The following is a 57,671-nucleotide window of genomic DNA, read 5'->3' on the forward strand; positions in this document are numbered from 1 at the left end:
CTGCACGCCTCGTTCGTCGGCAGGAATGGTGCTGAGAGTGGTGTGGTCGCCGTCGCCTACATCCTCGGCAAATGCCAGGGTAAGAAGGTCGTCGATAAGTTCGTCTTTAGTCTTCATATCCTTTTCTTATATTAACAAAATTTGATTATTCATGAAAATTGTGATTATAGCTGTCGGGAAAACATCTACCGACTATGTGGCCCGTGGCGTTGAAGAGTTCCTGAAACGTGCAAACCGTTATGTCGGGGTCGAGCTGACGGTCATACCGGATGTCAAATCCTCGAAAGCACTGACCGAGGATGCCCAGAAACAGCAGGAGGGACGGGCAATACTTGCCGCGTTGCAGCCGGGTGACGTTGTCACACTTCTTGATGAACGCGGAAAAGAACTCACCTCACGCGAATTTTCGGGTCTGATTGAACGACGGATGATTCAAGGAATCAAGCGTCTTGTCTTCGTCATAGGCGGTCCCTACGGATTTGCCCGCGAGGTTTACGAGCGTGCGGATGACAAACTGTCGCTTTCACGCATGACATTCACCCATGAGATGGTCAGGCTCTTTTTCACCGAACAGATCTATCGTGCCATGACGATAATGCGTGGAGAGCCTTATCATCATGACTGATAGAATCCTTATCGTTGTGTGAGAGGCCACCGGTTTCAGGCAACCTTGTAAAGAAACCATACAAAGGCCAAGGCAAAGGCCGTATATATCAAAGCGCTCCGGACAAAAAGTATCCAGCGCTTTTTTTTACGTCCGGACATATAGGTGTAAAGACCTCCGCCGAGTATGCCGAAGCCTACGCAGTAGGCAATCCAGAAACCGATGCTTCCCATAATCACTTCATTTTAAATTCTGATGATATTAATGACGGGGAGATTTCGCGCCTTTCACGCCACCTTTGACTCCTCCGGAAAGGGAGAATATATTCTGGTCGTAGCTGACCGTCTTAAGGCCTTGTTCGCGTTTGCGTTTGAGTGCAAGCTGCACGAGTTTGTCCATAAGTTTGTCAAACGACAATCCGGTAGCCTCCCAGAGATAGAATGAGAGTGAGCCGGGGATGGTGTTGATTTCATTGACGAATATTTCTTTTGAATCATCGTCAATGATGAAGTCGATACGGCTGACACCGTGGCAGCTCAACACGCGGAATGTCTCTCCGGCAAGATATTGGATGCGTTTGGTCATATCTTCGGGAAGGTCGGCTGGAATGCGCTTTTGCGATGCCTGCATACCTTTCGCACCCTTGGTTCCACCCATGTATTTGTCCTCATACGAGAGAATTTCCGCACTTTTGATCGGCTCTTCAAGAACTGATGACCGGTATTCATCGCAGTCACCAAGAACGGAACAGTTGATTTCCTTGAGATTGTCGACCATGTGCTCGACAATTAGGCGAGAAGAATACTTCTGCGCGGTATCCACCTTCTCGATAAGCTGCTCGCGGTTGGCTGCACGTCCGATGCCCACACTCGATCCAAGATTGGCCGGTTTGACAATGACAGGATAGCCGATTTTGCTTTCGATTTTCTCAATAAGCGCGTCGCGTTTTGCAAACCATTCCTTGTCGGTGAACCATACATAGTCAATGACCGGAATACCGGATTCGCGGAGGATCATCTTCATTGTAATCTTGTCCATGCCGTTGGCGCTTGCGAGAGTGTCGCAACCGGCGTAGGGGATACCTATGGTCTCAAGAACACCCTCAAAGATGCCATCCTCAACGTTTGAGCCGTGGAGCACAGGGATGACAACATCAAGTGTGGTCAGAGGTCCCTTGTTGCCGAAAAGTCCTGCCGCTTTAGCGCGATAGAGGTTGTAGTCACCATAGACAGGACGCATGTAGACTTCTTCGCAACGGGCAAGAAGTGCCGGTATGTCGCGGTAGTTGGCTACATCAAAAAGCGCGTCGCCGGTATAGAATTTTCCTTGTTTGGATATATATATAGGTGTCACGTCATATTTATCGCGGTTGATGGCATGCATTGCCTGCGAAGCGGATATGACCGAGATTTCATGCTCGGTTGAGCGTCCGCCGAAAAAGACTCCGATGTTGGTTTTCATTTTCTTTGAATCGTAGAGTGGAATATATTATAAATATGTGTTGTCAGAAATCAATCAGCAGTTCTTGGCTTACTTGAATGTATCCGGAAGGTCATTCTCGTAGAGTATGGTATCACCCGGCTGCAGCATTGTTGCGAGGAGTTGTTGCGCTTCATTGAATGAGTCAACTTTGTGGAGGCGCGCAATGCGGTTTTTACCGTTCTCAATGCCTGCCACGATGGCATCACGGTTGTAGGCTCCGACGATTATGGCTATATCGGCAGAAGAAGCGATATGCTCACCGAAAATTTCATTGAGCTCTTCCTGACGGTCGCCGAGTTCAATCATGCCCGGGGTTACGATGATACGACGGCCTCCAGTCATCATTTTCAAAACATCAAGCGCCATCTTTGAGCCGGTCGGGTTGGAATTGAATGCGTCGTCGATGATAGTGACACCACCTGCGGTGCGCTTCATGTTCAAGCGGTGCTCGACCTGCTCGATGTTAGCCACGGCATAACGGATTTTATCGACAGGCACCTCCATGTGCAAGGCGATGATGATTGCAGCCAGAAGATTTGAGACATTACATTCGCCAACAAGTTTTGTCGTGAATGGCAGACGTGTCCCGTCAGGTGCAAGTACCGTGAAAGTGGTGCCGGAAGGGGAGTATTGAATATCCTCGGCAGTGTATTGTGCGGCGCCTGTCGCGGAGACGGCATAGCGGATACATTCTACATTGCTCACGGGGCGGTTGGCGACGTAGGGGAAATCGTCGTTGATGACAGCGAGTCCGTCGGCGGGTAAGGAGTCAATCAGTTCGAACTTTGTGCGCTGAACGTTTTCAATTGTCTTGAACGATTCGAGATGCTGTTCGCCTACGGCAGTGACAACTCCGATGGAAGGATGGACAAGGTCGCAGATTTCCTTGATGTCGTTCGGTTGTTTTGCGCCCATTTCTACTATGAATACTTCATTGTAAGGCTTGAGGTATTCGCGGATGGTGCGGATGACGCCCATTGTCGTGTTGAAACTGCCCGGAGTCATCATGACATCATACTTTTCGGAAAGTATGCGGTTCAGGTAGTGTTTTGTGCTTGTTTTTCCGTAGCTGCCGGTGACACCGATTATCCTGAGGTCCGGCATCGAATCCAGGATTCTTTCCGCATCCTTGTAATATTTGTTATTGATATGCTTTTCAACGGGCTTAAGAAGCATGTTGGCCACAAGGACAAAAAGAGGGGAAAAGCAATAGATGAGCAATGCTGTCACGGCAGCCCTGTCGAGAGAGTGATGGCCTAACACGCAGAAGACAATGACACCTGCAACCGGAAGCGCTGCAAGAGCGAGCATGACTCCGAGTATGCGTTTGGCGCGATTTGTCATCACAAGCGGTTTCTTGTATTTCTTTCCGGCCAGATTGAAGATATTGACAATCGAAACAATGGCTACAAGTCCCATTGACACCATCGGGATTGAGAGGGTCGACAATGCAGCGAGAGCCGCTGCACCGGAGACAAGTCGCATGGTTGATGTGGTGTCCTGCGAGGCTGAGAGCCAACGGTTATACCGTTCATTACGATAGGAGTTTTGCTGGAGCATCATCAGTTGGCGGCGGAATTCATAAATCACGCAGATGGCAGCAAGGATAATGGCTATAATATTGCAGACAAGCATAGCTTATTTTTCGGTCTTTTCGGTTATTTCTTTATTGAAGATGTTAATTCGGTGGCTTTCATATTTAACCAAGGAAACTGCGCAGCACGGCTGCGAACTGTGCGGGATTGTCAAGGAAAGAATAGTGTCCGCATCCGGGGAATGACACCAATCCGGCATCCGGAATGAGTTTTTCCATTTTTTTCGCGTCCGCAAGTGGTGTAGCCGTGTCATTTTCGCCCCATATCAAGAGGGTCGGGGCCTGTATGGACGACAGACGGTCGGAAAGGTCTTCGTTGACCACTTTGGAGAGAATGCGCCGCATCATCGGAGTGGCGTTGGCATAATCGCTTGAACCGGCTTTGGCGCGACGTGCATCAAGGCGCTGTTCGGCTTTCTCTTTTCCAAGAAACAGATACATTAGTCTCTTGATGGCTTTAAATGAATAGACTTTCCAATAGTATTTCAATGAGCGTCGCGGTTTTATACCGGCGGCATCCACAAGAATAAGTTTTTCCACCGGATTGCGCGAGGCATACAGAATACCTACGCGACCTCCGAAAGAGTGGCCGAGCAGGATAGGGGAAGTGATGCCGAGTTCCTTTACGAATGCTTCAATCTGTCGGGTGTACTGCTCGACACCCCAGACGTCGGCAGGCTCTTCCGAAGAACCGAAGCCCGGGAAATCGACATTGATTACGCGGTAACCACAGGAAAGAGCCACTCTCTCGATTGAGGCGAGGGTCGTGTGGTTGCAACCCCAGCCGTGCATCAGGATTATGGTCTTGTCTCCTTTTTCCGAATCGGTATAGTGTAGTTTCAAGCCTTCAAGGCGTGTATCTTTGTCCATAAATTCAATTTGACCTACAAAATTATGAAAAAGCGTTGAATAATCGCACCCACATCTTTAAAAAGTTTGTGACAGAGGCTTATGTTTGCGAATTTTGCAAGAAATCCTCTAAATTATGTAACAGCCCGAATGTCGTTCATGATTAATTTTGCATGTATAATTTTGTGACGTTTATTATTGTCTAACTCAACAAACCATGAATTATCCATTTTCGTATAGAATTTTAATACCTTCGGCGATTGTTGCTTTCGGGCTTTTCAACAGTTGCTCCCATAATCATTCCGACAATCATAAAGAAGAACCGCAGGAACATGCTCATGACCATCATGACGATATTGTGATGTCGCCTGAGGATGCTGCGCGCTTCGGGGTCAAAGCGGAGGCGGCTTCAAAAGCCCCCTTTAGCGAAGTCGTCAAAGTGTCGGGTGAAATCCTCCCCGCCGCAACTGACCGTTCGGTTGTGGCTGCTCCCACTTCCGGAATAGTGAAACTTGCATCCGGTATCGAGACCGGGAAGAATGTGAGGGCAGGCGAAGGAATCGCATCTATCTCGGCTGCGAATGTTTCCGGCGGAGATGTCAATAGGACGGCCAAAGCCACGCTTGATGCTGCAAAACGAGAACTCGACCGTGTGACACCGCTCCTGAAAGACGGGCTTATCACGAAAAAGGAATATAACGATGCATTGCAGGCCTACGAGGAAGCGAAGAATTCCTACAGCCCGACGGCAGCATCCGGACGTGCGGTGAGCCCTATCGCCGGTGTCGTGTCAGAAATACTTGTGAATGACGGGGCTTATGTTGAAGCCGGACAGCCTATCGCGACTGTCGCACGCAGCCAGCGACTCACACTAAAAGCTCTTCTCCCTGCAAGAAACGTGGATTTCCTTCCAAGAATCTCCACCGCCAATTTCATTCCCTCGCATTCCAACGATCACTCTGTCAGCCTTGCCGACAGAGGTGGCAAATTGCTGTCGTCATCCACATCCGGAGCCGACAACACTCCCGGCTATCTTCCGGTATATTTCACGTTTGACAACCACGGGGATGTTGTTCCCGGTACACCTGCGGAGGTCTTCCTTATCGGTTCGCAACGCTCTGATGCCGTTACTGTGCCGGTTGATGCTTTGTCAGAACAGCAAGGCGAAAAATTCGTGTATATAAAGGTGGATGACCATGCTTATTCAAAACGGCCTGTAAAAGCAGGACGGAATGACGGCCAACGGGTTGAGATTATCGACGGTGTGGCTGAAGGAGATTCCGTAGTAGCGATAGGCACAACCTTTGTAAGACTTGCCGAGACATCCACAGTCGTTCCGGAGGGTCATTCACATTCTCATTAATCAGAGTAGTCATTTCATTATCATAACCGGCCAAAATGCTCAATAGAATCATAAAGTTTTCTCTTGACAACAGAATTGCCGTCATTGTAATGTCTGTTGTCCTGCTTATATATGGAATGATTGTGCTTCTCCGTACGGAAGTCGACATTTTTCCAGACCTTAATGCCCCGACGGTAGTTGTCATGACCGAGGCTCCGGGTATGGCTCCGGAGGAAATTGAAAAGGTGATTACATATCCTGTAGAAACGGCAGTCAATGGTGCGAGTGGTGTCAGACGAGTCCGCTCGGCATCCGCTACCGGCCTTTCGTCCGTGTGGGTGGAATTTGATTGGGGAACTGATGTGTATCTCGCTCGTCAGATTGTATCGGAAAAACTCTCTGAAATTGAAAGCGATCTTCCTCCCGGGGTAGGCAAGCCGACCCTCGGCCCCCAGTCATCAATACTTGGAGAGATAATGATAATCGGCTTGACAGCCGATTCGATTACCTCTCAGGAAGAACTGCGCACGATTGCCGACAGGCAGATACGCCCGCGCCTGCTTTCCCTTTCAGGAGTTGCCTCAGTGAGTGTGATTGGTGGAGATGCTAAGGAATATCAGATTCTCCTTCATCCTGAGGCCATGCAGCGTTATGGTGTCGGTCTGCAGGATGTGCGTGATGCCGTCGCGCAGATGAATGCCAATGCTTCAGGTGGTGTGATTTACGAACACGGCAATGAATATATTATAAAAGGTGATATTTCCACCAATGACGTGGAGAGTATCGGCAACTCCCTTATCCGTACTTCTGACGGGTCGAAGATGCGCTTGTCTGATATTTCGACCATAAAAGTAGGTGCTGCCGAACCGCGTCTTGGTTCAGCTTCACTTAACGCTCAGCCCGCAGTGCTCGTAACGGTGACCAAACAGCCTGCTGTCGGAACAATAGAACTGACCGACGAGATTGAAAACAGCCTTGCGCAGATACGGTCTACATTACCGGGTGATGTTTCAGTGAATACCGATATTTTCCGTCAATCCGATTTTATCGCCACTTCAATCGGCAACCTTCAGGAGTCGCTTTTCATCGGAGCAATCTTTGTTATCGTTGTGCTTTTCTTCTTCCTTATGAATTTACGCACGACGATTATCTCTCTTGTCGCACTTCCACTTTCAATTATTGTTACTGTTCTTGTGCTCCATTTCCTTGGACTGACCATCAACACCATGAGTCTCGGAGGTATAGCCATCGCCATTGGCTCGCTTGTGGATGATGCTATTGTGGATGTCGAGAATGTATACAAACGACTTCGTGAACGTCACCGCTCCGGTGAAACCATACTTTCGATTGTCTATGACGCCTCAAAAGAGGTGAGATTGCCCATCTTCAACTCTTCCCTCATCATCATGGCGAGCTTCCTGCCGCTTTTCTTCCTTGATGGCATGGAGGGCAAGATGCTCAAACCCTTAGGCATATCTTTTATCGTGGCGTTGGTAGCATCGACTATTGTGGCCTTGACAGTCACACCTGTGCTTTGCTCCTATCTCCTAGGAAGTAAAAAGGCTATGCGCGCCCTTGACAAAGAACCCAAGTTTGCCCGTGCGCTACGTCTTGCCTACGAAGGCGCTCTTGGAAAAGCCATGAACCGTCCACGCCCGCTTTTCATCGGGACTGCAGTGCTTTTTATCATAGCCGCAGGCATTTTCTTTACCCTTGGCAGAAGCTTCCTTCCCTCGTTTAACGAAGGTTCACTGACCATAAATGTAAGCACACTTCCCGGCATATCGCTCGAAGAGAGTGACCGTCTTGGACGTGAGGCAGAGAAAATCATACTCTCCATGCCTGAAATTTCGCTTACGGCAAGAAAGACGGGCCGTGCGGAACTTGACGAACATTCCCTCGGTGTGAATGTCTCGGAAATCGAAGCTCCATATAAACTTGACAAGGGGCGTTCACGCAGCGAACTTCTTGCAGACTTGCGCCATGAGCTTTCGCATCTTCCGGGAGTCAATATTGAGATAGGACAGCCGATTTCACATCGAATCGACGCGATGCTCTCAGGTACTGAAGCCCAGATTGCCATAAAACTTTTTGGAGATGATCTTGCAAAGTTGTATAACATCGGAAATCAGGTCAAACACAGCATATCGGAAGTCGAAGGTGTCGTTGACGTGAATATCGAGCAGCAGGTTGAGCGGCCGCAGCTCGACATCCGTCCCAAGCGCGATATGCTTGCCTATTATGGTGTGACAATGGGTGAATTCGCTGATTTTATAAATGTGGCTCTTGCCGGTGAAAAGGTGTCTCAGGTGTATGAAAACGGATTTCCCTACGATCTCACTTTGCGTATGGCCCCTGAAAGCCGCAGCTCAATGGAGGAGATTTCAGACCTTGTCATTGATACCGATAAGGGAAAGGTGCCTTTGAGCGAAGTTGCGGAAATTGTTTCCACGACAGGCCCTAATACGATTAACCGTGAAAATGTCAGCCGCCGAATCGTGATTTCAGCCAACGTGGCAGACCGCGATTTGCGTGGTACGGTCAATGACATCCGTTCGGCTATTGAATCGGAAATCACTCTGCCCGAAGGATATTTCATAAGCTATGGCGGACAGTTTGAGAATGAGGCCAAGGCTTCGGCTACTCTTGCCCTTGTTTCGCTCGTCGCGTTGATAATCATCTTCCTGCTCCTTTATGGTCAGTACCACAGCGTCAGCCAGTCGCTGGTGATTCTCTTGAATATGCCGTTGGCCATCATCGGCGGTGTGATTCTTCTGCGCCTCACCGGTGGTGAGCTCAATATTCCTGCAATCATTGGTTTCATTTCCCTGCTTGGCATCACCACCCGCAACGGTATGCTGCTGATGTCGCGATATGACCAGTTGCGCGCTGAAGGAGTTGGTCTGCAGGAACGAATCATGCATGGGTCGGCGGACCGTCTCAACCCGATTCTTATGACGGCTCTTAGTTCGGCTCTTGCGCTAATTCCTTTGGCTGTTAATGGAGACAAACCCGGCAATGAGATTCAGTCGCCTCTGGCCATAGTGATTCTTGGAGGTCTCCTGACATCTACTGTACTCAATATATTCATTGTGCCCCTTGTTTATAAGTATCTCAACCGAAAGGAGTGTAAATAAAAAAGAATTTGCTACCTTTGTGTCTGCTTATGATGAATTTAAATCGACAGAATACCCAATCGTATGTTTAAAAAGCTTAGTATAATTGTTCTCTCCCTTCTGCCAACAACAATTTTTGCATCTGACTATGATGATGCCGTCAGCACTATCTTGTCCAATAATCTAACGCTCAAATATGGTGTAGCTGAAAATGCAGCTACACTTGAAGAGCTGAAAGCTGAAAATACATTGGAGGCTCCGGAGATTTCATTTGAAAGTCTCTGGGGCTCTAAAGAGGCCGGTGACAAGCGAAATTTCTCGATAGGGCAGTCCTTTGATTGGCCCGGCGTGTATGCGGCCCGGCGTGATGCTATCAGAAAATCTGAAACTGCGATGCAATATCTCCGGGAATCGGAGATTCTCGCAACACGTATGGAAATCCGTGTCGCTCTTATAGACCTCGTCTATGTCCGTCAGCGCATTGCAACCACAAAGAAGATTTGCGAGGGAATGGCTACTATGGTCGATTATTTCAAAGAAGCCGTTGACAAAGGACTGGAAACTCGCCTCGACTATAACAAGGCAGTGGTTGAGCATATAAACGCTGCCCGTGAATTAAAAACGCTGAAAAGTGAAGAAGCGGTATTGCTTGCAGGGCTTCAGAACCTTAATGGAGGACAGCCGGTAAGCTCTATTGTAGATAAAATACAAGATTGCTATCCTCATGCCAATCTGGAGGCCTTGCGTCCGAACCGCGAGAATCTGCGTATGAAGGATCCAGCCCTGGCTGCATCAACAGCTGCGGTGGAGGCTCAGAAATCACTTGTCAAAGTGGAGAAACGCTCGTTGCTTCCCGGCTTTTCAGTTGCTTATCTTCATGAATGGGAGGCCGGTGAGACTTTCAACGGTTTTTCAGTGTCAGTCACTTTGCCTTTCCTGACACAACGTCGCAAGACTAAGGCCGCTGTCATGAGGCTGGAAGCTCAGTCGCTTGAAAATGAAATGGCGCTGATCAAACTTGAATCCGAATTGAGAGGTGAATATGAAACCGCACTCGCCTATCAGGAGTTGCTTGATGAGTATCGTGGTGTAATGGATGACGACTCAAATTTCGAACTGCTCAAAAAGGCTCTTGATGCCGGTCAGATAAACTTCCTTACCTACATGCAGGAGCTCAACTATTTCCTTACGGCACGACGGGATTTTCTTGACATACACTACCGTTATCATCTTGCTTTGGCACGTCTGCAAAGATATGAATGATAGAAATGATATAACTTTAAACGGCGCATGGCTATTTCGAAATGACCATGCGCCGTTTTGCTTGTGAACGGTTGTCGTAGACTGGGATGACTATAAGCTGATTCCCTGATTTTTCATGAATTCCTTGTAGACCCTTGAAAATTGTTCGTTAGAGGATTTGGGGTAACGGACTTCCGCAAACACCTGCGCAAGATTTTCCTTGTTGTTTTCTTTCACGAACTGCTTTGAGACGGGTAAAGCTTCTTTCTCTGCATAGAATTCTGTGAGCGCTTCATCAGATGGAATTTCGTAATGGCCATGATGCACGATGGCTTCTATGGGCAGACGTTCTTGAAGCTCGGGTAACTCGGCGGGATAACCCACTGTCACAGTGATTACAGGGACCACATCCGATGGCAGATGGAGAGTCTCTGCGATTTGGCCTGCATTATAAGTCGTCGTGCCGAGATAACAGGTCCCGAGTCCGTTCATCTCTGCGATGGTGACGAATTGCTGTGCGAAAAGCGAGGTGTCGATGACTCCCCATGTGAATCCCTGCAGATTGTTGAGCCCCGGTTCTGTATTGTTCAGTCTGCACCAGCGGTTGAATCTGTTGAAATCAAGACAGAAAGTAAGGACTGCTTTCGCGTTGGTTATCGCGGGTTGGCAGAAATGGGCCGGGGCAAGCTTGGCAATCTCGTCAGGGTCTGTGGAGACTATGACGGAATATGTCTGCATGTTTCCCGTATTGGCTGCGCGGGCTGCATCCTCAAGCATTTTGTCAATCAGGCTCAGATCAACCTGACGTGTGGAATCATATTTGCGGATTGTGCGTCGCGAAGAGAAATAATCTGGAGTATTCATGATGTGAAACAAAAATAATAGTTGATAAAATCCGTCGAGGACGAAAGGGAGTGCAAGTTACGATTTTATTATCGGATGTAAATAACTTAGGCGAGAAAATTTTGCAAGATAGGAAATATTTGGCCAACTTTGCATCCGCAAAAGTAAAGGACACAATTCTATATAGCAATCTAATAGTAATGGAAAAAGCGAAATATACTTTCGAGGAAGCTTATAATGCCTCGGTCAAGTATTTCGGTGGTGATGAACTCGCCGCGAGAGTATGGGTCAGCAAGTATGCCCTTAAGGATTCTGAAGGGAATATCTATGAGCTGACTCCTGCCGACATGCACCATCGTCTTGCCTCCGAACTCGCAAGGATTGAAGCGAAATACCCCAATCCGATGAGCGAGAAAGAGGTATATGATCTTCTCGACGGTTTCAATTATATCGTGCCTCAGGGTAGCCCCATGGCAGGAATCGGTAATAATTTTCAGACCGGTTCTCTGTCGAACTGCTTTGTAATCGGTCTTGACGGCCATCCGGACTCCTACGGAAGCATCATCAAGATTGACGAGGAGCAGGTTCAGCTGATGAAGCGCCGTGGCGGTGTCGGTCATGACATGAGCGATCTTCGCCCCAAAGGTACGCCCGTCAAAAACTCGGCTCTGACCTCGACAGGTCTTGTCCCCTTCATGGAACGTTACTCCAACTCAACCCGTGAAGTGGCGCAGGACGGACGACGCGGTGCGTTGATGTTAACGGTTGCCATCAAGCATCCGGATTCAGAGCGTTTCATTGATGCCAAACTCGAACAGGGCAAGATAACAGGTGCCAACGTATCGGTTAAAATCGACGATGATTTCATGCGCTGCGTGGAAGCAGAGAAGACCTACACCTGCCAATTCCCGATTGACAGCAATGAACCTGAAGTGAAATCCGAGATTGACGCGAAAGCACTCTGGAGCAAAATTGTATTTAACGCATGGAAGTCAGCCGAACCCGGTGTGCTCTTCTGGGATACCATCTTGCGCGAATCTCTCCCTGATTGCTATGCTGATCTCGGTTTCCAGACTGTTTCAACCAATCCCTGTGGAGAAATTCCGCTATGCCCTTACGACAGTTGCCGTCTGCTTGCCGTCAACCTTTATTCTTATGTGAAGAATCCGTTTACTCCTGAAGCATATTTTGATTTCGATTTGTTCCGTGAGCATATAGTGAAAGCGCAGAGGCTCATGGACGACATCATTGATCTTGAAATGGAGAAAATCGATGCCATCATCGAAAAAATCAAGGGTGATCCGGAGAGCATGGAGGTGAAGGATACAGAACTCAACCTTTGGTTAAAGATAAAGACAAAGACTCTCAAAGGACGCCGTACAGGTCTCGGCACAACGGGTGAGGGAGATATGATAGCCGCACTCGGTCTCCGTTACGGTACACCCGAAGCAACTGAAAAATCGGTCGAGGTGCATCGTGCGCTTGCACTTGCCGCCTTTGCTTCATCTGTTCAGATGGCAAAGGAGCGTGGTGCGTTTGAAGTCTATGATGCTGAACGCGAGCGCAACAATCCTTATATCTCCCGTCTGCGTGAGGCTGCTCCGGAACTCGTAGCGGACATGGAACAGAATGGCCGTAGAAACATCGCCTGCCTGACCATTGCGCCGACCGGCACCACATCCCTCATGACCCGTACATCTTCCGGTATCGAACCGGTATTCATGCCTGTCTACAAACGTCGTCGCAAGGTGAATGCCAATGACGTTGACGTGCATATTGATTTTGTGGATGAGTCAGGGGATGCTTTTGAGGAATACATTGTATATCATCCTAAATTCCTTGAGTGGATGCGCATCAACGGCATCGAACCGCGCCGTGACTTCTCGCAGGTGGAGCTTGATGAGCTTGTTGCCCGTTCACCCTACAACAAGGCCACTGCCAATGACATTGATTGGCTTGAAAAAGTCAAGATGCAGGGTGCGGTGCAGAAATGGGTTGACCACTCGATTTCCGTAACCATCAATCTTCCTGCCGATACATCTGTTGAGCTTGTTGACCGCCTTTACATGGAAGCATGGAAAGCCGGATGCAAGGGCTGTACAATCTATCGTGACGGTTGTCGTTCAGGTGTATTGATTTCTGTGGGAGAAAACAAGAAGAAGGATAGAGAGAAAGGGGTGGAATCAGCCGGTGCTGACGCGCCCCAGTCGATTGACGGCAAAAACGCTCTGCCAAGTGCTGATGTCATCGCTGCCATGCCTAAGGTTAAACGCCCGAACGAGCTTGAAGCCGATGTGGTCCGCTTCCAGAACAACAAGGAAAAGTGGATTGCTTTCGTCGGACTCAAAGATGGCCGTCCCTACGAAATTTTCACCGGTCTTGCCGATGATGACGATGGTATTTTCTGCCCGAAATCTGTGTCGAAGGGAAAAATCATAAAGGCTACAGATGACAAGGGTACAAAGCGCTACGACTTTCAGTTCATTAACAAACGTGGATACAAGACCACCATTGAAGGTCTTTCGGATAAATTCAATCCTGAATACTGGAATTATGCGAAACTGATTTCCGGTGTGCTCCGTTACGGAATGCCCATTGACCAGGTTATCAAACTCGTCAATGGCCTTGAACTTGATTCGCAGTCAATCAACACTTGGAAGATGGGTGTTGAGCGAGCCTTGAAGAAGTATCTTCCTTCAGGCACTCCTGCCGGTGGTCAGAAATGTCCGAACTGTGGACAGGAAACCCTCGTTTATCAGGAAGGCTGTCTCATCTGTACGTCTTGTGGTTCATCCCGTTGCGGATGAGACCAAAAACATATAATTGTGCCGGATTGAAGTAGAGGCACAAATGCTGCAAGGGCAAAGAAACAATGGCTGTGATGCCAATCGGTTTCTTTGCCCTTGCAGTATTTTGTGATATTGGACTATAGGATGTCTTTAAGATTTACGGACTTGTTGTGGTCAGTCAGATAAAGAGGGGTGCGTGGGCTGTATGAGCTTGAAAACAGAGAAGCAGTTCGATCAACTTTGCCTTTGTCAACCTTGATTCCGGCCATATCGAGAGCTGTTGGTGTGAAGGAGCGGGAGCTTGAGATGAGTTTGCTGATATTGGTACGGAGCAGTGAGCCCTGCTTAGGGTACTCTTCACGATATGAATCTGAAAGCCATGCGACAAACGGAACATGGACTTGGTTCATGGATGGACGAGGCGAGGCGTGGAGAAAGTGAGTTGAACCGTTGTCAAAAATATCCTCTCCGTGATCCGACGTATATAGCAAGCCTGATTTCGCTTCCGGGATTGATTCAAGCCTCTTGATACATTCGTCAAGAAAGCGGTCTGTTGCAACGATAGTATTGTCGTATGCATTCACGAGTTGTTCGCGATTGCGCTTGACGGCTTCTTCGTAGTCACAGGGTGTGAAACGTTTATCCTCATCCGCATAACGGTCGAGATAGTTGAAATGTGAGCCGTAGGTGTGGATGACGACCAATTGTTTCACGGCTCCATTCGCTATTATTTCGTCAAGTACCGGCAGAAGTTCGGAGTCCGGTTTCCTGTTTATTTCCAATGGATTTCCACCAAGGTCATTTTCCTTGATGAATATGGTGGTATCGCTTTCGAATGCGAAAAAATCAATAAAAGAATGATTGTAACGCTGATTTGAAAGGAATGCAGTAGAGAATCCGGCTTCCTTGAAAGCAGTCACAACGCTTTTGACACGATATATGTCTGTATCGAAGTTGGTTGCATCAACGGGACTCAGAAGCATCGGGACACTTTTATGTGTGGTATTACTTTCGCTATATGCCTTCTTCCCTGAGACTATATTGTCTCTCGCTGATAAACGCGGTGTTGTATTCCGGTCATAGCCGAGCAGATGCCAGTTGGCCGCCCGGGATGTTTCGCCGATTACGAGCAGGTATATCTCACGTTCATCCTTTGGATGAGTTGATTGCGCATTGTAACGGAAGTCTGCCGAAGTCTGATGATATTCCGATGTCCGTTTTGTGCGGTCAAAAGCAAGGTAAATATTATAACCGACATTGACAGGATACAGGTCGCTTTTGGTCGAGTAGGGGGTCGGAGCACGGAAAGAACATACCAATAGCCCTGCGCCTATGAGACACACGACAGATGCAATTTTGAAATTGCTCTTGACAAAAATCGGTGTAAGTTGTATTTTCTTGCGGATGAATATATATGCTATTATGAGTGAAGGAACGTAGAGCAGAACGACGAATGTGATTACAGGCAGCATGTTGCCGAGTAGTTCAGTCACTTCCGATGAATTCGTCGTGACAAGATTCAAAAACATGTCCACGGCTATTACGCTTCGTCCGTAAAGGTTGAGCAAAACGAGCTGAAATGCGGCAAAAAACACGAGCGGAAACATCAGCCAGATGCTGCGTCCCAATTTTGGCGAGAGGCTTAGCAAAAGGTAAATGATGCCACCGGGGAGCACGATATTTGTGATTGCTCCGAGCGGAGTCAGAGGCTCGGTGTATGACAGTATGACATTCGGCAGCAGCAATGACAGCAAAAAGAAATAGTAGACAATATTCTTAAACATGACTAACCGAATTTAAATTAGAATTATGGATATTTGAAAGCCGATTTGGATGACGGCCACTTATGCGAAGACATCCAACGGATGCCTGGAACGATTCTGGCCGGAATGAGGCTTAGAAAGCCTCGTTTATGCTGAAAAGAAAACCTGAGGAATGTTTGCCAAAACCGAAGTCGAGTCTGACGTTGGAATTTTTCTTGAATTCCCAACGGTAACCGATTCCGGCTTCCGGAAGGAGACGTTTGAAACAGATGTCTGTCAGCTTATGGTACACTGTTCCTACTCCGGCCCAGACTGCTATTCCTGAACGGCGATAGACATGCTGGCGCAATTCAAAGTACAGGTCTGTTTCGCATTTGTCACGGTAACGACCCTTGTAATATGCCCTGATGGCATTACCGTCAAGACTTGGAAGTTTTCCCCAGGGAGTATGACCGAAGGTCCATTTTCCATGAATGCGTGAAGCAAGTACTCCGCCGTTCCATACAGTCCGGTATAAGTTATAACCGATTTCTGTGCTCGTGAATGCACGGTTGCCGTTCCCGAAGAAACTTGGAGAGAACAGTTGGGTCAATTCAAAGAGATGACCGCTGTTCGGTGCAGTAAGGTTGTCGCGGGTGTCCGATTGCAGCAATGCACCGGCTGATATTGTCCAATAGCGAAGGTCCTCACCCTGCCACGGAGTGTAATCGCTGATGCTGTGAGCGTTTGTATAGCTTACTTCAATGGCCGGACCAAGGAAGATGTTGTTGATGAGCCTCCATTCGTAATCTGCTGCAAGAGTTATATCGAAAAGGCTGTATTCCGTTTTATTGGCATTATCATTACCCCAGTTATATCCTATTCCCCAGAAATAAGTATTGAACGATACAAAGTCGAGAGAGTAATTCAGTCGTCGTGTATCTTTCGGGAAAACATGAGTACCCTCAATGCCGATAGAATAATATTTTTTTGTGGCCAGACTGCCTGTAAGGGATACATTGGATGTCGGAAGTAATGTGTCGGATGGACAAGTGGAATAGTCGCCCGCAATAATCAGCCCGATGCCAAAACCTTTCTCGCTTGTGTAAAATGGGCCTCCTAACGGGGCAAAATTCGGTCGCCGTGTGAGTTTGCGCTTATTGCTCTGATGAAAGTATTCAATTACGCGCGACACGATGTTACCTTTCTTTTCCGGCACGGATACTGTGGCTGAATCTGTTGCAGCAAAGCCCTCGACCGGTATTTCCTCTGCATCCATAGCAAGAGGAAACACCGATAGAAGAACTGGTATAAATAAATAGTTAACGTGACGAAACATGTCTGCAAATTTACATAAATAAATAGTTTCAACCATCCTCGGTTGAGGACTAAGATTGGACATTGAGTATAATATCCTTTCCTATTTTAGAAACGCTGTGGAATGTAAATAAGTTTCAGACGAGTTGCGTTATCGCAAGAGAGTAGATGCTGATGCGTGTCGACGGAGATGCACTTTTGATTGCCTCCATACAGCTTAGCAATGTGGCTCCGGTAGTGATCACATCATCTACAAGAAGGATATGCTTATTTTCGATAGCTTCCCGGTTTTTGACCCTATAGATGTTGCGTGTGTTAAGCAGGCGTTCGTGGGCGTTTTTTCGGGTTTGGGTCCGGTGATATGAGGCAGCAAGTGCATCGACAAGGGGTAGGGCGGTTGCCACGCTGATGCCAAGCGCTATTTCCTCAGCCTGATTATATCCGCGTTGAAGTTGCTTCAACGGATGAAGCGGGACGGGGACAATCAAATCCACGTCATCAAAAAATCCATCACCGACCAAGGTCCGTGAATGTTCCTCAGCCAATGTTTTCCCGACAATCGGGCGCCCCCGGTATTTGGTGTCATGTATAAGACGTGAATATTTGTTTTCACGGTAGTAATAAAAGAGTGATGTCGCATTCTCGATGGGATGGCCAATTGAGAACAGACGTTCATGTATATGGTTAGGACGGAATCTATGGAGATTTGTCACCGGCAATCCGACACGACATTCCAGACACATTATCCGCTCACCTCTTACGAGAGTGCGCTGACATACAGTGCAGAGGTTGGGGAATATGAGATTGACAAAACCTTCGGTCCATGCAAGGCATTGCTGTTTGAGGTTGGAGAGAGACATGATAGAAGTAAGTGCTTATTCTGTCGATTCGTGAAGTGAGGATATATTGCTACGCAGGATGTCTGCCACAAGGGGATATTCAAACCCTCTCGTCATAGCGAATTTTATAATTTTTATTTTTGCTTCGCGACTCAAGGGCCACTCTTTCAGTTGACGTGCTTTTGCTCTCATCACCCTTTGGGCTATTGAGCGATAGGCTTTGGATTCCTCGTCATCATCGAAATCCTCACATGCGATTTCTATGACTGACGGAGAAAGGCGTTTTGCCCACAGGCCCTGTTGGATTTTTCGACGCCCCCAGCCACTGAAATGAAGTTTGTCGTGGGCGTAGGCTTTTGCAAAACGTACATCATCAATGAAATTCAGTTCTTCGAGGCGTTTGATAACCTTGTTGGCATCGGAGGCTGAAAGTCCCCAGGCTGACAACTTTTTCAGTATGTCAGGGGTGCATTGCTCACACTTGGCGCACAGTCCTGCTGCACGCGAAAGCGCGTTTTCGTATGTAAGAGGGACACGGCGTTTCAACATTTTTCAACTCTATTTCTTAGCAACCATGAAACGGATTTTAGAGTGCATGTCGGGCAATAGTTGGACATCGCTCCAACCCTCCTTACGCATCCAGTCAGCAAGCTCATCAGCGGTCAGAGGATTCAGCTCAAAATACAGCGTTCCGTTATCAGAAAGTGCTTCGCGCGAATATGTAGCAATGGCCTTGTAGAATTTCAGCGCATCATTATCCGGCACAAAAAGAGCGATGTGTGGTTCGTGGTCCAGTACGTTCTTGTCCATCTCCTGCTTTTCGCTCTCCATGACGTATGGCGGATTGGACACGATGATGTCATATTGACCGTCTGCAGGGGTAAGGTTAAGTGCATCCGCTTTGCGAAAGTCCACTTTGACTTTCTGATCTGACGCATTCTCCCTGGCTACAGCTAAGGCCGCATCCGAGATGTCGATGCCCGTTACTGAAGGAAAATTCAGTGATTTAGCAAGAGCAACCGCAATGCAGCCGCTTCCTGTGCAGACATCGAGCACACGAAGGTCATTTCCGGAATTTTCCTTGACAATCATGTCCACGAGCTCTTCCGTCTCCGGACGTGGAATCAGGACATCCGGTGAGACTTTCAAGGTCATGCCGTACCAGTAGGTATCTCCATATATATATTGCACCGGTTCTCCCGCAAGGAGTTTGTCGACAGCCTCATTGACTCTGCCGATTGTGAAATCCGAGACCTCCTTGTCAGCGCGCAGGAGAAGTTCAACCTGATTCCATCCTTTGACATGTTCCATGATTGTTCGGAGAAGCCAAGTAGTCTCTCCATCTCCATAGATAGGTGCGAGTTTCCCTCGGGCCTCATCCATTAATTGTCGTAAGGTAGTCATGATTATAATTTTTTTCAAGTGAACTTCTGTTTGTCTGTTTATTTGTCTGCCAGCGGGAGCTCAATCGCGAATGTCGTACCGACGCCGATTTCCGATTTCTTTACATAAATCAGACCTCCGTGATACTCTTCGATAATGCGTTTGGTCAATGTCAGTCCGAGACCCCAGCCACGGCTCTTGGTAGTGAAACCGGGATTGAAGATTGCCTTCTGGTTTTTGCGGGCTATGCCCTTTCCGGTGTCGGAGATTTCTATCAACGCTTTTGCTTTCTCAGGGCGTATTGTTATGGAGATTGAACCGCTTCCCTCCATTGCATCGACAGCATTTTTTATGAGGTTTTCCATGACCCATTCTGTCAGTGGAGGTGACAGGGTTACAATCAGTGCTTCCGGCCAAGGCTCAACCGTCAGGCTTATACGGCGGGAAATACGGGTGGCCATGTAGTCGGCTGCATGTTCAACAATATCGTTTATGTTATAGGGTTCCATCGAAGGACGCGACCCTATTTTTGAAAAGCGGGATGCAATGGTTGAAAGCCGTTTCACATCCTTATTCATTTCCGCGACGGTTTCAGGGCTGACTCCCGACTCTTCGAGCAGTTCCATCCATGCCATCAGCGAGGAAATCGGAGTCCCGAGCTGATGTGCGGTCTCTTTTGACAAACCGACCCAAACCTTGTTTTGTTCAGCGCGTTTCGTTGACGACACGGCATAGTAGACAATCAGCACGAAAGCCAGAAGGACAAGAAGCTGGACGTATGGATAAAAACTCAGACTCTTCAACACCTTCGAATCCTCATAGTAAAGCCATTGTTTTCCGGCCTCACCCATATCTATTTCAATCACATTCTGGGTGTTGCGCAGTTCCGAAAGTTTTTCAGTCAGAAATTTCCGGTTGGTTTCGCTCAATGAAAACAATGAGAGCGAATCCACCGGTTCCGGCAGGGAAAAGTTGCGCTGCATGATGATTTCGCCTGCGTCATCCGTGAGAAGCACAGGAATTGTCCGGTTGCGTTCGATGATTGATAGCAGGAAGTCGACATTTGCACCCGAATGATTGTCGGGGCTTGGCGGATTCACAAGTTCGCGTGTGGCATCTGCCCAAATCTGCATCCTTTCGCGCTCCTGTTCGGAAAGATCACTGACAAGCGAGTCGGAATACAGCAAGAATACGCTTACCACCACTATTGACAGCAGCAGGAAGCCAATGAAGCCACGACGGCGAAGATCATAAATATTGGGATTCAAAGCGGAGGGTTTGAATGTCGTTGGACACAAATATTAGCGTTCTGGATAAACAAAACTGATAGGACTAATTGGCCCGATAAAAAGCCTGTTAGTCCTATCAGCCTTATTTTGTCAGCGTGATCAGACTGAGTGATCAGTGCTTGTCATCGACGATAGCGCAACCGGAGCAACGGTTGGAAATTTCAGTGAAGAAATCGTTACCCTTGTCGTCAACGAGGATGAAAGCGGGGAAGTCTTCAACTTCAATCTTCCAGATAGCTTCCATGCCGAGTTCGGGATATTCAAGAAGCTCTACTTTCTTGATGCTGTTCTGTGCGAGGATAGCTGCGGGACCACCGATGGAACCGAGGTAGAAACCGCCATGCTTATGACATGCGTCAGTCACCTGCTTGCTGCGGTTGCCCTTGGCAATCATGACCATTGAACCACCTGCATCCTGGAACTGATCGACGTATGAGTCCATACGTCCGGCTGTAGTCGGTCCGAAAGAGCCTGAAGGCATACCCTCGGGAGTTTTTGCAGGACCTGCATAGTAGATGGGGTGATCTTTGAGATACTGAGGCATGGGCTCACCCTTGTCAAGACGTTCTTTAATCTTGGCGTGTGCGATGTCGCGGCCAACAATGATAGTTCCGTTGAGCGAGAGGCGGGTTGCCACGGGATATTTTGTGAGTTCGGCAAGAATTTCGGACATCGGACGGTTCAGGTCAATCTTGACTGCATTTCCTTCGCCCTGCTTGCGATATTCTTCAGGAATAAGTTCGCCGGGGTTGCTGTCAAGTTTCTCAATCCAGAGACCCTCACGGTTGATTTTTGCCTTGATATTGCGGTCGGCCGAACAAGATACGCCAAGTCCGACGGGGCACGATGCACCGTGGCGGGGAAGACGGATGACACGGATGTCATGAGCGAAATATTTTCCACCGAACTGTGCGCCGAGACCGAGACGTTCAGCTTCCTTCTTAAGTGTGGCTTCAAGTTCTTTGTCGCGGAAGGCGTGGCCATACTCATTGCCGTGGTCGGGAAGATTGTCATAATACTTCACGGAAGCTTTCTTGACAGTCTCAAGATTCTTTTCAGCCGAAGTGCCGCCGATGACAAATGCGATATGATAAGGAGGACAAGCCGCAGTTCCGAGGCTCTTCATCTTCTCGACAAGGAAGGGGACGAGTGTCTTGGGATTGAGGATAGCTTTGGTCTCCTGATAGAGATATGTCTTGTTTGCTGAACCGCCACCTTTGGCAACGAAGAGGAATTTATATTCATCACCTTCGCCTGCGTGGATGTCGATCTGGGCGGGAAGGTTGCAACCGGTGTTGACCTCATCGTACATTGTGAGAGGTGCGTTCTGCGAATAGCGGAGATTGTCGGTGGTGTAGGTCAGATATACACCCTTGCTGATTTTCTCCTCGTCATCACATCCGGTGTAGACATTCTGTCCCTTTTCGCCGTGTACGATAGCTGTACCGGTATCCTGGCAGAAGGGGAGAGCGCCTTTCGCTGCCACCTCTGCATTGCGGAGCATTGTAAGGGCAACGAATTTGTCGTTTTCCGATGCTTCGGGGTCAGAGAGGATTTTAGCCACCATCTCGTTGTGTTCGCGACGGAGCATGAAAGCATTGTCGTGTGTGCAGGCACGGGCAAGCACTGTAAGGGCTTCAGGGTCAACTACGAGAAATTCGTGACCGCCCCAGTTCTCAACTTTGACGTAGTCAGAGGTGAGCTTGTAGTATTCGGTCGTATCAGGCCCGAGGGGGAACATGGGCTGATAGTGGAAAGGTTTGGTTGCCATTATCAATTATGATTTGATGATTTTACACTTGGATATTTCTTGTGACGACAAATTTACAAACTAAATTTTGAACGGCAAGCGAAACGTTAAGTTAAATTTCACGTTTCATGCCGGAATTTGAGCACTTGGCAACCTTCTCGCCATCTCCGCTTCAACTTCTTATTTGAACTTTTATGGAATTTTTGTTGAATTTTTCATGGAATCTGTAGTTTTATATTTAAAATTTATTACTTTTGCAGTGGCCTCTTGACAAAGAGAGGTGTTAACCGAAAATCTATAATAACTCATGGATTTAGTCATCCTCAATGACTCCAAACCTCGCCGGCTGGCATTTTACCTCACAGAAGAGGAATATCTTGCCCGCCGTTATCCTGACCGCGATTTCTTCTTTGCCTGGCAAGTGGAACCGTCGGTTATAATCGGGCGAAACCAGTTGCTCGAAAAAGAGATTAATGTGGATTTTTGCCATGAAAACGGCGTCGGGATTTTCCGTCGCAAGAGTGGAGGCGGTGCTGTCGTGGCCGACATGAATAATATAATGTTTTCCTATATCACATCGTCGGACGATGTCTGCACCACTTTCAGTGACTATACCTCTATGGTTGCGGAAGCACTCCGTGAGCTTGGACTTGATGCCTCGGATAATTCGCGGAACGACATTTTGATAGGTGAACGCAAAGTTTCAGGGAACGCATATTATCACCTTCCGGGACGAAGTATCGTTCACGGGACCATGTTGTATGACTACGATCCGGTCCTTATGGCCAATACACTCCGTCCGTCGAAGACAAAACTTGCATCCCACGGTGTGCAGTCGGCCCGAAGTCGTGTGACAACCGTTAAGGAGCATCTTCCGGAACTTTCAATCAACGAGTTCCTGACGCATATACTTAAAAGTGTCCCCAAAGGAGGAAACACACTCACACTTTCTCCGGAAGATATAAAGGCAATCGAGGAGATTGAAGCAACATATTATCTTCCCGGTTGGCTTGAAGGTAAGAATCCGAAAGGCTCCGTGCATTATTCCGAACGTCTGGAAGGAATTGGAGAAATCGGAGTGGATCTCACCTTGTCCAAAGGGATAATTGATTCGATTGTCCTGACCGGAGATTTCCTTGAAAACACTGATTCGGAGGATTGTCTGTCAAGATTGCTCAAAGGTGTGGCCTACACCCGCCGGGATGTAAATGAGGCCTTGCAGCAATGCAATCTGCCATCAATTATCCCCGGACTGTCTGCCGAACAATTCATCAACCTCATATTTGATTAAAACCTTAGAAAAACAACCTTATAATACCTGTCCAAATTATGGAAGAATTAAGAAAAACATGTCTTCATGACAAACATGTCGGTCTCGGTGCACAGATGAGCCCGTTCGGAGGATTCGACATGCCTATCCAGTATTCCGGTATTGTTGAAGAACACAATGCCGTCCGCAATAATTGCGGTGTATTTGATGTGTCACACATGGGCGAAGTCCTTGTGACCGGTCCTGAAGCTGAAAAATATGTCAATTATATATTTTCCAATGATGTCGAAGGGCTGCCTGACGGTGGTATCCTCTATGGCATGATGCTCAATCATAATGGTGGAGTGGTCGACGATCTGCTTGTCTACAAGCGCGGAGAAAATCACTTCCTGCTTGTCATAAACGCCTCCAACATCGCCAAAGATGTGGCTTGGATCGAAGAGCAGGCAAAGAACTTCAACGTTGACATCAAGAATATCAGTGACGAGACGGGCGAAATCGCCGTCCAAGGTCCGGAAGCAGAAGCCGCTCTTGAAGAAATCCTCGCGATTCCATGCAAGGAACTTACTTTCTATACATTCAAGGAACTCGACCGTGACGGAAAGCATCTTATTGTAAGCCGCACCGGTTACACAGGAGAGGATGGATTCGAAATCTATGCCGATCATGGAACCATCCGCGATCTTTGGGACAAATTGATGGCCTCCGGCAAGGTTGCGCCCTGCGGGCTCGGTTGCCGTGATACACTCCGTTTTGAAGTAGGCCTCCCGCTCTATGGCGATGAGCTTGCCGATGACATTACTCCGGTCGAAGCCTGTCTGTCAATGTTTGTCAAACTCAACAAACCTGAATTCATAGGTCGTGAAGTCATCGAACGTCAAAAGGCGGAAGGTGCCCCCCGCAAGCTCGTGGGTCTTGAACTGGCCGACCGTGCCATTCCCCGTCACGGTTACGAGGTGCTTAACGCTGATGACGAGGTCATCGGCTATGTGACCACAGGCTATCGCGGAATCTCGGTAGACAAGAGCATTGCTGCCGCACTAATCCAGACACCATACGCCGTAAAGGACAACGAACTGAAAATCCGCATCCGACGCAAGACTTTCCCTGCAAAAGTCGTTGCAAAAAAATTCTATAAGAAATCATACAAGAAATAACTATCATTTTAAATAATCAACCCAACCCTTCACATTTTAAAATTTACAATTATGAGCAAGACATATTATTCTCCCTCTCACGAATACGTTACAGTTGACGGCAACATCGGTTATATCGGCATCAGCGATTACGCACAGCAAGCACTCGGCAATGTTGTCTATGTCGACATGCCGGAAGATGGTGATGACCTGGTGGCAGGCGAGGATTTCGGTGCTGTTGAGAGCGTCAAGGCTGCAAGCGATCTTTTCGCTCCTGTCAGCGGTGCAGTTGTTGAAATCAACGAACAGCTCATCGACAACCCCCGTCTCATCAACGAAGATGCAATGGCCAACTGGATTGTCAAGGTTGAACTGACCGATCCGTCCGAACTCGACAATCTTATGGACGAGGAAGCTTACCGCGCCCATTGCGAAGCTGAAAAGCACTGATCCATACATTCTCTCTGTATCTCACCCGAAACACTTACAACGTGACACACAGATATTTTCCACATACACCCGCGGACATTGCAGCAATGCTTGAACGCTGCGGCATGAAAAGCCTTGAAGAGCTTTACAGCGATGTCCCCGAAAGCCTGAAACTGAAGCGCGACTATGAGCTTCAGCCTCAGATGAGCGAAAAAGAGGTCCGCGATTTCTTCGAGGAACTTGCCGTTCGCAATCAGCCATTGACATGTTTTGCCGGAGCCGGTTTCTATGACCACTATACTCCCGCTGTGGTGCAGTCAATTGCCGCACGTTCGGAATTCCTCACCGCTTATACCCCTTATCAGCCTGAAATCTCGCAGGGAACACTGCAATATATCTTCGAGTATCAGTCGATGATGACACAGTTGACCGGCATGGAGGTTTCAAACGCATCGATGTATGACGGCACGACCGCTTTGGCCGAGGCCATGCTTATGGCTGTCAGTCATGCGCGCAAGAAAAACCGCGTGATTGTATCAGCTACTCTCAATCCGATTTACCGCGAAGTCATTGATACCTACGCACACTATCATGGCGTGACAGTCGATACAATTCCCGAGGCCGACGGCATCACAGATCTCAACGCAATGCGCGAGATGCTTGCAGCAGGGGATGTAGCAGGAGTGATTTTGCCGACGCCTAATTTCTACGGTATCTTGGAAGACTATACCGGAGTGGCCGATGCTATCCATGCCGCCAAAGCTCTTCTTATCATGACCGCTCCCGCTTCGGCTCTCGGAGTAATCCGCACACCGGGAGAGTGGGGGGCTGATATTGCCGCCGGTGAGGCGCAGTCGCTCGGTATGCCTCTGAACTTCGGAGGACCTTATCTTGGCTATATCTGCTGTACAAAAGCACTCATCCGCAAACTTCCCGGCAGAATCGTAGGTGCGACTACCGATGCTGACGGTCAGCGCGTGTTCGTTCTTACACTTCAGGCCCGCGAACAGCATATCCGTCGCGACAAAGCTACTTCCAACATCTGTTCCAACCAAGGACTCATGGCTCTCTATGTAGGGATGTATCTCTCTCTCATGGGGGCGAAAGGACTGCGCGAGGTCAACGAACTTTCCGCTGCCGGTGCCCATTATCTCGCCAACCGCCTCGTTGAAAGCGGAGCATTTGAACTCAAATATCCCGAACGTCCCTTCCTCAATGAATTTGTCGTTAAATTCAAGGGAGAGGTCAAGCTTGCCGATTTTGTTGAAGTCTGCAATTCCTGTGGCTGTCTGCCCGGTGTCATGATTTCCGACGACGAACTCCTTGTATGCGTCACCGAGACCCGTACCAAGGAGGAGATTGACCGATATGCGTGGCGTGCGGAAACTTTTTCGAAAGCTACCGTTCCGGCGATGAACAATACTGATATGTCCAACTGATTGAAGTCCCGAAACCATGAATAAGAAATATTACGGAAAAGTAATTTTTGAGCTCTCGCGTCCGGGACGTCAGGGCTATAGTCTACCAGCTAACGGTTGTGAGGATGCTCTTTCCGGACTTCCGTCCGATTTGCTTCGCACGAAATCTCCGGAACTTCCTGAAGTGGATGAGCTGACGGTCGTAAGACACTACAACAATATGTCCACCAATAACTTTGGTGTGGATACAGGCTTCTATCCTCTCGGCTCATGCACAATGAAGTACAATCCCAAAATCAATGAGGAAATGGCTTCATTGCCGGCATTTACAGCTCTGCATCCTTTCCAGCCTTCGGCAACTGTTCAGGGTGCTCTTGAAGCTTACTACACCTTGCAGCAGATGTTGAGTGAAATTGGTGGAATGGCTGAGTTCACGCTCAATCCCTACGCAGGTGCCCACGGAGAGTTGACCGGTCTTATGGTCATCCGTGCTTATCATGAAAGCCGAGGCGACATGAAACGCACAAAGGTGATTGTTCCCGACTCGGCTCACGGAACAAATCCTGCATCAGCAGCTGTAGCCGGATTGAAAGTTGTCGAGGTTAAGAGTCTTCCTGACGGTACGGTCGATGTGGAGGCATTGCGCCCGCTTCTTGATGAGACAGTGGCTGCTGTCATGATGACCAATCCCAACACCGTCGGAATCTTCGAGCACAATATTCCTGAGATTGCCGAGATGGTTCATGCCTGCGGTGCGCTCCTCTACTATGATGGTGCAAATCTCAATCCGCTGTTAGGTGTGGCTCGTCCGGGCGACATGGGATTTGATGTGATGCACATTAATCTCCACAAGACTTTCTCCACTCCTCATGGCGGTGGCGGTCCCGGTTCCGGTCCGGTTGGTGTACGCGCAGGTCTCGAACAGTTCTTGCCCAACCCTCGTGTGGTAAAACATACAGGCGACAATGGAGATCCGCTTTTCCATCTTGATTTCGGCACTGAGAAGGGCCCACATGCGCTCGGACGTATTTCTGCGTGGCTTGGAAACTTTGCAGTCGAGCTCCGCGCCTTGGCCTACATACTTTCGCTCGGAAAGGATGGCCTGAAACTCGCAGGAACACTTGCGACACTCAATGCCAACTACATCAAGGAATCGCTCCGCGATCTCTATGAATTGCCGATTGACCGTGTATGCAAACATGAATTTGTGTTTGACGGTCTTGCTGACAAGTCTACCGGCGTTACGACACTCAATGTCGCCAAACGACTTCTTGACCACGGATTCCATGCTCCGACCATATATTTCCCGCTTCTTTTCCATGAATCACTCATGATTGAACCGACGGAGACTGAAAGCAAGGAAACGCTCGACGAGTTTATCGCTGTGATGCGCGACATTGCCCGTGAAGCTGCGGAAACTCCGGATGTGGTGAAGAACGCACCGCTTGAAACTCCCATCCGCAAACCGGATGATACGGCGGCCGCACTCAATCCGGTTGTGACTTTTGCTGATCTTTAACACCGTGCAAAACTCTTCCTTATGGAAAAGTCAGATTTAATAATTATCGGGGCCGGCCCCGGCGGCTATGAAACAGCCGTCGAGGCCGCGGCCCACGGTAAGACTGTCACGTTGATTGAACGTGCGCAGCCGGGTGGAACATGCCTCAATCGCGGGTGTATCCCGACAAAGGCTCTATGCCGTTCGGCTGAAGTGGCCATGACTCTTGCAGAAGCAGCCGATTACGGTTTCTCCGCTGCAAATTCGGTCCTTGATTTTCCTGCTGTAATGCAGCGCAAGGACAGGATTGTCGGTGAACTCCGTGAGGGAGTAGCTACTCTTTTGAAAGATGTAAATGTCATCAATGGAGAAGCCCGCTTCAAGACTCCTTCAATTGTGGAGGTTGACGGCCAAGAGTATACTGCGCCTGAAATTATAATCGCGACGGGGTCGGCTCCGGCTATGCTCCCTATCGAGGGTAAGGAACTTTGTCTGACAAGCGATGAGATTCTCTCGCTCGATACATTACCGAAATCACTTTGCGTGATTGGTGGTGGTGTAATCGGAATGGAATTTGCATCTGTTTTCGCGGCTTTCGGAGTGGAAGTGACGATTGTGGAATACTGCAAGGAGATACTTCCTCCATTTGATGCAGAAATCGCCAAGCGTTTGCGTATGTCGCTCAAACGCCGTGGTATAAATATTATCACAGGAGCGGAGGTCAAGTCCATATCGGCCGGCCCTGTGGTCAACTACTCGGTAAAGGGAAAGGAAAAGACGGTTGAAGCTGAGGCTGTGCTGATGGCAGTCGGTCGTCAGCCTGTCGTCCCCGATGGTTTGACTGAACTCGGTGTCAAGTTCAACCGCAGAGCGATTGCCGTCAATGATGACATGACAGTGAAATTCGAGGATGGCAAGGCTCCGTCAGATGTCAAGCTTTATGCAATTGGTGATGTGAACGGCCGTTGTATGCTTGCACATGCTGCCACCATGCATGGCAAGGTAGCTCTCGGTCTTACCTCGCTCACGGATGTGATTCCTTCGGCTGTTTTCACATATCCCGAATGTGCTATGGTCGGTCTGACGGAAGAAAAATGTGCCGAACTCGGACGCAATGTAAAAATAGGTAAGGCTACTTTCAGGGCGAATGGAAAGGCTCTTGCAATGGGCGAACCGGACGGCCTTGTAAAAGTGATTGCTGATGCAGAAACCGATGAACTTCTCGGCTGTCATATCTGCGGCGCTCATGCTGCGGATCTCGTGCAGGAAATAGCAACTGCTATGCAGGCAGGATTAAAGGCATCAGCCATCTCATCCACGGTTCATGCACATCCGACACTCGGAGAAGTCGTTCTTTCAGCAATCCCTAAGTAAATCTAAAGGGAACAGCCTATAAAATCAGGATGCATGTCAATTTCGGCAGAAGATTGGTTAAATCTTCAATATGCCGAGACTGACATGCATCCTGATTTTATAGGCTGTTCCCTTTGAATTATTCCTCGTCCGGGGGGAAGAGCTTGTCTTCGCGGTCAAGATGGAAATCTTTGGTGAGCAGGGCAAGGAATTTTGAAATCTGAGTGATGGCTGTCTGAGTTTCGGGAGTGATTTCCTTGCTTTGCAGACGTAGCATCAACATACCGTAAAGAGCATTGAAACATGTCTCGATCTCACCGGTCGGATTTTCTCCGGATTTGGCACGAAGCTCGACAATATAGGGCAGAGTCTTATAGAACTCGGCGGTATATTCCGGGAAGCGGGGATCTTTCAGAAGTGCGAGATGGAGATCCGTAAGCTGGATGATGACATTTTTGTTGAGTTGGAGATGTCCGCTTTTCTCAACATTCTCGCGACGCATCATGTCAATCAGTGATTCATACCATTCGACCATCTCTTTTTCCTGTGCCGGTTCGAGATGAAACTTGTCGATTACGTTGGCTTTTATGCGGTCTATATCAAGCCCGTTAGCTCGGATAATATCTTCAATCTGCCACATATAAAGCAGATATTCCGCGATGTTTTCCTTATGTTTCTGAGATGCTATATACATTGATGATTATAATTTATTCAGTGAAAGTTGTTCTACAAAAGTAACACATTCCTCCCAAAATTGGTGCGCGGTTGCGCCAATATTTGTATTTTTGCATCAAAATTCACCATCAAACCAAGCTTTCTATGCTCACGACCGATAAACATTCATGTAATATACTTGCTGATCTTCTCGTGGCTCACGGAGTGCGCCATGTCGTTCTTTCTCCGGGAAGCCGCAACGCTCCGCTGGTGCTTGCGCTTTCGCGCAGGGAGGATTTGCAAACGGATGTTGTCATCGATGAGCGTTCGGCAGCCTTCATCGCACTCGGAATGTCGATCCAGAGCGGAGAGCCTGTAGCCATTGTATGCACGAGCGGATCGGCACTCCTGAACTATGCTCCTGCTGTAGCGGAAGCGTTTTACCGCTGCGCGCCGTTGATTATAATATCCGCAGACCGTCCGGAAGAATGGATTGACCAGGATGATTCCCAGACCATCTGGCAACAGAATGCTCTTGCGCCATACGTCAAACGCAGTTGTGATATACCTGCACATACTGATTTCCCGAACGGAAAATGGGTTTGCAACCGTCTTATCAATGACCTGTTGCTTGAGGCAGTGAACGGACGGCGTGGACCTGTGCATATCAATATCCGATTGGATGCGCCATTGAACAAATTGGCCGATTATGCGGAAAATGCCAGTCGTGTCATACGGATGGTTTCACCATCCGTTGAGTTGCCGACCGCAGAAGCGAGGAAAATAGGGGAGAGCATTGCATCTCCCCGCAAGGTGCTCATTATAGTCGGATTCCACGAGCCTGATGAGAAGCTCAACAGGGCATTGGCAAAACTTGCCAAATTGCCGAATGTGGCAGTTATGACCGAGACCATTGCAAATCTTCATTCACCGCTGTTCATCAACCGCATTGATTCAACACTCTGCCGTCTTTCAAATTCTGAACGGCAAGAGCTTGCACCGGATGTGGTGATAACGGCAGGTGGTGCGCTGGTGTCGCGCTTTGTTAAGGATTGGTTGCGGCAACTGGATAATGTCGAGCATTGGCATGTTGGCTTATCTCACACGACGATTGACTGTTTCAAACACCTTTCATTGCGTGTCGAGATGCGTCCGGCCATATTTTTGCGTCAGCTTGCATCAGCGCTGCAGATTTTCAAGAATCCAAGTAATTATGCCGCACGTTGGCGTGATTTAGCTGCAAAAGCAGATATACTTCACCAATCGTATCTTAAAAAAGCTCCGTGGTCCGACATGAAAGCGTTCGGCTATCTGATTCCAAACATTCCGGCGCGTTGGAATCTGCAGTTGTCTAATGGCACGCCCATCCGATACGCCCAATTAATGGATTGCAACCATCTGCATCGTTGTGATTGTAACCGTGGAGTGAGCGGCATTGACGGTTGCAGTTCAACTGCGCTCGGAGCATCAACGATGTATTCCGGCACCACCTTACTTATAACCGGGGATATGAGCTGTCAGTACGATCTTGCGGCTCTTTCGTCAATGCTTGTGACACCAAAGTTCAAAATAATAGTAATCTGCAACGAAGGGGGTGGAATTTTCAGATTCATTCCCTCCACATCATCGCTCCCGGAACTTGAAAAATATTTTGCCGTAGGAACTCGCTTGCCTCTCCGTCAGCTTGCGGATGGCTATGGCTTCCACTATGGTGAAGCTCATGACTTTGAGGAATTGAAAAGAGCATTCGCAGAATTTGTTTCTGTCAATGACCGACCGGCAATATTGGCTGTTTTTACTCCTCCGGTTGAATCGGCCGAAGTCTTGAAACAATATTTTCAGCAGCCGTAAGTGAATCCGGTTTGCCTATGTCTATCCAGTTGTATTCCTGCGACGGAAGATAGCCTTTTATTCTCAAAGCTGCGCATGAATCAGTGTAGAACGGAGTGATTGAGAATTTAGCTTCATCCGTATAAGAAGCAAGCATCGGAAAAATAGACGGATTGACGATATGAACGCCTCCGAATGCCAAAGGTTGAATCTCCTTCTCGAAACAACCCTGATTCTCCATGAGATTTCCAAAAGGCGAACGCACTTCCTCGGTTTTCACATTCTTCCATCCGACCATGCGCATATTTCTGTCAAACAACAGATAGCGAGAAGTTGACCGATTGGCAACAAGAAGAGTTGCATCGGATTCGGACAGTGAATGTGCGCGCTCCATTTCCTGAATGTCGAAATCAGTCAGAATATCGGCGTTATGGATGAGTATGGGTTCTTGACCTTCAAGAAATCCGCGTGCTTTAAGCAGTCCGCCACCGGTGTCAAGAAGTTGGTCACGTTCATCACTGATTGAAATGCTGATACCGAAATTATTGTTGGTGTTCAGATAGTCGATGATAGCTTCGCCATGATGATGGACGTTGACAACCATATCAGTGATACCTGCCGATTTCAATTTTAGGATTACACGTTTCAACATCGGTTCGCCACCGACTTCCACAAGTGCTTTCGGCTTTTCTCGGGTAATGTCGCCTAAACGAGTACCGAGCCCTGCGGCAAAAATCATAGCTTTCATAGTGTACGGTCGATATTTTGTTCGCGATGGATGAGATGGACTTTGACGTGAGGGAATTTAGCCTTTATATGTTCAGCCATTTTTTGAGCGCCATAGACACTGCGGTGTTGCCCACCGGTGCAACCGAAGTTGACGGACAGGGACGTGAAACCACGACGGTCATAACACTCAACAGACGGGTCGACAAGTCCGAAGCAATGGTCAAGGAAAGTTATGATTTCTCCTTTGTGTTCCAGAAACTCGATGACCGGGCCATCAAGACCCGTGATTTTCTTATACTCCTCATAGCGTCCCGGATTTTCCATACCACGGCAGTCAAACACAAAACCACCTCCGTTGCCCGACAAGTCGGCAGGAATTCCTTTCTTATAGGAAAAACTTATCACCGTCACTGTCAGCGAGCTTTCTTGCAGGATGTTTGCAGCAGGTGGAGTTTTTTCTTTTTCAACTACTGATGCAAGCACCTTCATGAGGTAGGGATATTCATCCAACGCACCATCATTGATGATTGATGCGAGGTTGTCGATTGCAGCCGGTATGCTCTTCAAAAAATGTGGTTTTCGCTCAAATTTACCCCTGAAACCGTACGCTCCCAAAACTTGCAGAGTTCGGAGCAAATAGAATTCGCGGAAGCGTCTTTTGAATTCCGAGCTGTCAATGTCGACATATCTGGATGCACTTTCGATATATGTATCGACAAGCATTTCCCTTACATCTTGCGGGAAGGCTGCACGCGCCTGAGTGACGAAGGAAACGATGTCATATTCCGCCGGTCCGCGACGTCCACCCTGAAAATCTATGAAGTAAGGCTCGCCATCCTTTATCATGACGTTGCGTGATTGGAAGTCACGATACATAAATGTTCCCTTTGGATTTACAGATAACCGTGCCGCCATTTTCCGGAAATCTTGTTCGAGTTCTGATTCACGATATGAAACACCTGTCGTATTCAGAAAACAATACTTGAAATAATTCAAGTCCCAAAGTATAGCTTGCTCATCAAAATCGCTTACCGGATAACATTTTGAAAAGTCGAGTCCTTCCACTCCTTTATATTGGAAATCCGGAAGGATGGCAACTGCCTTTTTCAGCAATTCGATTGAGGAACGTTCATCAAACAATTGCCTATCGCCCAAATCTTCCTGCAAATATGCGGAAAAATCATCTGCTACGGCAATAACCTCAGGAACGGGAAGCCCCTTTGACCGGAAATGTTTTGAAAGATAGATGAACGACTTGTTTTCGTCCTCGGAACAGCCGATGACTCCGACCACCGTCTCCGGACCGGTCAGACGGAAGTATTGGCGATTGCTTCCTGCTTGCGTAAGAGGAAGGATCGAAAGAGGGGAGACCCCGAACTTTTTTGCGTATAAATCCTTTAACATTTTAAGAAAACGTTTCGACAAAAGTAGTCAAAATATCCAATTGAAGCCCACAAGCAAGGGTGTCTTTTGTTTATTTTTATGAAAATATGTAACTTTGACAATATTTTAGTTACAATTATGATTGAACTGACAAAGAACTTATATCGCACCGTAAAGTCACTCGATGAACGTAAGACGCGACGAAAAGAGGGAGCTTTCAAGGCTGAAGGGACGAAATGTGTACTTGACACACTCGGCCATTTCAACCTCCGGCATCTCTTTGCCACTCATGAGTGGATTACCAACCACGGAGCGGACATAAAGTCTGTTGTGGATTGCGATGCGCTTGTCAAGGTTACCCGCAACGACATTTCAAGGATGACGAGCCTTTCGACACCATCTGATGTCATTGCCGTTTATGAGATACCGGAGCGGAAGATTGAATTGCCATCTCTTGCCGACAAACTTATACTCGCTCTCGACACCATTCAGGACCCGGGAAATCTCGGTACAATAATCCGTGTCGCCGACTGGTTTGGAATACGGGAGATTATATGCAGTAATGAGACGGCCGATTGCTTTGCCCCAAAGGTCATCCAATCGACAATGGGTTCTATTTCCAGAGTGAAACTTTACTACGGAAATCTCCCTGAGATGATCAATGAAGTTGGTGCGAAATCTGTCTATGGAACTTTCCTTGACGGTGAAGATATCCGTAAGGCCACGCTCCAACAGAAAGGAATCATTGTCATAGGCAACGAAGGGAAAGGAATCTCAGCCGAAGTTGAGGCGACGGTGACGGAGCGATTGTTGATCCCGTCTTATCCGGAAGGGCAAGAAACCGGAGAATCGCTCAATGCAGCTATTGCTACGGCTATAACCCTTGCAAAATTCAGAGGTATCTGATTACTCATATAAAATTACTGTTAATCCATAAATAAGACTGTTGATAATGAAAGTCAAGACTGCATGGTTCTGTACAAGTTGTGGTGCGCAGGCTCCCAAATGGCAGGGTAAATGTCCTGCCTGTGGAGAATGGAACACTATGGTTGAGGAGAAGATTGTCACCGAGAAGAAATCAAAGACTCTTGCCCCTTCCGGCCAGACCTCGCGCCGTACACGTCCGCAACTTATCCATGAAATCGAAATGGAGGAGGAACCACGCATCAAGATGCCGAGTGCGGAACTCAACCGCGTTCTTGGTGGTGGCATGGTTGCCGGCAGTCTTGTTCTTATCGGTGGTGAACCGGGTATTGGAAAATCGACATTGGTTCTGCAAAACATTCTCTCGATACGTTCGAGGCGCATACTTTACGTCAGCGGTGAGGAGAGTACAAGGCAGTTGAAAATGAGGGCCGACCGCATAGGTCGTCCAAACGAAAATGTATATATCGTCTGCGAGACCTCACTTCAGAATATCCGTGACCATATCGAAGAGGTCAATCCGGGACTGATTGTCATTGACTCAATTCAGACTATTGCCTCGGATGACATAGAGTCAGTTGCCGGAAGCGTGTCGCAGGTGCGCGAGTGTGCGGCCCAACTGCTCAAATATGCCAAGGAGACAGGTGTTCCTGTCATCCTCATCGGTCATATAACCAAAGAGGGAAGCATAGCCGGTCCGAAAGTATTGGAACATATAGTTGATGCCGTGTTGCAATTCGAAGGGGACCGTCAGGGTATCTATCGTATCCTCCGTTCTATAAAGAACCGTTTCGGTTCTACTGCCGAACTTGGAATATACGAGATGTGTCAGCGAGGCCTGCGTGAAGTTTCGAATCCATCGGAGATGTTTCTTTCCCAAAGCAGCGACGATTTGTCGGGAATCTCCATCGGTGTGACCATGGAAGGCATACGGTCGTTTCTAATAGAAGTGCAGGCCTTGGTCAGCACGGCTGCCTACGGAACTCCGCAAAGATCCGTGACCGGTTTCGACTCAAAACGCATGAATATGCTTCTTGCTGTCCTTGAAAAGCGTGTTGGATTCAAGCTTGCGGCGAAAGATGTGTTTCTCAATATAGCCGGTGGTCTAAAGGTCAACGATCCGGCTCTTGATCTCGCTGTAATCTGTGCGATTTTGTCATCGAACGTCGACATAACCATCCCCAAGCGGGTATGTATGGCCGGAGAAGTCGGACTTTCAGGGGAAGTGCGCCCGGTCACCCGCATTGAGCAACGAATCCGCGAAGCAGAAAAACTTGGCATGGAGACCATAATCATCCCACGTTTCAATCTGAAAGGTGTTGACGTGTCGGGATTGAATATAAAGATAATAGAAGTGGCAAAGGTCGAGGAAGCTTTCCGTACTCTTTTTGCCTGATGAATCATAATCTAAATAAATGCAATATGAACTACAAAAAACACATATTACTGTCGGCCTGTTTCGCTTCGGTGGCGATGACGGTCGGTGCACAGACTGTGGACCGTATAAAATACGGTGATTTCTCACAGTGGGTGACACGCAATGTCAAAGAGTCGGCCATCATCGGGGGCAAGACCAAAACGCTTTATGAAGTCGGGCCGACCAATACAATCAACGGGAATAAAGCCTACCGGAATCTCGGCGGTTCACCCTGGGCTACCAGCAATGTGTATGCCAAGGTCTCAGGCGTAACAAAGACATCCAATGCGGTGTATCCCTTCGAACGTGCTGCAGGAAACAAGTGTGCCAAATTGTGTACACAGATAGAAAATGTCAAAGTACTCGGATTAATCAACATGGATGTGATGGTTGCCGGCTCAATGTTTCTCGGAGAGATGATTGAACCGATAACATCCACCAAGAGTCCATATTCAAAAATGGAGATGGGTGTGCCTTTCACCAAGCGTCCGAAGGCTCTTGTCTTTGACTACAAAGTCGATATGCCGAATGTCGACTACCGTATAAAATCATCCGGTTTCGGATCCAAGAAAAAAATTCCGGGGCGTGATGAAGCAGTAGTATTTGTTTACCTCCAACGTCGTTGGGAAGATGCTGAAGGTAACATTCATGCAAAACGCGTCGGAACAGGCGGTAAATTGTTCAGCAGTTCGTCACAATGGGTCAACGGTTTCAAACTGCCGGTCACCTATGGCGATATTAGCGCGAAGGGTTCAGTCCCTGCATATCTCAAGCTCCGCAACGGCAGCAACAGCTATTATGCCAAGAATTCCAAAGGTAAAATGGTTCCCGTGGTTGAAGAAGGTTGGGATGACGCAAATGCAACTCCGACACATGCCATTGTGATGTTCTCCGCCGGAAACGGCGATCCATACGTCGGCACTGAAGGCCTTACACTCTATGTTGACAACGTCGGCTTCCAGTATTGAATAACCTCCAGTTCTTATCACTTTCTTGCCAATGGGAATTTTCAATTTCAAGCAATTCAGCGTTGATGACAGTCATTGTGGAATGAAAATCGGAACGGATGCCGTTTTACTCGGAGCCTGGGCCGATGTATCATTCGCGCGAGAAATAGTCGATGTCGGCTGTGGGTCAGGAGTAATCGCACTTATGATGGCTCAGCGGAATAACAATGGGAGAGTTCTTGCTGTCGATGTCAATCATGATGCCTGCCTGGATGCAATTGCCAATACCGAGAAATCGCCATGGGCGGATAGGGTAGAGGTGATTGAAGCCGATATCACTAAATCATTTCCGTCGGTCAGTCATCCTTTGCTCATCGTCTCAAATCCTCCATTTTTCAATGAGAAATTGCGTTCTCCCGACGCAGGACGCGCTCTTGCCCGCCACGGTGATGAATTCACCGTGAAAGAGCTTATCGAGATTTCAGCGGCAAATATGACGGAATTGTCGGATAGCCTCGCATTCATAGCTCCCACCTCCCGGACAGATGAAATAGACTTTCTGCTCTCTCTCAACCGGCTTTCTCCCCGGCGTGTTTGCACTGTCTATTCCCGAGAGGGAAAAGCATCAATACGCACCCTTTGGCAAGTCGGACTTGATGGAGCTGACGCACCACGGATGAAAAAGGAAGAACTATACATAAGAAACAGCGATAACAGTTTTACAAGAGCTTACATCGATCTCACTTCCGAATTCTATCTTGACAAATAAAAAAGTACACACAGGAAAATGTATAACCAATCACAATCAGATATTTTTGCAAACATACGCTTTGCTCCGGCACAGCGTATCGTAATCCTCATCGTCTCGCTTTGCCTTTTCACAATCGTAGGCTCAGCTATCATAGGAATAGTAATGCGCGGAGGCATGACCACGCAGACACTGCGCATTTCCACGGTGCTGCAGGACTGCATCGTCTTCATTCTGCCCGCAACAGTCAGCGCTTTGTTGATAAGCCCTTACGCAGCCCGTTTTCTGGGCGTCGACAGCAAGTTGCGCCCCATGCAATTGCTTCTTGCTCTTCTGGCGCTGATGTTTTCCATTCCGGCTATGAACGGGCTTGTGAAATTGAATGAGCAAATGAGTCTTCCGGCTTCTTTTGCAGGAATAGAAGAGTGGATGCGGGCTGCGGAGGAACAGGCTAAAGCTTCTGTGGAAGTGCTTCTCGGGAGTGCATCTATCGGTTCTTTAATTGTCAATATTTTAATAGTCGGTGTGCTGGCCGGACTCAGTGAGGAACTGTTTTTCAGAGGGGCGTTGCAACGGATATTTCTCAGTTGCCGGATGAATCATCATCTTGCAATATGGCTGACCGCTTTTGTATTCAGTGCCTTCCATCTGCAGTTTTTCGGCTTTTTCCCGAGATTGTTGCTCGGAGCATACTTTGGCTATATCTTCTACTGGTCGCGTTCGCTATGGTTGCCGATAATTCTCCATGCTTTCAACAACTCTATGGTTGTATATGCGATGTGGCATGAGAAGGCTGACGACGTCATCAAAACAGGAAGAGAGTCAATCAATACCTTCGGCGCAGATGCGCCGATGATGATTCTGACATCAATAATAATAACGGCATTTTTCATCCGTTGCTTGTACAAGACCTGCAGAAGGGACATCAACTCCGAACGGGTTAATTAAGGTTAAAATATCTAACTATTCTTGCCTGACATCTAAATAATTCCTAATTTTGATGCAGTTTATATGAGAATAGTTATCTTAACCTAACTTACTTGAAAATACTCAAACTCGTCGGTTAATGGCTTCATGGCCATTACCGGCGAAAATTTTTTGTTTAATGTAACTGTTTTCCTGACCGGCACACCGGAGAAGGGAAGCGATAAAGTTAGTTTTATGGCAAGAAAAAAGAAAGAATTACCGCTCCTGAGCGATGTTGAAATACTTGATGTGGCAGCCGAAGGCAATTCTATAGCCCGTGTCGACGACATGGTTGTTTTCATTCCGTTCGGCGCGCCCGGCGATGTGGCCGATGTTAAAATCGACCGCAAGAAGCGCAATTATGCTGAAGGCCATATCGAACGTCTGACGAAACCGTCTGACATCCGTGTGGAACCACGTTGTGAGCATTTCACAATGTGTGGTGGATGCCGTTGGCAGCATCTTCCTTACGAATTTCAGTTGAAATGCAAGCAGCAGCAGGTGCAGGATGCACTGCAGCGTATCGCCAAGATTCCATTCCCGGAATTGACTCCGATTCTCGGGTCTGAAAACATCTGGGAGTATCGCAACAAAATGGAATATACCTTCTCAAATAAGAAGTGGCTGACGTTTGATCAGCTTCGTTCCGGAGAGGAATTTCCCGAGCGCCGTGCAGCCGGATTTCACATTTCAGGAGCATTTGATAAGGTGCTTGATATAAACCGCTGCCATCTCCAGGACGACCTTGGCAACCGTCTGCGTCTCTTCATCAAGAATTATGGCATGGAGCATGACTACAGCTTCTATGACCTGCGCGAGCAGCATGGATTGTTGCGTACTCTTATGATTCGCATTGCATCCACAGGCGAAGTTATGGCTGTGATGGTATTTGGTGAGGAAGATAAAGAAAAAATTGCGACACTCCTTGCTGCGGTTGCTGAAAACTTCCCGGAGATTACTTCGCTGCTCTATGTAATCAACACGAAGGTTAACGATACTATTGCCGATCAGGAAATAATTCTTTTCAAAGGACGAGAGTATATCGAAGAGGAGATGGAAGGTCTGAAATTCAGGGTAGGGCCCAAATCCTTCTATCAGACTAATTCCCGTCAAGCTTATCGCCTTTACAGCGTCGCAAGAGACTTCGCCAAGCTGAGCGGTGATGAACTGGTCTATGACCTTTACACAGGCACAGGCACGATTGCATGTTTCATCGCTCCTAAAGTGCGCCACGTTATCGGCATAGAATATGTCCCGGAAGCGATTGAGGATGCAAAAGTCAATGCAGAGGTAAATCATCTTGAGAATACTGAATTCTATGCAGGTGACATGAAAAATGTATTGACAGCCGACTTTATTGCAGAGCATGGCCGTCCCGACGTTATGGTTGTCGACCCTCCGAGAGCCGGAATGCACGAGGATGTTGTAAAGGTCATTCTGGATGCTGAACCTAAGCGTATTGTCTATGTAAGCTGCAATCCTGCCACACAGGCACGCGATCTCGCGCTTTTGCATGAAAAATATGACATTGAAGCCGTACAGCCGGTCGATATGTTCCCTCATACCCAGCATGTTGAGAATGTTGTAGCCTTGACACTGAGATAATTACGAATTGATGAAACAAAAAAAGCGTCCGCTGCCTCGCGCAGCGTGACGCCCGAAATTATAATCATCAATTCTAATTATCGGTATTCGTTTTCTCAAACTCATTCAGTGAAATTAAATTCAAAGCGGTTTCGTGATTTTTATTGCGGAATCGCTTTTTATTTCACGGATTGATAACTGCTTAATTGATAAGGGATAGGAAAATTAGCGGTAAAAATTGAATTTAATTCAGAAAAGGATAAGAATTTTAAGTTCGTTAGATGTTAGCTGTTATTATTTGATAGGTTCATGGATTTCTTATTTAATTTGCCTTTCAGGGAAACTGATAATCGGGTGGATGATTACTATTATTTTTACAGGTGTGTCTTCGAGTATTATTTAATATTGTAATGCTGTTTTTCGTTTCAGCGATGCAAAGTTAGATAGAAAAACTCATCCATACAAGTTGCTTAACTCTTATTGGCTAAATACTTAGCTGATTTAACTACCGACATAAGAAGCATTGCATTTAAAGAGTAATATTAAGTAAAAATACCTTTAATGCTTAATTCCCATAAGCCGAACAAAGCAAACAGAACCAAAGACAGATATGAAAACCAACCCTTCGCAATTTGTCCCATAATCACGATTATGTAAAATAACATCTTTCTTCTTATTTCCGATGCTCATGTCGTTCCGATCCTATCCTACTTCTAAGTATCTACTTCTCTAAATAAGAAAGCCACCGAATCCATTTCATTGTCGAATAGATTCGGTGACTGAGTTGTAAATATTTCTTTGGTTTGGTCTATGCTTTTTTCTTGGCAAGCATTTTTTTGAGTTTGGCCGGAGTCAAATCTTCTGGATATTCGGTGAAGTTCAATCTCAATGTGCAACCTTCGCGAAATCTGCTGCAGCCGAAAGCTGTCTTACCTTTCAATATATGCCCTTGATTACAGATTGGACACTCAATCTGCTCAAATTTGCGTGTGCGTGGAGCGCGAGGCTTTGTCGGTTTGTCGGAATTAACTTTAACCCCGTCACCCGTATCATCGCCTCCTGTTTTCTTAGGAGCATTGTCGACGAATATCTTAGAGCGGGAATTGTCACTTAAAACGTTGATAACAATTTGGTTAATCAGTACTTTAAGTTCCTGAATGAATTCAGCGGCAGAATACTCTCCACGTTCGATACGACGAAGCTTGTTTTCCCAAAGCCCCGTAAGCTTCGCACTTTTAAGCAATTCCTCATTAATGCTGGCAATCAGGTCGATACCTGCCTGAGAGGCCATGATTGACTTGCGGTTGCGATAGATGTACTTACGTTTGAAAAGGGTCTCGATGATAGCCGCACGCGTGGACGGACGCCCTATTCCATTTTCCTTCATTGCTTCCCGAAGCTCCTCATCCTCAACGGTTTTACCTGCAGATTCCATTGCACGAAGAAGTGTACCTTCCGTGTAGTATTTCGGTGGCTGAGTAGTGCGTTTTTGCAGTGACGGCTCGTGAGGTCCGCTCTCCCCGACCATAAAATCGGGCAAGATACGGTCATCGCTGTTCTCTTCATCATTTTTGGCATCATCTGCCGGAGTATTTTCATAGATTTGTCTCCATCCCAGATCCTCAATGACTTTACCTGTTGCCTTGAATCCGGTTTTGTCTACTTCTCCCATTACGGTGGTGCTCAGGAATTTACAGTCCGGATAGAAAGCAGCTATAAAACGGAGTGCAATCAGATGATACAGCTTGCGTTCATTGCCAACGAGCACGCTTGGTGATTGCCCTGTCGGAATAATCGCGTGGTGGTCAGTGACTTTTGAGTTGTCAAATACTTTCTTGCTCTTAGGTAGCTTGGTCTCAAGCAATGGAGCAATTATTCCGGTATATGGAGTCATATTTCTCAATATACCCGGAACTTTAGGATAAATATCTTCTGACAGATATGTCGTATCGACGCGCGGATAGGTCGTCACCTTCTTTTCATAAAGTGACTGAATCAGGCGCAGTGTTTCGTCGGCTGTCCATCCCCATTTCTTGTTGCATTCCACCTGCAGCGACGTAAGGTCAAAGAGTCTGGGAGGTGCTTCCCTACCCTTTTTCTTCTGGACATCCTTTATGACCATCGGGAAAGCCTTGATGGCCTCCAGTGTGGACTCAGCTTCCTCCGGCGATTTGAATCGTCCGGAGGTTGCGTTGAACACGGCTCCGCGATATATAGTTTTCAGTTCCCAATAGTCCTCGGGCTTGAAATTCTCTATTTCAAAATGACGTTGCACGATAAGAGCAAGTGTCGGGGTCTGCACTCGTCCGATCGACAATACATTTCCCGGAGAGGAATATTTCAGCGAATAGAGTCGCGTCGCGTTCATGCCGAGAATCCAGTCGCCTATCGCGCGCGACAGACCGGCATGATAGAGGTTGTCAAAATCAGATTCCGGTTGCAGATGCGCGAAGCCTTCGCGGATTGATTCATCTGTCAGTGAAGAAATCCAGAGACGCTTTACAGGACAATGAATCGAAGCCTTCTGCATGACCCAACGTTGGATCAATTCGCCTTCCTGTCCGGCATCACCGCAATTGATGACCTCGTCGGCTTCGGCTATCAGATTTTCGATAACCTGAAACTGACGCTCGATACCCTTGTCAGGTATCACCTTAATGCCGAAACGGGCCGGAATCATCGGAAGGACACCAAGCGCCCATCTTTTCCAACGCTCTTCATAATCACCGGGTTCCTTGAGTGTGCAGAGATGGCCGAAGGTCCAGGTGACTTTGTATTCACCTCCTTCGTAATATCCGTCGCGGCGCACATCGGCGCCAAGTATCTGAGCAATATCTTTGGCTACACTGGGTTTCTCGGTGATGCAGAGCTTCATTTTAGTGCTTGGTTGCTATCTTTTTTGCGGTTGTGGTCGACTGACCTCGTGGTGTCGTGAAAAGAAGCTGCACTCCTGTAGCCGGTTTGGTAGCGGGGAAGTCAATTTCCAAAGGTATTTCTCCGTTATCCTCCCATTGGAAGTAACGGCGGAAATCCACTCCGTCAATATCATTCGACTTCAAAGCCGTTCCTCCGCCGATATATTGCACTTCATCAATTCGGTTGGACGTATGTGGACGGCCTTTCACGCGTCCATAGACTCGCGTAAGGTCTGAACGATAATCAATACTGTCAACGGTAAAAGTCAACACATTATCAGATGTGCAGCTGTAGCCTTTGACCTTTTTTGCCGAAATAGGCGTGCATATAATCATTGCCGAAGCAACGAGTGTGAGGATTCTTTTCATGATGAATGGTGATGCAAATTTAGTGAGAATTATTAATTTTAGCAAACTGAATATGCGGCTCAATGCTTTGAGAGGTACTTTTCGAGGGTGCTGACAGATGGGTTGACCGCCACGATTTTGCCTTGGGGGTCAATCAGATAGGACGAGAATCCATTGTCAAGCCGATAATTCGCAGAAAGATGCTTTGCCTTTGCGTCTGAGATATGGAACTGGGTCGAAGCATCAAGATTATCTTTTTTTACTATTTCCTTGAAAATATCAGGATTGTCGTCGGTGTTGACGGACAGAAGCGAAAATGAATTGCCATGATTGGCGTGAAGGAAACGGTCATATTCCCCTGCTGCAATTCTTGAGACGGCATTGGATGAATCCCAGAAATTGACCAGGACATATTTTCCACGGAGCTTATCAAGCGAAACATTGACCGAATCGTTGGCAAGCATTTCGATTTCAGGTGCGGTATAGCCTTCATCGGCTTTTACCACCCTCTCGGAATAAGCTGCGACTAAAACGGTCAGTGCAACGAAGAATGCTATGTAACTTAAAGCTTTTTTCATAATGAAGGGTTTGAACAGTCCATATAATATAGACAATTCAAACCCTTAAAAGTTTTTATACTGATAATTGTATAGCTTTAGAACGGATATCCGATAGCGAGATGGAATGCAAGCGATTTCTTGAACGATTCCATATTATAGTAACCGCGTTTACCGGTATCGTAAGGAGCATGGATACCGATTCCAAGGTCACCTCGGATGATGAGCATTGAGATGTCAAATCGCAGGCCTACTCCTGTGCCCAGTGCAAGATCCTTGAAGAAACTCTTTGCCCGAAGTTGTCCGCCGGGACGTTCGGGCTCATTTTTCAGAGTCCATACGTTGCCCGCATCGAGGAACACTGCGCCATGCAATGGCCCGAGAATCGGGAAGCGGTATTCAGAGTTGGCAATGAACGTGAATGTACCTGTCTGATCGAAGTAGCCGTTGATTTGGTCGGCCGGCGCACGATATGAACCCGGGCCAATCGAACGGACTGTAAATGCTCTGACCGAGTTGGCTCCGCCACAATAGAACTGCTCGCTGTACGGGACCTGTGATGAATTGCCGTATGCGTAGGCTGCACCTGTACCGATGCGGTTGACGAGCCAATGGTCACCGAAAAGCCTGCGACCATAGATAATCTGGGCGTAACCTTTCACAAACTGAGAAAATGGTGTCTTGAACAGGGTCTTCTCCCCTTTCTTTCCACACATTTCATAAATGGACCAGAATATATTACCGGCTTCCTGAAGTGTGAACTGGACATTAATGGTATTGTCCTTATTCATCGCACGGTCATATACGAAACCGTATGACATCTGAGGAATATACTGGCTCTGGAAACTGAGTGCGATTGCCGGATTCGCGTTCATGATTGAATCGAAAACCGGGGTCGTATGCTGCAGCTTGTTGTAAGTCATCTTGAAGAGGGTGAATGTATTCGAGATGTACTTTGACGACCGCCAGTCGTAAGCGATACCGGCATTGAACTGACTCAGTTTAAAATAATGCGGACGGTTGAGAAGGTCCACACCAAGCGAAAGTCTTGTCCAGTTGACATCGCGGCGTGTACGCGGGATGAACTTAGGGGCAAGCAGACGGGGAAAAGCAAGAGTTGCGTTCAATCCCACCTCGTAAGAATTGAATACCGAACTCTTTTTCCCTGAACCGGTCTGCCATTCGTATGAACCTGTCAAAGCTAAGGTCAGAAGCTCTCCACCACCAAACAGATTGCGGTTTGTCAATCCGAGGGACAGACCCGGGCCGAGGTAAGAGTTGGATTTTGATGATACGTTGGCTTCGATGGATGCTTCAAGCGGACGGTCAAACGTACATTGAATTGTGACATCAAGAAGGTGTTCGTCAAGTTTTGTCGTATCCCTGCTTACGTTGATGTCGATTCCGTTAAATATGCCAAGACGAGCCAGACGTGTCTGCGTGGTATTCATCTGACGCACGGAAAATGTACGGCCTTCACGAAATGCGATGCATGATGGGATCAATCCGTCACGCAAACGTGATGGCATGTATCGGACGAGTGTACCACGCTCTGTTTCGATGGTGTCTGCCTCACCTCCTCCCTTGTTCCTATAGATGTAGGTGGTGATATTACCTGTCTTATATTTGGCGAGTGCCATTTCGGGGACATTATCTGCAATATCCAGTTTCATTGCTATGCTGCCTGGAGTGATTGTACTGTCAGCGAGATACTGGATGTATTCCGGACGGAAATAATAGTATCCTCTATTGCGGACTGAATTTGCAATCTCTACGCGCAATGCAGCTAAAGAATCTGTTGAATAGCGTGAGCCGACTTGGAAATATTTTGACCTGCGGGCTACGGAATCAATAAGATGATGGAGCGGAACAGAATCCGGCAATAGTATTATCGAATCGAGCATGTAGGGACGACCCGCCTCCACCTTATATAATATGGAGGCTTTTTTCTTGTTTTTCTTCTGGACAAGCTCGTATGTCGATGTGCCGGAGAAATATCCGTTGTTGTCAAGCAACTGGTCAAGCATGTGGGTTCTCACCTCCGGTCTGACATCACTGACAAGTACCGGGGTCGAGGCCAACTTTTCATAAACCCAATGTTTGAATCCCTTGGGAGGATTCGGCCAGTTGTTGTAGACCCACAGACCAATCGGAAAGGGGGTGCGGATGGATGCCGAACCGAGCAATGGATTGTTCGGTTTGACCGAAACGGCTTCGGTCAGGGTGGATTTCACTCCCTCCGGAAATTTTTCATTATCGGGAGTAGTGACATCCACACCCTTCAAGCCGGTATAGAGTATGTCATCCTTACCAAGACGTTTGGTGGTAGAGCATCCTGCAAGGAGAATGGTAGCGACAATATATACAAACAGTTTCCTCATATCTTTTCAGTACAGACTATAGAGTTATTGTTTTATTAAATTCAGTCACGGCGGATGCCGAAAAGCTCCCAAAGAGTGTTAAGCTTCTTCTTCAGTACGAAACCGACACCTGTCTGGGTGATTTCACCCTCAAGAATACTTTCATAACCCGTATGGCGGAATATCTTGATATACATGGAACCGGATTGATTGAGCATGTACTCGAATGAAATATCGTTAATCAGATTCTGCGAGAAATTCTCGTCAGCATCGGCATCTGTAGAGTAGTTACCTCCTACGACAATCTTGAACCGGTCATTGAAGAAGCTCTTGCTGACACGATAGCTGTAGGATGTCGTTGTCGAAGTCGAACCTGCGTAGGTCTTGTCATATTGGTCAATGCCAAATGAGATGTCGACACCGCGGATATTGTTGGCGGCCCATGAATTGAGCTGTGAGGTCAGGAACGAATAGAGTTGATTGCCTGAAAGGTTCGCATTACCCTTTGTCCCAGCTCCGGTGTAGACATTGTAGAGCAACATATTCATTGCCTGGTTGGCGCGCTGCTCAGCCGACATGGATGCAAGTTCATTCTGGACAGTTATGTCATCATCTGTCGACAGGTCGAAGGCCACGTTCATATTTTCAAGCGTATTGGTGATGGATAGTTTCACATCGAAGTTGACAAGACGTGAGTTCTGTCCTTCCTGCGTGACATTGGCTTTTATGACATCAATAGCCTGAATATTTAGAATCGGGTTCATCATGTCGCCGTTGAATGCAACGTATGATCCTTCCTGGAACGCGAAATTCTTTTCACTCATGAACGGCGGAGTGTAACGGACGTAACCGCTGTTGATGTTAATGCGGCCGGTCAGGCGCTCTCCGTTGAGTTCCGACATTGTGAATGCCACATCACCCTGTGGAAGCAGGTGTACTTTGTTGGAACCGTTGGCGGAAAGGTCGACGTTGATGGTCGAACCTTCATTGATGTGCAATCGTGCGTCAAGATTCAGTGCCATGGATGTGGTTGTGATGGAATCCGCATTCTGAACAGAGGTCGTGTCGTTGAATTGAACGAAATGAACCATATCCTCACTGGATTGGGAACTAAGGGTCTGGGCTGCTTCCGAAAGGACGTATGTGACATTTGTTCCCGCGAGAATACTGAGGTCTGCATCGACATTCAGTCTCGACATATCGCCACGAGCTTTCGCATCAATGTCAAGGAAAGCCTTTCCGTAGACATCCGCGCCCTTCGGACGTGAACTGTTCACGATTTGAATATTCTTGGCAGTCAGCCCAAGATCAAGCGCGAGATTCGCAAGATTCCGTGCATTGACAGTTCCGTTGACATGGAGAGGATTGTCGTTACACCCCTTGATTGCAAAATCATTGAAGGATATGATTCCGCTGTCAACCGGGATTTTTTCGTCAGAGAACTCAAAGGAAGTACCGAGCATCTTCACCTTGACGGCAGTGGTATCGAAATCGATAAATCCGTTGAACACAGGATGTGCCATATTGCCGGTTATCTCCATCTCACCGTTGAGCATACCTGAAAGAGTCGCCATACCTTGAGGAATGAAGGGATTGACCACATGGAGAGGGAATTTTATCATTCGGAAGTCAAGGAGGAAAGGATTGCCGGATGTGCTGTCGTTCAACACTCCGTGTGCAGTGATTGTCTTCACGGAGTCAACCATAAGGCTTACATCAGCCATCAGTTTGCCTCCGGCCTGATTTGCCACGTCTACAGCAAGATCGAAATCACCGACTCGTTCACGTCCATAGAAGAGATCTGCAAGTCCGACATTGCCTTTTCCGGTCAGCACGCCGTTATCATAACTGATACGCATGTCGGCGTTGAGATCGCCCTTGATTGGAGGTGCGAACGGGTTGATTGAAAGCCAATCCTGAAGATGTACTTGCGTAATCTGCACAATCAGGTCATCATATTTCATCACATCACCATCATGGTGAGTCAGTGAATCCACACCTGCGGGATGTTCGGTGAAGATTTTGATAGAGCTCTTGTCACCCTGCAGGGCGAGTGAGGCATCGAGATGACGTGTGGTGAGATTATAGCTGATGAAATTATCCTTGTTTATTGTCCACGGCTTGTAGGCAATGGTCGGTTTGGACGGGACGATTTTCACTGTGACCACACTGTCAACAAGCATTGCGGTCACGCCGAAGTTGAAGCCATTTTCGCCCTTGATGTTCTGCTGCTTCATGTAAGCGGAGAGCCGGTTTGTCCCGGCAAAGCCATTGAGAACAACGTGAGCGAAATCATCAAACGTCCCCGGTCGGTTATCCACTTCGGCCTTATAGACAAGATATTGCCCATGTTGTATGGCATTGAAGGATATTGTGTCCAGACGGGTTGAACCGGTGGAGAATCCGTTGATGAGCATATTGACCCAGAGAAGAGAGTCGTTGTGCATACCTGCAGTCAGATGGTTGAAATCCATCTTGGCAGATTCGCTCAGATACTTTGCCGCAACGTTGTTCTGTCCCATCTCAAGCATCATGTCAAAACGAGGGAATGCTTGATGAAGCTTGTCGACATCGACACGCATACTGTCCATCTGCGATGTAACTTCTGCCATTCCGGCAGTGAGGCCATCGATGAAATTGAAAAGAGATGTGCGAGAGTTAAGTTTGAGATTCATGTCTCCGTTGACGAGCGAACCGTCAAGGACCGAATCAGACGAAGCAAGTGTAAGATTGACAGGTTGTGGTGACACGATGTCGATGTCAGGCAGATTCCATGTGAGATTGCTGACATCAGCCTTGGCATCAATGGCGGATGAAGCCACATTGTAGTATCCGGAAGTTGTCATGTCAAGGCTGCCACGGTTGACTGTCGGAGAAAGACCGAGAGCCTGCAGATTGACATTTCTGACATTGGTGTTGAGATTCCAACGGACAGTGTCGCCGTCAAGACGGGCATCGAATCGGGCGGAGGCATCGGCATCATGGTTATAGCTGTCCAGTGTGCCCTTTGCGTTACCGTCGTGAAGAGTAGTGCTCAACACAATGTCGCTGTATGTCTCCTTATTGTAGACAATGCTTCCAAGTTTTACATCCGCGTCAATATATGTGTTCTTGTTGAGGGGATTGTATCCTTTGCCGTCAACAGTCACGGATGCAGTAACACGCCCTACCCCATATTCAGGCACAAATGCGTCAACGGGGAAGTCATGGAGGTTGAGGGTCGCATTGTATGACTCTGCACGTGCGACCCATCTGCCCGCACCAGCCAGACGACCGTTGCGGGTAGTCAGTTCGATGTCGCCTGCAACCTTGCCGGGGTAATAGTCCACAGTGCCGTTCAAAGAAAGTGCCGGTACGGATTTAATCGGGAGGAAAGCAAATTGCTTGTCGGTAATTGTTGCGAGATTTCCGTCAATACTGAGTTGACCACCGATTTTTTCAGGGTCAAACGGATTGTCAACCTCTCCTTCGAGCGCGACAGTGGCAAGGCCGGGCATACGCGCGTCGAGAGTATAGACATTCAGCTTTCGGGGTGTGCCTTCAATATCTGCCGACAATGAAATCGGTGTGAGCGGTTTCAACATGGCCTTCATGTCGGGGAATGCCATTGCTATTTCCGTCGGGTCTATTCGGCCGGAAGCTTTGAGCATGAGTGGAAGTGTAGGGTCTGTCAGGATGTCACCCATACCCATTGATGCATTCACTAATAATGAGGAGCGCAAAGTCTCCAGTGAGAAATCTGTAGCCGACATTTTTTTACTGTCCATTTCAAACAGACCGTCGGCATGAAGCTGCAAACCGCTGCGCTCATATCCGGACAATTCCTTGAGGGGGACCCGGATGGATGTACCTTTGTTGTAAAATGAATCTACCTCGATATTGACATCCGTCACAGCTATATATGAAGGGTCAAAACCGGCGATAGGTTTCACCCCACGCTGTGCATACAGACCGTCGCGTGCTGTGAGGCGCAATGTGTCGGCAGTGATAGTCCACATTTCAGATTCCGGTGTGACTGTAGTATCGGCCGGAGTGGATGTCTCACCATTCGCGATAAGAGGATATATGTAAGCAGCCGAAACACTGTCGACATGCAGGCTCTGTCCGAAAATCCGTTTCGTGGCCATGTCAAATTCACCATTGCGCAATTCCATTCGGTCCACCTTGCAACCGAGACTGTCGATAATCGGAAGCATCTCCATTTCGTATGCGAGGTTGCTTACAGTGATGCGCTGGGCCTTGACATTCCAGGGGGTGCCCTGCGCAGTGTCAGTCGGAGTAGCTGTAGTGTCGTTGAGCATTCTCAGTCTCACCTTCACTCCGTCAATATCAACGGTCGAAAGGTCTATATTACCTTCTTTGAGCTGAATGTCGCTACCGTTTATATCTGCACGGGCAATATTGGCCCTGAGCCACAGGATTGAATCGTTATTTCCGAGTTGATAGAACGCGCTGTCAAGCTCTGCCCCTGAGATTTCGATATTACCTTTGAAAAGGGGTTTGAGTTTGACATCAACAGCAAGCCGTGAGGAGGTGAGCATCGTATCACCGTTTGCCTGCACGACAATTGCATTGTCGACTTTTAGTTTAAGCGGAAACCCAAGACGCAGCTTACCGACCTCAATTTTCATGCCGGTTGATTTGCTCACCTGCTCGGTTGCAATCTTGACGGCAAAATCTTGAACGAACGGGACATAAAGAAGCACCGGTATTGCAATAATCAACAATACGAGCCCGAAAAGAGTCCAAAGAAAAGCTCTGAGGAGTTTTTTACCAATATTACGGCTCAATGCTTATTAAATTTAGAAGGTTATACTTAATAGTGATGAATTGCGTGCCTGAATAGTCTGAAACGGAGCATCAAGAACTTTCCGGCTTTATGTTAGTAACCACAAATGTACGATAATTGTTTTAATTTTCCTTTAAAAAGTTTAATATTCACCGATAAGTCGGCGATGATGCTGAAATTGAGTGACGGAATCTGTCACTTCCTCTTGATTTTTATCCATTCTTTATAGCGGATGGGACTAATAAAATGTAACTTTGCAGTATGATTATTGAATTATTTACCGAAAGAGACTATACCGAGATTGTTTGTGTCTGGGAAAAATCAGTGCGCGCCAGCCATCATTTCCTTTCTGAAAGCGACATTGACGAGATCCGGTCAAAAATGCCATCGCACTACCTTCCAAACGTCACCCTCTTTGTCGTGAGAGACGAAGATAATGTAATCGCAGGATTTATCGGACTCAGCGACGATATGATTGAGATGCTTTTCATAGCTCCGGAATACCAAGGCTCCGGAATAGGTACATTGTTCGTTAAATTCGCACTTGACAAAGGTATTGATAAGGTTGATGTCAACGAACAGAATGTCCGCGCTTTCGAATTTTACCGGAAACACGGATTCAACGTGATTGCCCGCGACGCTCTGGATTCAATGGGTCGTCCGTTTCCAATACTCCATTTGCGACATGATGAGCGGAAACCGCTATAGCTGAAACCTGTGTGATTGTCGAATTATGAAATATTGGTAAGACTTACGGTATTTTATATAAGAAGTGTAGTGCTTTTCTGATGTAATTTTGCTCCGGTAAAAGCAAACATTTCAAGCAATGAAAAGGATAATCACATTAACACTTGTAGCATTAAGCGTTTTCGGCCTTTTCGCCGAAGAAAAATCCAGCAATGAATCGACCGTATATTTCACCCGTGAAATCACACCTGAAGCTCTCGTCAGAATCTATGAGGCGCTGGGTGTCGAGCCAAAAGGTCGTGTGGCTGTGAAAATCAGTACCGGTGAATCATCAAAAAGCAACCATTTGCGTCCGGCACTCATCAAGAATCTCGTTGAGGAAGTCAACGGCACCCTTGTCGAATGTAACACCGCATACAAAGGAAACCGTTTTTCAAGCGAGGAGCATCTTAAGGCAATCCGTGAACGTGGCTACAATGAAATTGCGGAAGTTGATCTCATGGACATCGACGGTTCCATCGATATTCCCGTATCGGATAAGAAATGGCTCAAGTTCAACCGCGTTGGAAAGCATCTCGCCAATTATGATTTTCTTGTCAATCTCGCCCACTTCAAAGGTCATGCGATGGGTGGTTTCGGCGGAGTGTTGAAAAACCAGAGCATCGGAATCGCATCCCGTGAGGGGAAGGTCATCATCCACACCGCGGGACGTTACGACGATACCGACCATGCGTTCAGCAATCAGGACGGACAGGATGCTTTCCTTGAATCAATGGCAGCCGCCGCACAGTCCGTACATGACTACTTCAAAGGAAACATTGTCTATATCAATGTCATGAATAATCTTTCCGTTGACTGTGATTGCGACGGACACCCTCATGACCCCGAAATGAAAGACATCGGCATACTGGCCTCCCTTGACCCGGTGGCGCTTGATAGGGCTTGTCTTGACCTTGTGTTCCACTATCCATCAACCCAAGGCGATGATGCAACCGCTCTTCAGGAACGCATCAACCGTCAGCACGGCACCCACATCGTTGACTATGCAGCCGGGATTGGTCTCGGTTCTCTTGACTATCGGATAGTGGATATTGACAAGAAATGAAAACCGCACTATGAAACTGACGAATCTGAATTCTCTCATCCTCCTGTCGGCAATCATTCATCCAGTTGCCGGATTTGGAAATGAGGTCGCCGATTCGGTGAGTTTAGGTGAAGTTGTGGTCACCGGTTCAAACTCTTCAGTTGCCACGAACCTTTTGCCCTATTCCGTGTCGGTCATCGGACAGGAGAGACTTGAATCCACCGGTCAAACCCAAGTACTGTCGGCAATCTCCGGCATGGTGCCGAGCCTTTTCGTTTCTGAACGAAGCATATTTGGCTTCGGTGTCAGCAACGGTGGTTCGGGACATATCAAACTGAGAGGTGTCGGTGGCGACCGTGCGAGTGCCGTGTTGATGATGGTCGACGGACAGCCTCAGTTCGCAGGAATTTATTCTCACCATATAGCGGATTTCTACGACAAGGAATATGTCGAACGTGTGGAGGTTCTGAGAGGGCCCGGGTCAGTGCTCTACGGCTCGAATGCCATGGCCGGCGTCATAAATGTCATAACTAAGAATCCACGGGAACGTGGGGTCCGCACCACTCTTTCGTCACAATTCGGTTCATACAATACCTGGTTGTCATCCGCCACAAATACCATCCGTATCGGGAGATTCTCATCTCTTGCATCATTGTCATATAATCGGACAGATGGCACTGTCGACAACTTTGATTTCAAACAGGCCGACGGATATGTCAAGATCGGTTATGATATTTCTGCGAATTGGAAGGCCACAGCCGACTATACTCTGATGAATTTCAAAGGTAACGACCCTATCTATCCTAAATTGTCCAATCCCGAATCGACCGACATATACCGGCAGAGCATCACGCGAGGAGAAGCTTCCGCAAGCATCTCCAACTCATACGGAGCCACTAATGGCGTTGTGAGATTGTATTACAGTTATGGGAATCACTTCGTGGATGATCCTCGTCATTTTCACAGCAAGGATGACCGTTTCGGCGTACTTGCCTATCAGAATTTTATTCCGTGGCAGGGAGCAGCTGCAACAGTCGGCTTTGATTTCAATACCTACGGTGGAGAAATTCCGGTCTCCGGCGGCAACAGCCATACAGAAGGCTCTATGAGCACCATGAGTCGTAAAAGCATCACGGAGTATTCCCCATATCTGACCCTGTCGCAATCTTTTGCCAGAGAACGGTTAAACCTGAACGGCGGCATCAGGATGGCCAACAGCGATATGTTTTCCACCCGATGGATTCCTCAATTCGGCTTCTCGTTGAATCCCGGAGCTGATTTCACCGTCAAGGCCACTCTCGCCATGGGCTACCGCAACCCATCCTTCCGCGAGCTTTATCTCTACCGCATGGCAAATCCCGACCTACAGCCGGAAAGGATGATGAACTATGAGGTCTCCGTCGGAAAAAGATTCTCCCGTTATCTTTCGGCTGATATTACAGCCTATTTCAGCAGAGGAACCAATATGATACAGACGCTTGACAATAAGAATGTGAATACGGGAAGATTCATCAACAAAGGTTTGGAGATAACAGCCAGAAGCCATCCACTCGACAACCTTATGCTGTTTGCATCCTACAGTTATCTCCATACCACCCTTCCCAATCTCACGGGTGCACCGAAAAATCAGTATTATCTTGGAGCAGAACTGACACTTTTCCGGAAGTTCAAGATTGCAGCCGACCTGAAAGGTGTCGGAGGCCTGTACGTTTCCGATGATGTAAAGAAACAGAACTATGCCCTGCTGAATCTGAAACTGACATATAAGACCTGCCGTTATGCCGATATTTTCATGCGATTGGAAAATATAACGGATACGCGCTATACGATAAACCGTGGCTACGAAATGCCCGGCATTACAGCTATGGGTGGTTTCAAACTTTCTTTTTAAGGAAATATGTAAAATCGGACGAGTTGCAATCACACTTGATTCAAGCTCGTCCGATTCGTTTATTTCTGACTAAAATTTCTTACTGCTGATAGGTGACGTGGATTTCAGCACGTCGATCCTGTGCAGCGGTGGGATAAGCATGGGTCTGCCCCAAGCCTTTTGTCTTAACATGGTTGGCCGGAACACCGTGTGCAATCAGGTAATCTCCCACTCTTTTTGCTCGCCGTTCACTGAGGCGCTGGTTGTAGGCCGCATTGCCACTTTCATCTGTGTAGGCGACCACTGCAACGTATGCTCCTGACTTTGACACCTTGGCGGCAAGATTGTTGAGAACTGCGTCCTCGGGAATCTCAGATCCGTCCAATGGGAAAAGGTAGACAACGTCATCGCCGGAAGTCGCTGAGGTATTCTGAGCATTAGATGCTGTCGATGCTGCTGCGATGTTTCCGTCACCGGCACGTTTCACTTTGATATATTTCCCGGACTTGAGATTGTTTCCGGGAGTGACAGCCGAAGCCTCCAACTGTCCGATTTGAGTCGGATCATGTTGTGAACGATATGAGAAGAAATATATTGATCCAATCAATACTGCAATCGCAAGGGCAGCCAATCCGGCCCACCCTAATGATCCCATGCCATGTCCCGTACTTACAGGGGGAGTGACGACAGGCTCTGTTCCCTCTGCAATCGGAGCAGCCGCGACTTTCTCTTCTTCATGAGCGGTCAGTTCCAATGGTTCCGGATGTTCCGGCAACCTCTCCTGATAATCTTTGTGAGTTTCCATAATCAATAGCTTTTGTGAGTAATAGCTTTATTCATACTAATAAAACATTTGGGAGAAAGCCTACTCACGGCTAAAACCGGTTAAATTCTCTGAAAATCACAATAAAAAACGATAAAATGTAATAAAAACGCCCCGAAATAAATAAAACACATAGAAGAGCAATAGTAAAATCTGCTTTGACAGACAGATTGCTATTGCTCTTCTATGTGTTTTAATTGCCTTAAACCGACCGTTTAAACAAGAGTGGCCGGAATGGTTTACAGGGCATTAATCTTCGATGGCAAGGAAGACGCCGTCAATGTTGAATACGTAAGTGTCAGGACCGGGAATATTAAGGTCAACTTCATACACCTTGCCCCGATTGAGTTCGATAGACTCGACATTACCTGAATAGCCATCTTTTTCGAGACGCTCGTAGGCTTTACGCGGCATCATATCCTTCACGACTGTGACGGGAAGCAATGAATTGTCGGGAGCATCTATCTCGATGAGTTCACCCTTGGTGTTGAATTCGAGATCGATTCCGTTCTGCAACTCAACTTCAAATTTGCCTTTGGCATAATATTTTTCACATGTGCGCACTCCCACATTCTTGAAATGTTTTTCGATGAATGCCTGAGCCTTTTTAGGCAACTGTGAATAATCTGCTGACCCCGCCATTACAATACCGGGGTTCCCTCCGTAGTTCATCGGGACCTGTGCCACAGCATCAGCCGCTCCAAACAGGATAGCCAATGAGGCCATGCCCGATATCAGATTTCTGAATTTCATAACTGTAATTTTTTTATTATCTTTGCATTTATCTTAGAAACAACCGCTGAATTTAAAAGTTCGATTGGTTGTCAAGGAGTTAAGTATTATTACCATATCCTGAAATATTGATCAACGCTCATCCGTAAATGTCATATATAAAAATCATAGATTCACGTTTTGAAAACCCCTGTGAGCTTCCCTTTGCAAGCGCTATAAAAGCCGGCTTCCCAAGCACTGCCGAGGGATACGAACAGGATTCTATCGACTTCAACCGTGACCTTATCCGTCACCCGGAAGCGACCTTCTATGGACGTGTCTACGGTGATTCAATGATTGATGCCGGAATCTGCGACGGTGACATCGCTGTCATTGACCGTTCGGTAGAGGCTGAGGACGGCGACATAATCGTCGCATACGTCAACAATGAGTTCACCATCAAATATCTCGATCTCTCCCACCGTCATCAAGGCTACATTGAGTTGCGTCCTGCAAATCCTACTTTCAATCCCATCCGGATTTCAAGTGCAGATGATTTCAAAGTCTGGGGTGTGGTGGTGTGGACCATCAAGAAGTGGAAGTCATAGGAGATTCTATTCAATACCATGTATTACGCCATCTGTGATTGCGACAACTGTTTTGTCAGTTGCGAGCGCGTCTTCCGTCCTGATCTTGAGGGGAAGGCTGTAGTCGTGCTGTCGAACAACGACGGCTGTGTCGTTGCGCGCAGTCGTGAGGCCAAAGCCTTAGGCGTGAAAATGGGAATCCCCTTCTATCAGTTGCGACAAAGGTTTGACGAACGGCAAGTGATTGCCTTCTCCTCCAACCATGAACTCTATACCGACATGACAGCCCGTGTCATGAGCCTTATCAGAAAGGTGTCGCCATCATTTTTCAGATACTCGATAGATGAAGCATTCTGCGTGTTGCCCGACATGCCATACGATGAAATCAAGGCTTGGGGTGAACGCCTTTCGGCATGGATTGGCCGTGCGACAGGAATGCCGCTCAGTGTCGGGATCGCACGCAATAAGACTAT

General features: G+C 47.6%; 45 protein-coding genes and 1 pseudogene (2 of these 46 running past the window's edge). 23 read left to right on the forward strand and 23 right to left on the reverse strand.

The features are described from left to right. Window positions 1-117 (reverse strand): annotated as a pseudogene (gene nadC, locus QZ310_RS00365) (carboxylating nicotinate-nucleotide diphosphorylase); it reaches 750 nt to the left of the window's first position. 34 nt (window positions 118-151) lie between these two features. Between nadC and rlmH the strand changes: the two are divergent. Next, window positions 152-625, forward strand: coding sequence for a 23S rRNA (pseudouridine(1915)-N(3))-methyltransferase RlmH (gene rlmH / locus QZ310_RS00370; protein ID WP_297069168.1), 474 nt, complete (start codon window positions 152-154; stop codon window positions 623-625). Window positions 626-660: 35 nt separating this feature from the next. Here the strand turns inward: rlmH and QZ310_RS00375 are convergent, their stop codons facing one another. From QZ310_RS00375 to QZ310_RS00390, 4 genes are all read right to left on the reverse strand, one after another. Further along, window positions 661-837 carry a hypothetical protein gene (locus QZ310_RS00375; protein WP_297069170.1) on the reverse strand — a complete coding sequence of 59 codons (177 nt, stop codon included), beginning with the start codon at window positions 835-837 and terminating at the stop codon, window positions 661-663. Between the two features lie 28 nt (window positions 838-865). Then, complete coding sequence (locus tag QZ310_RS00380) at window positions 866-2,065, reverse strand: D-alanine--D-alanine ligase family protein (RefSeq protein WP_297069173.1); 1,200 nt, start codon at window positions 2,063-2,065, stop codon at window positions 866-868. A 69-nt stretch (window positions 2,066-2,134) separates the two neighbouring features. Then, entirely contained in the window at window positions 2,135-3,721 is a 1,587-nt protein-coding gene (gene murF / locus QZ310_RS00385) for a UDP-N-acetylmuramoyl-tripeptide--D-alanyl-D-alanine ligase (protein WP_297069175.1), read from the reverse strand. 64 nt (window positions 3,722-3,785) lie between these two features. Continuing rightward, window positions 3,786-4,550: an alpha/beta hydrolase gene (locus QZ310_RS00390; RefSeq protein ID WP_297069177.1), complete on the reverse strand. Its 765-nt coding sequence runs from the start codon at window positions 4,548-4,550 to the stop codon at window positions 3,786-3,788. A 196-nt stretch (window positions 4,551-4,746) separates the two neighbouring features. Between QZ310_RS00390 and QZ310_RS00395 the strand changes: the two genes are divergently transcribed. The 3 genes from QZ310_RS00395 to QZ310_RS00405 all read left to right on the forward strand — a co-directional run bounded on the left by QZ310_RS00395 (window position 4,747) and on the right by QZ310_RS00405 (window position 10,250). Beyond that, on the forward strand, window positions 4,747-5,892 hold the full coding sequence (locus QZ310_RS00395) for an efflux RND transporter periplasmic adaptor subunit (protein WP_297069179.1): 1,146 nt from the start codon (window positions 4,747-4,749) through the stop codon (window positions 5,890-5,892). A gap of 35 nt (window positions 5,893-5,927) precedes the next feature. Next, window positions 5,928-9,008 (forward strand): efflux RND transporter permease subunit, encoded by a 3,081-nt coding sequence (locus tag QZ310_RS00400; RefSeq protein ID WP_297069182.1) that lies wholly within the window; start codon window positions 5,928-5,930, stop codon window positions 9,006-9,008. A gap of 63 nt (window positions 9,009-9,071) precedes the next feature. After that, a complete protein-coding gene (locus QZ310_RS00405) occupies window positions 9,072-10,250 on the forward strand; it encodes a TolC family protein (protein ID WP_297069184.1) in 1,179 nt (392 codons plus the stop codon). Between the two features lie 90 nt (window positions 10,251-10,340). Here the strand turns inward: QZ310_RS00405 and QZ310_RS00410 are convergent, their stop codons facing one another. Then, a complete protein-coding gene (locus tag QZ310_RS00410; RefSeq protein WP_297069186.1) occupies window positions 10,341-11,093 on the reverse strand; it encodes a nitroreductase family protein in 753 nt (250 codons plus the stop codon). A 179-nt stretch (window positions 11,094-11,272) separates the two neighbouring features. On the opposite strand from QZ310_RS00410, the gene QZ310_RS00415 reads away from it, so the two are divergent. Beyond that, window positions 11,273-13,879, forward strand: a complete 2,607-nt coding sequence (locus tag QZ310_RS00415) for an adenosylcobalamin-dependent ribonucleoside-diphosphate reductase (RefSeq protein WP_297069188.1) — start codon at window positions 11,273-11,275, stop codon at window positions 13,877-13,879. Window positions 13,880-13,998: 119 nt separating this feature from the next. Here QZ310_RS00415 and QZ310_RS00420 read toward each other — a convergent pair whose 3' ends face one another. The 7 genes from QZ310_RS00420 to QZ310_RS00450 form a co-directional block, all read right to left on the reverse strand. Next, window positions 13,999-15,645, reverse strand: coding sequence for a lipid A phosphoethanolamine transferase (locus QZ310_RS00420; RefSeq protein WP_297069191.1), 1,647 nt, complete (start codon window positions 15,643-15,645; stop codon window positions 13,999-14,001). A 112-nt stretch (window positions 15,646-15,757) separates the two neighbouring features. Then, window positions 15,758-16,882, reverse strand: a complete 1,125-nt coding sequence (locus QZ310_RS00425) for a BamA/TamA family outer membrane protein (RefSeq protein WP_297069193.1) — start codon at window positions 16,880-16,882, stop codon at window positions 15,758-15,760. Window positions 16,883-17,057: 175 nt separating this feature from the next. After that, window positions 17,058-17,780, reverse strand: a complete 723-nt coding sequence (locus tag QZ310_RS00430; RefSeq protein ID WP_297069195.1) for a ComF family protein — start codon at window positions 17,778-17,780, stop codon at window positions 17,058-17,060. Window positions 17,781-17,795: 15 nt separating this feature from the next. Beyond that, window positions 17,796-18,308 (reverse strand): regulatory protein RecX, encoded by a 513-nt coding sequence (locus QZ310_RS00435; RefSeq protein ID WP_297069197.1) that lies wholly within the window; start codon window positions 18,306-18,308, stop codon window positions 17,796-17,798. Between the two features lie 9 nt (window positions 18,309-18,317). Beyond that, entirely contained in the window at window positions 18,318-19,163 is an 846-nt protein-coding gene (prmC, locus tag QZ310_RS00440; RefSeq protein WP_297069199.1) for a peptide chain release factor N(5)-glutamine methyltransferase, read from the reverse strand. Window positions 19,164-19,201: 38 nt separating this feature from the next. Then, on the reverse strand, window positions 19,202-20,410 hold the full coding sequence (locus tag QZ310_RS00445; protein ID WP_297069201.1) for an ATP-binding protein: 1,209 nt from the start codon (window positions 20,408-20,410) through the stop codon (window positions 19,202-19,204). A gap of 133 nt (window positions 20,411-20,543) precedes the next feature. Next, a complete protein-coding gene (locus QZ310_RS00450; RefSeq protein ID WP_297069203.1) occupies window positions 20,544-22,202 on the reverse strand; it encodes a fumarate hydratase in 1,659 nt (552 codons plus the stop codon). Between the two features lie 286 nt (window positions 22,203-22,488). Between QZ310_RS00450 and QZ310_RS00455 the strand changes: the two genes are divergently transcribed. From QZ310_RS00455 to lpdA, 6 genes are read left to right on the forward strand one after another with little or no spacing between them, the layout of a single operon-like run. After that, the gene (locus QZ310_RS00455) at window positions 22,489-23,472 is read left to right on the forward strand and encodes a lipoate--protein ligase (protein WP_297069206.1); all 984 of its coding nucleotides are present in this window, start codon (window positions 22,489-22,491) and stop codon (window positions 23,470-23,472) included. Between the two features lie 38 nt (window positions 23,473-23,510). Further along, window positions 23,511-24,608, forward strand: coding sequence for a glycine cleavage system aminomethyltransferase GcvT (gene gcvT, locus QZ310_RS00460; protein WP_297069208.1), 1,098 nt, complete (start codon window positions 23,511-23,513; stop codon window positions 24,606-24,608). A 51-nt stretch (window positions 24,609-24,659) separates the two neighbouring features. Then, on the forward strand, window positions 24,660-25,037 hold the full coding sequence (gene gcvH, locus QZ310_RS00465; protein ID WP_297069210.1) for a glycine cleavage system protein GcvH: 378 nt from the start codon (window positions 24,660-24,662) through the stop codon (window positions 25,035-25,037). A gap of 41 nt (window positions 25,038-25,078) precedes the next feature. After that, entirely contained in the window at window positions 25,079-26,455 is a 1,377-nt protein-coding gene (gcvPA, locus tag QZ310_RS00470) for an aminomethyl-transferring glycine dehydrogenase subunit GcvPA (protein WP_297069212.1), read from the forward strand. A 16-nt stretch (window positions 26,456-26,471) separates the two neighbouring features. Then, window positions 26,472-27,953: an aminomethyl-transferring glycine dehydrogenase subunit GcvPB gene (gcvPB, locus tag QZ310_RS00475; protein ID WP_297069213.1), complete on the forward strand. Its 1,482-nt coding sequence runs from the start codon at window positions 26,472-26,474 to the stop codon at window positions 27,951-27,953. Window positions 27,954-27,974: 21 nt separating this feature from the next. Continuing rightward, window positions 27,975-29,306 carry a dihydrolipoyl dehydrogenase gene (gene lpdA / locus QZ310_RS00480; RefSeq protein WP_297069215.1) on the forward strand — a complete coding sequence of 444 codons (1,332 nt, stop codon included), beginning with the start codon at window positions 27,975-27,977 and terminating at the stop codon, window positions 29,304-29,306. Window positions 29,307-29,424: 118 nt separating this feature from the next. Here the strand turns inward: lpdA and QZ310_RS00485 are convergent, their stop codons facing one another. Continuing rightward, window positions 29,425-29,979, reverse strand: coding sequence for a DUF4924 family protein (locus tag QZ310_RS00485; protein WP_297069217.1), 555 nt, complete (start codon window positions 29,977-29,979; stop codon window positions 29,425-29,427). A gap of 125 nt (window positions 29,980-30,104) precedes the next feature. Here QZ310_RS00485 and menD point away from each other — a divergent pair, with 125 nt between their 5' ends. Continuing rightward, window positions 30,105-31,790 carry a 2-succinyl-5-enolpyruvyl-6-hydroxy-3-cyclohexene-1-carboxylic-acid synthase gene (gene menD / locus QZ310_RS00490; protein ID WP_297069219.1) on the forward strand — a complete coding sequence of 562 codons (1,686 nt, stop codon included), beginning with the start codon at window positions 30,105-30,107 and terminating at the stop codon, window positions 31,788-31,790. On the opposite strand, the gene QZ310_RS00495 is transcribed toward menD, so the two are convergent. Together QZ310_RS00495 and QZ310_RS00500 are read right to left on the reverse strand one after the other, a co-directional pair. Next, the gene (locus QZ310_RS00495) at window positions 31,735-32,517 is read right to left on the reverse strand and encodes a nucleotidyltransferase family protein (protein ID WP_297069221.1); all 783 of its coding nucleotides are present in this window, start codon (window positions 32,515-32,517) and stop codon (window positions 31,735-31,737) included. The genes menD and QZ310_RS00495 overlap by 56 nt on opposite strands. After that, window positions 32,514-33,902, reverse strand: a complete 1,389-nt coding sequence (locus tag QZ310_RS00500; protein WP_297069223.1) for an RNase adapter RapZ — start codon at window positions 33,900-33,902, stop codon at window positions 32,514-32,516. Before QZ310_RS00500 ends, QZ310_RS00495 begins: the two co-directional genes overlap by 4 nt. Window positions 33,903-34,019: 117 nt before the next feature. Here QZ310_RS00500 and QZ310_RS00505 point away from each other — a divergent pair, with 117 nt between their 5' ends. The 6 genes from QZ310_RS00505 (at window position 34,020) to rlmD (ending at window position 40,488) form a co-directional block, all read left to right on the forward strand. After that, on the forward strand, window positions 34,020-34,787 hold the full coding sequence (locus QZ310_RS00505) for an RNA methyltransferase (protein ID WP_297069224.1): 768 nt from the start codon (window positions 34,020-34,022) through the stop codon (window positions 34,785-34,787). Window positions 34,788-34,830: 43 nt separating this feature from the next. Continuing rightward, window positions 34,831-36,201 (forward strand): DNA repair protein RadA, encoded by a 1,371-nt coding sequence (radA, locus tag QZ310_RS00510; RefSeq protein ID WP_297069496.1) that lies wholly within the window; start codon window positions 34,831-34,833, stop codon window positions 36,199-36,201. 26 nt (window positions 36,202-36,227) lie between these two features. Further along, a complete protein-coding gene (locus QZ310_RS00515) occupies window positions 36,228-37,190 on the forward strand; it encodes a PCMD domain-containing protein (RefSeq protein ID WP_297069225.1) in 963 nt (320 codons plus the stop codon). 31 nt (window positions 37,191-37,221) lie between these two features. Further along, window positions 37,222-37,938 (forward strand): methyltransferase, encoded by a 717-nt coding sequence (locus QZ310_RS00520; protein ID WP_297069228.1) that lies wholly within the window; start codon window positions 37,222-37,224, stop codon window positions 37,936-37,938. 18 nt (window positions 37,939-37,956) lie between these two features. Beyond that, the gene (locus QZ310_RS00525; RefSeq protein WP_297069230.1) at window positions 37,957-38,865 is read left to right on the forward strand and encodes a CPBP family intramembrane glutamic endopeptidase; all 909 of its coding nucleotides are present in this window, start codon (window positions 37,957-37,959) and stop codon (window positions 38,863-38,865) included. A 213-nt stretch (window positions 38,866-39,078) separates the two neighbouring features. Next, the gene (rlmD, locus tag QZ310_RS00530; RefSeq protein ID WP_297069232.1) at window positions 39,079-40,488 is read left to right on the forward strand and encodes a 23S rRNA (uracil(1939)-C(5))-methyltransferase RlmD; all 1,410 of its coding nucleotides are present in this window, start codon (window positions 39,079-39,081) and stop codon (window positions 40,486-40,488) included. A gap of 787 nt (window positions 40,489-41,275) precedes the next feature. On the opposite strand, the gene QZ310_RS00535 is transcribed toward rlmD, so the two are convergent. From QZ310_RS00535 to QZ310_RS00555, 5 genes are all read right to left on the reverse strand, one after another. Beyond that, window positions 41,276-43,342, reverse strand: coding sequence for a DNA topoisomerase 3 (locus tag QZ310_RS00535; protein ID WP_297069246.1), 2,067 nt, complete (start codon window positions 43,340-43,342; stop codon window positions 41,276-41,278). 1 nt (window position 43,343) lies between these two features. Continuing rightward, window positions 43,344-43,751 carry a hypothetical protein gene (locus tag QZ310_RS00540; RefSeq protein WP_297069247.1) on the reverse strand — a complete coding sequence of 136 codons (408 nt, stop codon included), beginning with the start codon at window positions 43,749-43,751 and terminating at the stop codon, window positions 43,344-43,346. A gap of 59 nt (window positions 43,752-43,810) precedes the next feature. Next, on the reverse strand, window positions 43,811-44,308 hold the full coding sequence (locus QZ310_RS00545) for a TlpA disulfide reductase family protein (protein ID WP_297069249.1): 498 nt from the start codon (window positions 44,306-44,308) through the stop codon (window positions 43,811-43,813). Window positions 44,309-44,385: 77 nt separating this feature from the next. Further along, window positions 44,386-46,668, reverse strand: coding sequence for a BamA/TamA family outer membrane protein (locus QZ310_RS00550; protein ID WP_297069251.1), 2,283 nt, complete (start codon window positions 46,666-46,668; stop codon window positions 44,386-44,388). 41 nt (window positions 46,669-46,709) lie between these two features. Continuing rightward, window positions 46,710-51,437, reverse strand: coding sequence for a translocation/assembly module TamB domain-containing protein (locus QZ310_RS00555; RefSeq protein ID WP_297069253.1), 4,728 nt, complete (start codon window positions 51,435-51,437; stop codon window positions 46,710-46,712). Window positions 51,438-51,697: 260 nt separating this feature from the next. Between QZ310_RS00555 and QZ310_RS00560 the strand changes: the two genes are divergently transcribed. From QZ310_RS00560 to QZ310_RS00570, 3 genes are all read left to right on the forward strand, one after another. After that, window positions 51,698-52,144: a GNAT family N-acetyltransferase gene (locus tag QZ310_RS00560; protein ID WP_297069255.1), complete on the forward strand. Its 447-nt coding sequence runs from the start codon at window positions 51,698-51,700 to the stop codon at window positions 52,142-52,144. A gap of 118 nt (window positions 52,145-52,262) precedes the next feature. Beyond that, complete coding sequence (locus QZ310_RS00565; RefSeq protein ID WP_297069257.1) at window positions 52,263-53,228, forward strand: DUF362 domain-containing protein; 966 nt, start codon at window positions 52,263-52,265, stop codon at window positions 53,226-53,228. Window positions 53,229-53,238: 10 nt separating this feature from the next. Then, entirely contained in the window at window positions 53,239-55,098 is a 1,860-nt protein-coding gene (locus tag QZ310_RS00570; protein WP_297069259.1) for a TonB-dependent receptor, read from the forward strand. Between the two features lie 79 nt (window positions 55,099-55,177). Here QZ310_RS00570 and QZ310_RS00575 read toward each other — a convergent pair whose 3' ends face one another. Further along, a complete protein-coding gene (locus QZ310_RS00575) occupies window positions 55,178-55,882 on the reverse strand; it encodes an OmpA family protein (protein ID WP_297069261.1) in 705 nt (234 codons plus the stop codon). A gap of 267 nt (window positions 55,883-56,149) precedes the next feature. Next, window positions 56,150-56,653: a PepSY-like domain-containing protein gene (locus tag QZ310_RS00580; RefSeq protein WP_297069263.1), complete on the reverse strand. Its 504-nt coding sequence runs from the start codon at window positions 56,651-56,653 to the stop codon at window positions 56,150-56,152. 128 nt (window positions 56,654-56,781) lie between these two features. Here QZ310_RS00580 and umuD point away from each other — a divergent pair, with 128 nt between their 5' ends. Beyond that, window positions 56,782-57,219 carry a translesion error-prone DNA polymerase V autoproteolytic subunit gene (gene umuD, locus QZ310_RS00585; protein ID WP_297069265.1) on the forward strand — a complete coding sequence of 146 codons (438 nt, stop codon included), beginning with the start codon at window positions 56,782-56,784 and terminating at the stop codon, window positions 57,217-57,219. 18 nt (window positions 57,220-57,237) lie between these two features. Then, a protein-coding gene (locus QZ310_RS00590) for a Y-family DNA polymerase (RefSeq protein WP_297069267.1) crosses the window boundary here: on the forward strand, window positions 57,238-57,671 show its 5' end (the start). It continues 853 nt past the right edge of the window; the window shows 434 of its 1,287 coding nt (coding positions 1-434); the start codon lies at window positions 57,238-57,240; its stop codon lies off the right edge, out of view.

The sequence above is a fragment of the uncultured Duncaniella sp. genome (genome assembly GCF_910577345.1).
Lineage (GTDB): Bacteria > Bacteroidota > Bacteroidia > Bacteroidales > Muribaculaceae > Duncaniella.

What these genes read in the sequence shown, in the direction of transcription:
- gcvPB (WP_297069213.1), top strand. Translation starts at nt 26,472, where the DNA reads ATGAATAAGAAATATTACGGAAAAGTAATTTTTGAGCTCTCGCGTCCG.
- QZ310_RS00570 (WP_297069259.1), top strand. Translation starts at nt 53,239, where the DNA reads ATGAAACTGACGAATCTGAATTCTCTCATCCTCCTGTCGGCAATCATT.
- QZ310_RS00425 (WP_297069193.1), bottom strand. Translation starts at nt 16,882, where the DNA reads ATGGATGCAGAGGAAATACCGGTCGAGGGCTTTGCTGCAACAGATTCA.
- QZ310_RS00500 (WP_297069223.1), bottom strand. Translation starts at nt 33,902, where the DNA reads ATGTTAAAGGATTTATACGCAAAAAAGTTCGGGGTCTCCCCTCTTTCG.
- gcvT (WP_297069208.1), top strand. Translation starts at nt 23,511, where the DNA reads ATGGAAGAATTAAGAAAAACATGTCTTCATGACAAACATGTCGGTCTC.
- QZ310_RS00420 (WP_297069191.1), bottom strand. Translation starts at nt 15,645, where the DNA reads ATGTTTAAGAATATTGTCTACTATTTCTTTTTGCTGTCATTGCTGCTG.
- QZ310_RS00380 (WP_297069173.1), bottom strand. Translation starts at nt 2,065, where the DNA reads ATGAAAACCAACATCGGAGTCTTTTTCGGCGGACGCTCAACCGAGCAT.
- QZ310_RS00540 (WP_297069247.1), bottom strand. Translation starts at nt 43,751, where the DNA reads ATGAAAAGAATCCTCACACTCGTTGCTTCGGCAATGATTATATGCACG.
- QZ310_RS00550 (WP_297069251.1), bottom strand. Translation starts at nt 46,668, where the DNA reads ATGAGGAAACTGTTTGTATATATTGTCGCTACCATTCTCCTTGCAGGA.
- QZ310_RS00410 (WP_297069186.1), bottom strand. Translation starts at nt 11,093, where the DNA reads ATGAATACTCCAGATTATTTCTCTTCGCGACGCACAATCCGCAAATAT.
- gcvH (WP_297069210.1), top strand. Translation starts at nt 24,660, where the DNA reads ATGAGCAAGACATATTATTCTCCCTCTCACGAATACGTTACAGTTGAC.
- QZ310_RS00395 (WP_297069179.1), top strand. Translation starts at nt 4,747, where the DNA reads ATGAATTATCCATTTTCGTATAGAATTTTAATACCTTCGGCGATTGTT.
- QZ310_RS00575 (WP_297069261.1), bottom strand. Translation starts at nt 55,882, where the DNA reads ATGGAAACTCACAAAGATTATCAGGAGAGGTTGCCGGAACATCCGGAA.
- QZ310_RS00430 (WP_297069195.1), bottom strand. Translation starts at nt 17,780, where the DNA reads ATGTCTCTCTCCAACCTCAAACAGCAATGCCTTGCATGGACCGAAGGT.
- QZ310_RS00580 (WP_297069263.1), bottom strand. Translation starts at nt 56,653, where the DNA reads ATGAAATTCAGAAATCTGATATCGGGCATGGCCTCATTGGCTATCCTG.
- QZ310_RS00455 (WP_297069206.1), top strand. Translation starts at nt 22,489, where the DNA reads ATGGATTTAGTCATCCTCAATGACTCCAAACCTCGCCGGCTGGCATTT.
- QZ310_RS00405 (WP_297069184.1), top strand. Translation starts at nt 9,072, where the DNA reads ATGTTTAAAAAGCTTAGTATAATTGTTCTCTCCCTTCTGCCAACAACA.
- QZ310_RS00400 (WP_297069182.1), top strand. Translation starts at nt 5,928, where the DNA reads ATGCTCAATAGAATCATAAAGTTTTCTCTTGACAACAGAATTGCCGTC.
- QZ310_RS00565 (WP_297069257.1), top strand. Translation starts at nt 52,263, where the DNA reads ATGAAAAGGATAATCACATTAACACTTGTAGCATTAAGCGTTTTCGGC.
- QZ310_RS00375 (WP_297069170.1), bottom strand. Translation starts at nt 837, where the DNA reads ATGGGAAGCATCGGTTTCTGGATTGCCTACTGCGTAGGCTTCGGCATA.
- QZ310_RS00390 (WP_297069177.1), bottom strand. Translation starts at nt 4,550, where the DNA reads ATGGACAAAGATACACGCCTTGAAGGCTTGAAACTACACTATACCGAT.
- QZ310_RS00495 (WP_297069221.1), bottom strand. Translation starts at nt 32,517, where the DNA reads ATGAAAGCTATGATTTTTGCCGCAGGGCTCGGTACTCGTTTAGGCGAC.
- lpdA (WP_297069215.1), top strand. Translation starts at nt 27,975, where the DNA reads ATGGAAAAGTCAGATTTAATAATTATCGGGGCCGGCCCCGGCGGCTAT.
- QZ310_RS00505 (WP_297069224.1), top strand. Translation starts at nt 34,020, where the DNA reads ATGATTGAACTGACAAAGAACTTATATCGCACCGTAAAGTCACTCGAT.
- QZ310_RS00535 (WP_297069246.1), bottom strand. Translation starts at nt 43,342, where the DNA reads ATGAAGCTCTGCATCACCGAGAAACCCAGTGTAGCCAAAGATATTGCT.
- QZ310_RS00515 (WP_297069225.1), top strand. Translation starts at nt 36,228, where the DNA reads ATGAACTACAAAAAACACATATTACTGTCGGCCTGTTTCGCTTCGGTG.
- prmC (WP_297069199.1), bottom strand. Translation starts at nt 19,163, where the DNA reads ATGACTACCTTACGACAATTAATGGATGAGGCCCGAGGGAAACTCGCA.
- QZ310_RS00485 (WP_297069217.1), bottom strand. Translation starts at nt 29,979, where the DNA reads ATGTATATAGCATCTCAGAAACATAAGGAAAACATCGCGGAATATCTG.
- rlmH (WP_297069168.1), top strand. Translation starts at nt 152, where the DNA reads ATGAAAATTGTGATTATAGCTGTCGGGAAAACATCTACCGACTATGTG.
- murF (WP_297069175.1), bottom strand. Translation starts at nt 3,721, where the DNA reads ATGCTTGTCTGCAATATTATAGCCATTATCCTTGCTGCCATCTGCGTG.
- QZ310_RS00525 (WP_297069230.1), top strand. Translation starts at nt 37,957, where the DNA reads ATGTATAACCAATCACAATCAGATATTTTTGCAAACATACGCTTTGCT.
- QZ310_RS00450 (WP_297069203.1), bottom strand. Translation starts at nt 22,202, where the DNA reads ATGGCAACCAAACCTTTCCACTATCAGCCCATGTTCCCCCTCGGGCCT.
- QZ310_RS00435 (WP_297069197.1), bottom strand. Translation starts at nt 18,308, where the DNA reads ATGTTGAAACGCCGTGTCCCTCTTACATACGAAAACGCGCTTTCGCGT.
- QZ310_RS00545 (WP_297069249.1), bottom strand. Translation starts at nt 44,308, where the DNA reads ATGAAAAAAGCTTTAAGTTACATAGCATTCTTCGTTGCACTGACCGTT.
- rlmD (WP_297069232.1), top strand. Translation starts at nt 39,079, where the DNA reads ATGGCAAGAAAAAAGAAAGAATTACCGCTCCTGAGCGATGTTGAAATA.
- menD (WP_297069219.1), top strand. Translation starts at nt 30,105, where the DNA reads ATGCTCACGACCGATAAACATTCATGTAATATACTTGCTGATCTTCTC.
- umuD (WP_297069265.1), top strand. Translation starts at nt 56,782, where the DNA reads ATGTCATATATAAAAATCATAGATTCACGTTTTGAAAACCCCTGTGAG.
- QZ310_RS00560 (WP_297069255.1), top strand. Translation starts at nt 51,698, where the DNA reads ATGATTATTGAATTATTTACCGAAAGAGACTATACCGAGATTGTTTGT.
- QZ310_RS00415 (WP_297069188.1), top strand. Translation starts at nt 11,273, where the DNA reads ATGGAAAAAGCGAAATATACTTTCGAGGAAGCTTATAATGCCTCGGTC.
- QZ310_RS00520 (WP_297069228.1), top strand. Translation starts at nt 37,222, where the DNA reads ATGGGAATTTTCAATTTCAAGCAATTCAGCGTTGATGACAGTCATTGT.